Origin of the sequence: Arthrobacter sp. B2I5, from assembly GCF_030816735.1 — a bacterium.
GTDB lineage: Bacteria > Actinomycetota > Actinomycetes > Actinomycetales > Micrococcaceae > Arthrobacter.
Genome location: NZ_JAUSYF010000001.1, coordinates 4,211,214 through 4,266,749, shown reverse-complemented (window position 1 = coordinate 4,266,749; position 55,536 = coordinate 4,211,214). Strand labels below are relative to the sequence as shown.

General features: G+C 66.7%; 56 protein-coding genes and 1 pseudogene (1 of these 57 cut by a window edge). 24 read left to right on the top strand and 33 right to left on the bottom strand.

Going from position 1 to position 55,536, the window contains the following annotated elements; translation table 11 throughout:
- Positions 1–182: 182 nt before the first annotated feature.
- The 3 genes from QFZ60_RS19830 to QFZ60_RS19820 are packed head-to-tail and all read left to right on the top strand — an operon-like array spanning position 183 to position 3,709.
- Entirely contained in the window at positions 183–1,289 is a 1,107-nt protein-coding gene (locus QFZ60_RS19830) for a nucleoside hydrolase (RefSeq protein WP_307092705.1), read from the top strand.
- Complete coding sequence (locus tag QFZ60_RS19825) at positions 1,290–2,750, top strand: MFS transporter (RefSeq protein ID WP_307092704.1); 1,461 nt, start codon at positions 1,290–1,292, stop codon at positions 2,748–2,750.
- The gene (locus QFZ60_RS19820) at positions 2,747–3,709 is read left to right on the top strand and encodes a ribokinase (protein WP_307092703.1); all 963 of its coding nucleotides are present in this window, start codon (positions 2,747–2,749) and stop codon (positions 3,707–3,709) included. The genes QFZ60_RS19825 and QFZ60_RS19820 overlap by 4 nt, the downstream gene beginning before the upstream one ends.
- A 99-nt stretch (positions 3,710–3,808) precedes the next feature.
- Here QFZ60_RS19820 and QFZ60_RS19815 read toward each other — a convergent pair whose 3' ends face one another.
- The 4 genes from QFZ60_RS19815 to QFZ60_RS19800 form a co-directional block, all read right to left on the bottom strand.
- Entirely contained in the window at positions 3,809–4,546 is a 738-nt protein-coding gene (locus tag QFZ60_RS19815) for an SDR family NAD(P)-dependent oxidoreductase (protein WP_307092702.1), read from the bottom strand.
- Positions 4,547–4,626: 80 nt separating this feature from the next.
- Entirely contained in the window at positions 4,627–4,983 is a 357-nt protein-coding gene (locus tag QFZ60_RS19810) for a hypothetical protein (protein ID WP_307092701.1), read from the bottom strand.
- An 84-nt stretch (positions 4,984–5,067) separates the two neighbouring features.
- The gene (locus tag QFZ60_RS19805; RefSeq protein WP_307092700.1) at positions 5,068–6,018 is read right to left on the bottom strand and encodes a hypothetical protein; all 951 of its coding nucleotides are present in this window, start codon (positions 6,016–6,018) and stop codon (positions 5,068–5,070) included.
- A 122-nt stretch (positions 6,019–6,140) separates the two neighbouring features.
- Positions 6,141–6,788: a cyclodeaminase/cyclohydrolase family protein gene (locus QFZ60_RS19800; RefSeq protein ID WP_307092698.1), complete on the bottom strand. Its 648-nt coding sequence runs from the start codon at positions 6,786–6,788 to the stop codon at positions 6,141–6,143.
- A gap of 146 nt (positions 6,789–6,934) precedes the next feature.
- Between QFZ60_RS19800 and QFZ60_RS19795 the strand changes: the two genes are divergently transcribed.
- Both QFZ60_RS19795 and QFZ60_RS19790 read left to right on the top strand, forming a co-directional pair.
- Positions 6,935–7,732, top strand: coding sequence for an alpha/beta hydrolase (locus tag QFZ60_RS19795; protein ID WP_307092697.1), 798 nt, complete (start codon positions 6,935–6,937; stop codon positions 7,730–7,732).
- Positions 7,733–7,741: 9 nt separating this feature from the next.
- Positions 7,742–8,716: a carbohydrate kinase gene (locus QFZ60_RS19790; RefSeq protein WP_307093402.1), complete on the top strand. Its 975-nt coding sequence runs from the start codon at positions 7,742–7,744 to the stop codon at positions 8,714–8,716.
- Positions 8,717–8,876: 160 nt separating this feature from the next.
- Here the strand turns inward: QFZ60_RS19790 and QFZ60_RS19785 are convergent, their stop codons facing one another.
- Positions 8,877–9,596, bottom strand: a complete 720-nt coding sequence (locus QFZ60_RS19785; protein ID WP_307092695.1) for a matrixin family metalloprotease — start codon at positions 9,594–9,596, stop codon at positions 8,877–8,879.
- Between the two features lie 465 nt (positions 9,597–10,061).
- Positions 10,062–11,240: an ABC transporter substrate-binding protein gene (locus tag QFZ60_RS19780; protein ID WP_307092693.1), complete on the bottom strand. Its 1,179-nt coding sequence runs from the start codon at positions 11,238–11,240 to the stop codon at positions 10,062–10,064.
- A 274-nt stretch (positions 11,241–11,514) separates the two neighbouring features.
- Between QFZ60_RS19780 and QFZ60_RS19775 the strand changes: the two genes are divergently transcribed.
- Positions 11,515–11,661: a lmo0937 family membrane protein gene (locus QFZ60_RS19775; RefSeq protein ID WP_142118975.1), complete on the top strand. Its 147-nt coding sequence runs from the start codon at positions 11,515–11,517 to the stop codon at positions 11,659–11,661.
- 54 nt (positions 11,662–11,715) lie between these two features.
- On the opposite strand, the gene QFZ60_RS19770 is transcribed toward QFZ60_RS19775, so the two are convergent.
- Together QFZ60_RS19770 and QFZ60_RS19765 are read right to left on the bottom strand one after the other, a co-directional pair.
- A complete protein-coding gene (locus QFZ60_RS19770) occupies positions 11,716–13,014 on the bottom strand; it encodes a Y-family DNA polymerase (RefSeq protein ID WP_307092690.1) in 1,299 nt (432 codons plus the stop codon).
- 8 nt (positions 13,015–13,022) lie between these two features.
- Complete coding sequence (locus tag QFZ60_RS19765; protein ID WP_307092689.1) at positions 13,023–13,454, bottom strand: LexA family transcriptional regulator; 432 nt, start codon at positions 13,452–13,454, stop codon at positions 13,023–13,025.
- A 133-nt stretch (positions 13,455–13,587) separates the two neighbouring features.
- Here QFZ60_RS19765 and QFZ60_RS19760 point away from each other — a divergent pair, with 133 nt between their 5' ends.
- From QFZ60_RS19760 to QFZ60_RS19750, 3 genes are all read left to right on the top strand, one after another.
- A complete protein-coding gene (locus tag QFZ60_RS19760) occupies positions 13,588–14,406 on the top strand; it encodes an HAD family hydrolase (RefSeq protein WP_307092688.1) in 819 nt (272 codons plus the stop codon).
- Positions 14,407–14,515: 109 nt separating this feature from the next.
- Positions 14,516–14,779 (top strand): hypothetical protein, encoded by a 264-nt coding sequence (locus QFZ60_RS19755; RefSeq protein ID WP_142118981.1) that lies wholly within the window; start codon positions 14,516–14,518, stop codon positions 14,777–14,779.
- A gap of 27 nt (positions 14,780–14,806) precedes the next feature.
- Positions 14,807–15,631 (top strand): glycerophosphodiester phosphodiesterase, encoded by an 825-nt coding sequence (locus QFZ60_RS19750; RefSeq protein WP_307092685.1) that lies wholly within the window; start codon positions 14,807–14,809, stop codon positions 15,629–15,631.
- Here the strand turns inward: QFZ60_RS19750 and QFZ60_RS19745 are convergent.
- A complete protein-coding gene (locus QFZ60_RS19745) occupies positions 15,628–16,101 on the bottom strand; it encodes a hypothetical protein (protein WP_307092683.1) in 474 nt (157 codons plus the stop codon). The genes QFZ60_RS19750 and QFZ60_RS19745 overlap by 4 nt on opposite strands.
- 134 nt (positions 16,102–16,235) lie before the next feature.
- On the opposite strand from QFZ60_RS19745, the gene QFZ60_RS19740 reads away from it, so the two are divergent.
- Positions 16,236–16,472, top strand: coding sequence for a DUF6480 family protein (locus QFZ60_RS19740; RefSeq protein ID WP_307092681.1), 237 nt, complete (start codon positions 16,236–16,238; stop codon positions 16,470–16,472).
- Between the two features lie 52 nt (positions 16,473–16,524).
- Here QFZ60_RS19740 and QFZ60_RS19735 read toward each other — a convergent pair whose 3' ends face one another.
- The 3 genes from QFZ60_RS19735 to QFZ60_RS19725 form a co-directional block, all read right to left on the bottom strand.
- Positions 16,525–17,586 carry an EAL domain-containing protein gene (locus QFZ60_RS19735; RefSeq protein WP_307092679.1) on the bottom strand — a complete coding sequence of 354 codons (1,062 nt, stop codon included), beginning with the start codon at positions 17,584–17,586 and terminating at the stop codon, positions 16,525–16,527.
- A gap of 169 nt (positions 17,587–17,755) precedes the next feature.
- Positions 17,756–19,306 carry a bifunctional diguanylate cyclase/phosphodiesterase gene (locus QFZ60_RS19730; protein WP_142118989.1) on the bottom strand — a complete coding sequence of 517 codons (1,551 nt, stop codon included), beginning with the start codon at positions 19,304–19,306 and terminating at the stop codon, positions 17,756–17,758.
- An 18-nt stretch (positions 19,307–19,324) separates the two neighbouring features.
- On the bottom strand, positions 19,325–21,010 hold the full coding sequence (locus QFZ60_RS19725) for an ATP-binding protein (protein WP_307092678.1): 1,686 nt from the start codon (positions 21,008–21,010) through the stop codon (positions 19,325–19,327).
- Positions 21,011–21,194: 184 nt separating this feature from the next.
- Here QFZ60_RS19725 and QFZ60_RS19720 point away from each other — a divergent pair, with 184 nt between their 5' ends.
- The 5 genes from QFZ60_RS19720 to QFZ60_RS19700 all read left to right on the top strand — a co-directional run bounded on the left by QFZ60_RS19720 (position 21,195) and on the right by QFZ60_RS19700 (position 25,202).
- The gene (locus QFZ60_RS19720; RefSeq protein WP_307093400.1) at positions 21,195–21,971 is read left to right on the top strand and encodes a class I SAM-dependent methyltransferase; all 777 of its coding nucleotides are present in this window, start codon (positions 21,195–21,197) and stop codon (positions 21,969–21,971) included.
- 155 nt (positions 21,972–22,126) lie between these two features.
- A complete protein-coding gene (locus tag QFZ60_RS19715; protein ID WP_200830478.1) occupies positions 22,127–22,576 on the top strand; it encodes a hypothetical protein in 450 nt (149 codons plus the stop codon).
- An 88-nt stretch (positions 22,577–22,664) separates the two neighbouring features.
- Positions 22,665–23,108, top strand: coding sequence for a hypothetical protein (locus QFZ60_RS19710; RefSeq protein WP_307092676.1), 444 nt, complete (start codon positions 22,665–22,667; stop codon positions 23,106–23,108).
- Between the two features lie 62 nt (positions 23,109–23,170).
- Entirely contained in the window at positions 23,171–23,980 is an 810-nt protein-coding gene (locus QFZ60_RS19705) for an SDR family oxidoreductase (protein ID WP_307092675.1), read from the top strand.
- A 97-nt stretch (positions 23,981–24,077) separates the two neighbouring features.
- The gene (locus QFZ60_RS19700) at positions 24,078–25,202 is read left to right on the top strand and encodes a glycerate kinase (RefSeq protein WP_307092673.1); all 1,125 of its coding nucleotides are present in this window, start codon (positions 24,078–24,080) and stop codon (positions 25,200–25,202) included.
- Between the two features lie 5 nt (positions 25,203–25,207).
- Here QFZ60_RS19700 and QFZ60_RS19695 read toward each other — a convergent pair whose 3' ends face one another.
- From QFZ60_RS19695 to QFZ60_RS19685, 3 genes are all read right to left on the bottom strand, one after another.
- On the bottom strand, positions 25,208–25,573 hold the full coding sequence (locus tag QFZ60_RS19695) for a LuxR family transcriptional regulator (protein ID WP_307092671.1): 366 nt from the start codon (positions 25,571–25,573) through the stop codon (positions 25,208–25,210).
- Between the two features lie 71 nt (positions 25,574–25,644).
- A complete protein-coding gene (locus QFZ60_RS19690) occupies positions 25,645–26,307 on the bottom strand; it encodes a DUF6766 family protein (protein ID WP_307092669.1) in 663 nt (220 codons plus the stop codon).
- A 3-nt stretch (positions 26,308–26,310) separates the two neighbouring features.
- A complete protein-coding gene (locus tag QFZ60_RS19685) occupies positions 26,311–26,832 on the bottom strand; it encodes a DUF6328 family protein (protein ID WP_307092668.1) in 522 nt (173 codons plus the stop codon).
- Positions 26,833–27,052: 220 nt separating this feature from the next.
- Between QFZ60_RS19685 and QFZ60_RS19680 the strand changes: the two are divergent.
- The 3 genes and pseudogenes from QFZ60_RS19680 to QFZ60_RS19670 all read left to right on the top strand — a co-directional run bounded on the left by QFZ60_RS19680 (position 27,053) and on the right by QFZ60_RS19670 (position 29,466).
- Positions 27,053–27,953 (top strand): annotated as a pseudogene (locus tag QFZ60_RS19680) (SDR family oxidoreductase).
- A 48-nt stretch (positions 27,954–28,001) separates the two neighbouring features.
- Positions 28,002–28,367 carry a hypothetical protein gene (locus QFZ60_RS19675; protein ID WP_142119007.1) on the top strand — a complete coding sequence of 122 codons (366 nt, stop codon included), beginning with the start codon at positions 28,002–28,004 and terminating at the stop codon, positions 28,365–28,367.
- Between the two features lie 229 nt (positions 28,368–28,596).
- Complete coding sequence (locus QFZ60_RS19670; protein ID WP_307092666.1) at positions 28,597–29,466, top strand: glycosyltransferase family 2 protein; 870 nt, start codon at positions 28,597–28,599, stop codon at positions 29,464–29,466.
- A gap of 7 nt (positions 29,467–29,473) precedes the next feature.
- Here QFZ60_RS19670 and QFZ60_RS19665 read toward each other — a convergent pair whose 3' ends face one another.
- The 11 genes from QFZ60_RS19665 to QFZ60_RS19615 all read right to left on the bottom strand — a co-directional run bounded on the left by QFZ60_RS19665 (position 29,474) and on the right by QFZ60_RS19615 (position 39,746).
- Positions 29,474–29,740 (bottom strand): hypothetical protein, encoded by a 267-nt coding sequence (locus QFZ60_RS19665; RefSeq protein ID WP_307092663.1) that lies wholly within the window; start codon positions 29,738–29,740, stop codon positions 29,474–29,476.
- On the bottom strand, positions 29,697–30,359 hold the full coding sequence (locus QFZ60_RS19660; RefSeq protein WP_307092662.1) for a hypothetical protein: 663 nt from the start codon (positions 30,357–30,359) through the stop codon (positions 29,697–29,699). Before QFZ60_RS19660 ends, QFZ60_RS19665 begins: the two co-directional genes overlap by 44 nt.
- A gap of 11 nt (positions 30,360–30,370) precedes the next feature.
- A complete protein-coding gene (locus QFZ60_RS19655) occupies positions 30,371–31,372 on the bottom strand; it encodes a sugar phosphate isomerase/epimerase (protein WP_307092660.1) in 1,002 nt (333 codons plus the stop codon).
- A gap of 25 nt (positions 31,373–31,397) precedes the next feature.
- Positions 31,398–32,576 (bottom strand): Gfo/Idh/MocA family protein, encoded by a 1,179-nt coding sequence (locus QFZ60_RS19650; RefSeq protein ID WP_307092658.1) that lies wholly within the window; start codon positions 32,574–32,576, stop codon positions 31,398–31,400.
- A gap of 44 nt (positions 32,577–32,620) precedes the next feature.
- Positions 32,621–33,739: a Gfo/Idh/MocA family protein gene (locus tag QFZ60_RS19645; RefSeq protein WP_307092657.1), complete on the bottom strand. Its 1,119-nt coding sequence runs from the start codon at positions 33,737–33,739 to the stop codon at positions 32,621–32,623.
- The gene (locus QFZ60_RS19640; protein ID WP_307092656.1) at positions 33,736–34,482 is read right to left on the bottom strand and encodes a sugar phosphate isomerase/epimerase; all 747 of its coding nucleotides are present in this window, start codon (positions 34,480–34,482) and stop codon (positions 33,736–33,738) included. Before QFZ60_RS19640 ends, QFZ60_RS19645 begins: the two co-directional genes overlap by 4 nt.
- Positions 34,483–34,520: 38 nt before the next feature.
- Positions 34,521–35,411: a carbohydrate ABC transporter permease gene (locus QFZ60_RS19635; protein WP_307092654.1), complete on the bottom strand. Its 891-nt coding sequence runs from the start codon at positions 35,409–35,411 to the stop codon at positions 34,521–34,523.
- Positions 35,411–36,373: a carbohydrate ABC transporter permease gene (locus QFZ60_RS19630; protein ID WP_307092652.1), complete on the bottom strand. Its 963-nt coding sequence runs from the start codon at positions 36,371–36,373 to the stop codon at positions 35,411–35,413. Before QFZ60_RS19630 ends, QFZ60_RS19635 begins: the two co-directional genes overlap by 1 nt.
- A gap of 12 nt (positions 36,374–36,385) precedes the next feature.
- The gene (locus tag QFZ60_RS19625) at positions 36,386–37,711 is read right to left on the bottom strand and encodes an ABC transporter substrate-binding protein (RefSeq protein WP_307093399.1); all 1,326 of its coding nucleotides are present in this window, start codon (positions 37,709–37,711) and stop codon (positions 36,386–36,388) included.
- Positions 37,712–37,824: 113 nt separating this feature from the next.
- Positions 37,825–38,655 carry a hypothetical protein gene (locus QFZ60_RS19620; protein ID WP_307092651.1) on the bottom strand — a complete coding sequence of 277 codons (831 nt, stop codon included), beginning with the start codon at positions 38,653–38,655 and terminating at the stop codon, positions 37,825–37,827.
- Positions 38,652–39,746, bottom strand: a complete 1,095-nt coding sequence (locus QFZ60_RS19615) for a Gfo/Idh/MocA family protein (protein ID WP_307092650.1) — start codon at positions 39,744–39,746, stop codon at positions 38,652–38,654. Before QFZ60_RS19615 ends, QFZ60_RS19620 begins: the two co-directional genes overlap by 4 nt.
- Before the next feature lie 239 nt (positions 39,747–39,985).
- Here QFZ60_RS19615 and QFZ60_RS19610 point away from each other — a divergent pair, with 239 nt between their 5' ends.
- The gene (locus tag QFZ60_RS19610) at positions 39,986–41,203 is read left to right on the top strand and encodes an ROK family transcriptional regulator (protein WP_307092649.1); all 1,218 of its coding nucleotides are present in this window, start codon (positions 39,986–39,988) and stop codon (positions 41,201–41,203) included.
- Between the two features lie 35 nt (positions 41,204–41,238).
- Here the strand turns inward: QFZ60_RS19610 and treS are convergent, their stop codons facing one another.
- The 5 genes from treS to QFZ60_RS19585 form a co-directional block, all read right to left on the bottom strand.
- Positions 41,239–43,515 carry a maltose alpha-D-glucosyltransferase gene (treS, locus tag QFZ60_RS19605; RefSeq protein ID WP_307092647.1) on the bottom strand — a complete coding sequence of 759 codons (2,277 nt, stop codon included), beginning with the start codon at positions 43,513–43,515 and terminating at the stop codon, positions 41,239–41,241.
- A 156-nt stretch (positions 43,516–43,671) separates the two neighbouring features.
- Positions 43,672–44,817 (bottom strand): glycerate kinase, encoded by a 1,146-nt coding sequence (locus QFZ60_RS19600; protein ID WP_307092646.1) that lies wholly within the window; start codon positions 44,815–44,817, stop codon positions 43,672–43,674.
- Position 44,818: 1 nt separating this feature from the next.
- Positions 44,819–46,264 (bottom strand): C4-dicarboxylate transporter DctA, encoded by a 1,446-nt coding sequence (gene dctA / locus QFZ60_RS19595; protein ID WP_307092645.1) that lies wholly within the window; start codon positions 46,262–46,264, stop codon positions 44,819–44,821.
- A gap of 129 nt (positions 46,265–46,393) precedes the next feature.
- A complete protein-coding gene (locus QFZ60_RS19590; protein ID WP_307092643.1) occupies positions 46,394–47,491 on the bottom strand; it encodes a tartrate dehydrogenase in 1,098 nt (365 codons plus the stop codon).
- Positions 47,492–47,704: 213 nt separating this feature from the next.
- On the bottom strand, positions 47,705–48,589 hold the full coding sequence (locus QFZ60_RS19585; protein WP_307092641.1) for a LysR family transcriptional regulator: 885 nt from the start codon (positions 48,587–48,589) through the stop codon (positions 47,705–47,707).
- A gap of 183 nt (positions 48,590–48,772) precedes the next feature.
- Between QFZ60_RS19585 and QFZ60_RS19580 the strand changes: the two genes are divergently transcribed.
- Together QFZ60_RS19580 and QFZ60_RS19575 are read left to right on the top strand one after the other, a co-directional pair.
- Entirely contained in the window at positions 48,773–49,657 is an 885-nt protein-coding gene (locus QFZ60_RS19580) for a GAF and ANTAR domain-containing protein (RefSeq protein WP_307092640.1), read from the top strand.
- The gene (locus QFZ60_RS19575; protein WP_307092639.1) at positions 49,654–50,580 is read left to right on the top strand and encodes an SGNH/GDSL hydrolase family protein; all 927 of its coding nucleotides are present in this window, start codon (positions 49,654–49,656) and stop codon (positions 50,578–50,580) included. The genes QFZ60_RS19580 and QFZ60_RS19575 overlap by 4 nt, the downstream gene beginning before the upstream one ends.
- Here the strand turns inward: QFZ60_RS19575 and QFZ60_RS19570 are convergent.
- Positions 50,577–51,929, bottom strand: a complete 1,353-nt coding sequence (locus tag QFZ60_RS19570) for a uracil-xanthine permease family protein (protein WP_307092638.1) — start codon at positions 51,927–51,929, stop codon at positions 50,577–50,579. The two genes, QFZ60_RS19575 and QFZ60_RS19570, sit on opposite strands and share 4 nt — an antisense overlap.
- Positions 51,930–52,129: 200 nt before the next feature.
- Here QFZ60_RS19570 and QFZ60_RS19565 point away from each other — a divergent pair, with 200 nt between their 5' ends.
- Complete coding sequence (locus tag QFZ60_RS19565; RefSeq protein WP_307092635.1) at positions 52,130–52,735, top strand: malonic semialdehyde reductase; 606 nt, start codon at positions 52,130–52,132, stop codon at positions 52,733–52,735.
- 104 nt (positions 52,736–52,839) lie between these two features.
- Entirely contained in the window at positions 52,840–53,349 is a 510-nt protein-coding gene (locus QFZ60_RS19560; protein ID WP_307092634.1) for a 2'-5' RNA ligase family protein, read from the top strand.
- Here QFZ60_RS19560 and pgm read toward each other — a convergent pair.
- Positions 53,346–55,010: a phosphoglucomutase (alpha-D-glucose-1,6-bisphosphate-dependent) gene (gene pgm, locus QFZ60_RS19555; protein ID WP_307092632.1), complete on the bottom strand. Its 1,665-nt coding sequence runs from the start codon at positions 55,008–55,010 to the stop codon at positions 53,346–53,348. The two genes, QFZ60_RS19560 and pgm, sit on opposite strands and share 4 nt — an antisense overlap.
- A 239-nt stretch (positions 55,011–55,249) precedes the next feature.
- Here pgm and QFZ60_RS19550 point away from each other — a divergent pair, with 239 nt between their 5' ends.
- Positions 55,250–55,536 carry the 5' portion of a nuclease-related domain-containing protein gene (locus tag QFZ60_RS19550; protein WP_307092631.1) on the top strand. Its footprint extends 658 nt past the window's final position, so the window shows 287 of its 945 coding nt (coding positions 1–287); it begins with the start codon at positions 55,250–55,252; its stop codon lies beyond the right edge, outside the window.

Here is a 55,536-nt window from a genome sequence, read left to right as displayed (position 1 = left end):
TGCACCTGTTCCCCGGAATCCATACTTCGATCCTAGTCGCAGCGGCGAAGGGACCAGCAGCCGCAGGACATCAAGCGTTTGACGTGCGCAAACGGAAAGGCAACGTCAAGCGTTTGACGCAGGCCACAAAAGCCTGCCATGATCACTCCCGGAATAATGAATTCCTGCCCCGGCAGGCCCCAATGACGTGGAGAACCATCGTGGAACCAAATCCCCAAGCGAACCAGACAGGGCCCAGGAAGATCATCCTGGACTGCGACCCCGGCCACGATGACGCCGTGGCCCTGCTGCTGGCGCACGGCAACCCGGACATCGAACTGCTGGCCGTCACCACCGTGGTGGGCAACCAGACACTCGAAAAAGTCACCCGCAACGCCCTGGCCGTCGGCACCATCGCCGGCATCACCGGCGTCCCCTTCGCCGCCGGATGCCCCCGGCCCCTGGTCCGCAGCATCGAAACCGCACCGGACATCCACGGCAAGTCCGGCATGGACGGACCCGCCCTCCCTGAGTCCACCATCGAACTGGACCCACGCCACGCCGTCGACCTCATCATCGACACCGTCATGGCCCACGAACCCGGCACCGTCACCCTGGTGCCCACCGCCGGCCTGACCAACATCGCACTGGCCGCCCGCAAGGAACCCCGGATCGTGGAACGGGTCAAGGAAGTGGTCCTCATGGGCGGCGGCTACCACGTGGGCAACTGGAGCGCCGTGGCCGAGTTCAACATCATCATCGACCCCGAGGCCGCTCACATCGTCTTCAATGAAAAGTGGCCAGTGGTCATGGTGGGCCTGGACCTCACGCACCAGGCGCTCGCCACCCCGGACGTCGTGGAAAAGATCACCGCCATTGGCACCACACCCGCCAAGTTCGTCACCGAACTGATGGACTTCTTCGCCCACGCCTACAAGGACGCGCAGGGCTTCGACTACCCACCCGTCCACGATCCCTGTGCCGTGGCGTACGTGATCGATCCCAGCATCGTCAGCACCCGGAAAGTGCCCGTCAACATCGAACTGCAGGGCACCCTCACCCTGGGCATGACGGTGGCGGACTTCCGCGCCCCCGCCCCTGCCGACTGCCACACGAGCGTGGCCGTGGACCTGGACCATGCCCGCTTCTGGGGCCTGGTCACCGACGCGCTGGAACGCATCGGCGAGCCAACCAGCAAAACCAACGCGGACGACGGCGGCCCGCACCAGGGCGCGGCCCCCACCCCAGGCAACGCGGCCGACGTCGTACGCCCCGAAAGTGCCCACCTCACCGCCGGAGGGGTCAAGTAGATGACCGCCGCAACGTTGGCCGAAGCCAAGACCGGCCGCGGCAACATCGCCGCCCTCATGACCGCCCTGCTGGCAGCCTGCGTGGCGTTCCAGCTCAACGCCTCCATGCTCAGCCCCGCACTGGTGACCATGGGCCAGGAACTCAAGACCGACCAGGCCGTCATCGGCCTCTCCCAGACCTGGTTCTTCACCGCCGCCGCCCTCTTCTCCCTCTTCCTGCCCCGCCTCAGCGACATCATCGGCCGCAAGAAGGTCCTGGTGGGCATGATGCTGCTCATGGCCGTGGGGTCCGTGATCGCAGCCCTCGCCCCGGACGTCACCTGGCTGTTCGTGGGCCGCATCATCCAGGGCGTCAGCGGACCCACCGTGCCGCTCTGCCTGATCATGCTCCGCTCGGCCGTCAGCAACCCGCGTAAGTACGGGACGCTGATGGGCCTGATCACCGCTGTCAACGGCGGCGTGGCCGGCGTCGACTCCTTCGTGGGCGGCTACTTCGCGGAGCACTTCGGCTTCCGCAGCATCTTCTGGCTCATGGTGGTCCTGGCCGTTGCCGCCACCGCCCTCATCATGTTCCTCGCCTCCGAAAGCAAGCCTGCCGCCGGCACCCGGATGGACTGGCTGGGCGTGTTCTTCATCGTGGTGGCCGTCGGCGCCCTGCTGACCGCGCTCAACGAAGCGGCCAAGCTGGTGGGCGGATTTAACCCAGCCGTGCTGGTCCTGAGTCTGGCGCTGGTCCTGGTTGCCGCCGTCGCGTTCTTTGCTTTCTGGCGGACCGAACAACGGGCCGCGCAGCCCATGGTGGAAACCGTGCACCTGCGCCAGCGCTCCACCTGGGCTCCGCTGCTGACCACCACGCTGACCATGACCGGCATCTTCGCCGTCATCAACGGGATCGTCCCCGCCTACGTCCAGGCCGCCAGCCCCGGGTTCGGCGTGGGTCCCACCGAGATGTCGCTGATCATCCTCACCCCGTACGCGCTGCTGGGCTGGCTGGTGGGCCCGCTCTCCGGCAAGCTGGCGCCGGTGCTCGGCTACACCAAGGTGCTGCGGATCGGCCTCCTGGGCAGCATCGCGGCACTGGCTCTGATTGCCTTCCTGGGCCTGAACAGCCTGCCGTTGATGATTGCCGGCACGGTCTTGCTGGGCATCATGTACGCCGGTACGGTCAACATCATGCTCAACGGACTCGGCGTTGTCCTCTCGCCCGCCGGCAACCCCGGCTTCCTGCCCGGCATGAACGCCGGCGCGTTCAACCTGGGCGCGGGCCTCAGCTTCCTGATCCTGCCCGCCGTGCTGGTGGCGACGGCGGCACTTGGCGACGCGAAGGCCTCCTACCTGACCGTCGTGGTGGTCGGCCTGGCGCTGACCGTGGCCGCGTTCGCCGCGTCCCTGCTGATCCCCAAGCCGGTCGAGGCCGAGGTGGCCCCGGCTGAGGCGGCCCCGGCTGAGGTGGCCCGGTGAGTGCCGCGGCGGGGAACACCGGCCGGATCGTCGTCGTCGGATCCCTCAACGCCGACCTCACCATCTACTGCGAACGGCTCCCGCAGCCCGGCGAAACCGTCCAGGGCAACGGGTTCGCCGTGAACCCAGGCGGCAAGAGCGCCAACCAGGCCGTGGCCGCCGGCCGGCTGGGCGGGCGCGTCAGCCTGGTGGGCGCCGTGGGAAAGGACGCCAACGGTGCCATGCTGGAGGCCTCGGTGGCCGGCGCCGGGGTGGATGTTGGGCATGTGCGGACCTCCGGTGAGCCCACCGGGGTGGCCGTCATCGCGGTGGACGCCCGCGGTGAGAACAACATCATCATCTCCGCCGGGGCCAACGGCACCCTGTCCCCGGACGACGTTGCGGAGGCCGCGGACGTACTGGACGGGGCCGCCGTGGTGAGCCTCTGCCTTGAGGTGGGCATGGACACCGTGCTGGCCGCCGCCCAGGCAGGGCACGACGCCGGCGCCACAGTTTTGCTGAATCTCTCGCCGTACGCGGAGATCCCGTCAGCCCTGGCCGCGCTGGCCGACGTCCTGCTGGTCAACGCCCACGAGGCCGCGCAGTTCCTTGGAGTCGCGGTGCCGGAGACCGGTGCGGCGGCCGGCGAGTGGGACGCGGTGCGTGAGCGTTTCGCTGCCCGCGGTATCCAGCAGGTGCTGGTGACCCTGGGGTCGCAGGGGTCCGTGGTGCTGGACTCGCTGGCATCTCCCGGCTCCCGGGTGACTCTTGTCCGGCCCACCCAGGTGCACGCGGTGGACACCACCGGCGCCGGGGATGCGTTCACGGGGGCGGTTGCGGTGCGGCTGGCTGTGGGCGATGCGCTCACCGATGCCGCAGCGTTCGCCTCAGTTGCCGCGGCCCTGGCCACCACCCGCAAAGGCACGCAGGCCGCCTACCCGGACACGGCCGACGTCGAACGCCGCCTGCGGACCTCCTGACCCCCAATAACCGGCACCCGACTCAATAAAGCCCCATCGATTGCTCTGTACTTGTCGTTTTCACGCCCGAAAACGACAAGTACGGAGCAATGGATGGCCCTACAGCGCCTCGAGGGTCACGCCGGTGTGCGCGGCGAGCCGGGCCAGGAGGGCGTCCTGGAACTGGATGTCCATCACGGCCGGATGCGGGGCTTTCCGGCTCTGGTGGTACCAGTAGCCGCCGCTGGCCAACGCGGCCGGATCGTCGCTGGTGGCCAGCCATTCCTGGGTCCGGTGCCCCAATTCGAGGCTGTCCGGTGCCGAGCGGCCGCCCATCCGCGTGGGCACCCAGCCGGGGTCCACGGCGTTGCTGGCGACGCTCGGCACCAGCCGGGCCACCGCTGCCGACAGCGCCGTGACCTGCAGCTTGGTGGTGGAGTAGGAGGCCGTCGTCGTCCCTCCTGCCCAGTCCAGGCCCTCCAGGCCGGTATCGCCACCGCGGTGCATGCCGCTGCTGAGGTAGATGAGCCGGCGCGGTCCGGGGATGAGGGCGGTCAGCAGGTATGGCGCCACCACATTCACCGGCAGCAGCCCCGGGCCGTCCAGCACGCCCGCGTTGTGGATGACCGCATCAATGCCGTCGATCCCGCTGGCCTCAGCAGCGAGCTGCCGGACTTCCCCTTCAATGCTGAGATCACCGGTCACCAGCTGGGCGCCGCGGTCCAGGAGGTGCTGGACCGCGGGGACCCGCCGGGAGGAACGGGCGTGCACGATCACCTCGTGGCCGTCCCGCAAGAGCGACGCCGCCGCTGCCCGGCCCAGCCCGTCGGTGGATCCGGTGATGAAGACGCGTGCCATGCGGAGCCCTTTCGATCGTGGTGTGTCCCTACGCTACCCGGAGCCCCTGCTGTCCAGTCCATGTCTCATGCGGTACAGGATCAGCTGCGCTTCCTGCCGAGGATCAGCGCCAGCAGTCCTCCGAAGGCAAGGAGCAGCACGCCCACCACCAGGAGGCCGCCGTCGGCGCCCGCGGTGACGGCCGAGGGCTGGGCCGCAGGGATTTCCGTGTCCGGACGGGCAAACACAGGAGTTGCCGCGGAGGGCGCGTTTACAGCCGGGGGAGTGGACCCGAGGCCGGTGGAGGTGTTGATGGTGGTTGCCGCTTGGATACCGGACGGCAGTCCTTGGGTCCCGGAGGTGGTGTCCACGGCGTGGGCGGCGACGCCACCAGAGGCCAAAAGACTGAGTGCGATCACGGCGCCGAGCAGGCAGCCACGGATAGTACGGTGCTTCATGAAGTTCTCCTGAAAAGTTGGACTGGGCCTGCTGCAGAGACCGGAATGGGCTCGCTTCCGCCTGTGGATGCGGAAGGGCCTCAACTAGTCAGGAGATGAACCGGGGGCGAAAGACACCGGTGCGGGGACAGTTAACAACTTGGGCTGGACGGCAGCCCAGTTGGCCGGAGGGATCCGAAAATGATTGGTGCCGAGCCATGCCGGCATAGTTGAGCCGTGGCCGCCGGACGGGCTGCTTCCTCCCGTGGTGACGGCGGGAATGGCAGGTTCTTGCGGTGCATCGAGTGGTGCGTTGCCAGATCCTGCCTCGGGCAACACCGCGGGTGCGGATGCCGGCATAATCTGGGCATCGCAGGCCGCGCCGTTACGCTGCAAGGTGTCGAAGCTGCTCACACGGGCGGAAACGGGCACAGTGCCCTCAGGCTCCGCTGCCGTTTCGGCCGGGCGGGGCGCCGCGTCCCCACTCGCCTGAGGCACCTCGGTAACCGCGGGTGGAGTGCCGTCGGGTGCACCTTCCGGCGCCGCCACTGGCAGCGGCACGGCGCTGATTGCCGGTTCAAGGACGGGGTCAAGGGGTTCAAGGGCTGCACCGGCCGGGGGAACAAGAGTCCCCACGGCCCCGTCGACGAAGCCGTCCACGGTGCCGACCACGGGATTCACCGCGGCCGTCACCGTGCCGTCCGGCACCATCTGGTCGGCCACCGGAACGGTCTCCACAACCTGATCAACCAGGCCCGAAAGCTCCTCCACTGCCGGGCGGAGGGGTGGCGCTATGACGGGGGTTGGGGTGGAGGAAGCGGGAGCTGATGCCAGGTTGCGGCCCAGCCCTGCTTCTATCGGTTCCAGGACGTCCCTGGCCGGATGGGCCACGGTGGCAGGGACCGCGATTACGGTAGACGGGCCGGCGAGTAAGTCGCTGGAAGCGGAAGAGTCGGCAGATGCGCCCGCGGCGGACAATGCGATCCACGATGCAGCCGCCGCCAGGGCAAGCAGCAGCGGGCGGAGAAACGCCCAGGCATCGAGTCTTGACTTCACGTCGTACGCCTCCCCCAGGCTCACCGGCAAACAATGCTGCCCACCATAAGCACAGGTCAGGGGCAGAGTCCAACGGCTGACCGGTGCAACCAAGATGAAGCTTTGAAACGCGTTTGGGCAGGTCAGGTGGCGTCGGTGGGGGCGGCGCGGTGGTCGATCGCGGCGGTCAGTTCGTCGATCCGGTCCATGGCGCCGTTGAGTTTCTCGACGGCGGCCCACAGCTCCGGATGCTGTTCCCGGACCTGGTCCAGGGTGGTACCGGCGGACCGCAGGGACCCGAGGTCAAAGCTGACGTTGGTGCGCGCTCCCGCGACAGCGGCCCGAAGGGCACCAAAGGCGACGACGACATCGGCAACCAGCGACCCGTTGCCGTTGGTTGCCAGCCAGGCGAGGTCGTCAATGGCGGCAATGGCCCGCTCGCCGAGCACGGCAGAGGAGGCGGCGGCGTCCACGGAGGCGCGGCGGATCGCTTCGTCCCGCTCCTGTCCCGGCTCCAGCCGGAAGGCGGCCCCGAACGCCTTGGAAGCGGATGCGTCGTCATCCGCAAGGCGCAGGGCTTCCTCACGCAGTGCCCGTGCCCGCGTCCGGATCCCTGCCGGCTCCCCGCCGTCATCCCCGCTGTAGCCGGCCACCATGGACGTGAGCGAGGCGGCGACGGCGAGCATCAGTCCCGTCCCGGCCCCTCCGCCCGGGGAGCCCGTGGATTCTGCCAGGGCGCGCGTCCACTCTTCCACCGTTGACCCCTGGGTGGTCACAACAGGTTCATTCATGCCAGGAACCGTGCCCAGAAACGCCCCGGGCTAAACGGCGGAGGACGACGCCGTCAGGCAGCGTGCGCTTCTGGCCCACTTTTGGCGGGTCGAGCCCCGGAAGCATCCGGCACCTGAGGTGATTCGGGCAGCTAAAGTGGGCCAGTGTGACAGCACGGCACCGCTATGACTACGGCCAGGACCCCAGCCAGTGGGGTGAGCTTTTCCTCCCTGACCTTCCGGCCGGAGCCAAGCACCAGGGCGTGGTGGTGGTGATCCACGGCGGGTACTGGCGCTCCACGTACGGGGCCGAACTGGGTGAGCCGCTGGCGCAGGACCTGGCGGAGCACGGCATGGCCGCCTGGAACCTCGAGTACCGGCGCGCCGGCAACGGCGGGGGCTGGCCGGCCACCTTCGAGGACGTCCTGGCCGGCATCGACAAGCTGGCTGACCTGGCGGAACAGCACGCGCTGGACCTGGGCAAGGTGGTGGGGCTGGGCCATTCCGCCGGCGGGCACCTGGCCGTGTGGGCCGCGGGCAGACACAAATTGGAGGGGCTGCTCCCGGCGGAAGGCGGCCAGGTGAACAACAGTAACGACGGCGTCCGCCTCACCGGGGTGGTGAGTCAGTCGGGCGTCCTCAACCTGGGCGAGGCCGAGCGGCTTAGCCTCAGCGATGGTGCAGTGGCAAACCTGCTGGCCGGGCCGTCGTCGGAATTTCCCGGGCGCCATCGCATGGCCGACCCCATGGCCGCGCTGCCGCTGGATATTCCTGTATATGCCGTACATGGCATAAAGGACGGCGACGTCCCCCTCAGCATGTCCACCAGCTATGTGGACGCCAGCCAGGCCGGAGCCGTCCCGGCACAGCTGGTCATGGTGCCAGGGGACCACTTCGCCCTGATCGACGTCACGGCGGAGGCGTATCTGACGTGCCGGGAGCTGGTGGGCCGGCTTCTCCGCTGACACGAACTGCTGACCCGGCCCTGTTTCTGGCAGAGTATGACCATGCTCACAGTTATCGGCGAAGGCCTTGTTGACGTTGTCCAGCGTGCCTCGGGAATCGAGGCCCACGTGGGCGGCAGCCCGCTCAACGTTGCGGTGGGCCTGGCCCGGCTGGACCATCCGGTGCAGTTCATCGGCCGCTACGGTCGGGACGCCTACGGCGATTCGGTGGCGGCCCACCTGCGCGCCAGTTCGGTGATGCTGCCGCTGCCCCCGGACGAGTTGCCTACCAGCGTGGCCACCGCGTTGATTGACGACGACGGCGCCGCCACCTATACGTTCGACCTCACCTGGGAGCTGCCGGGCGTCGCGGACCGGCTCGGCTTCATGCTGCAGGGCACCACGCTGCTGCACACCGGCTCCATCGCGACGATGCTGGTGCCGGGCGCCACCGAGGTGCTGGCCGCCGTCGAATATGCCCACCCTTCCGCCACCATCAGCTTCGATCCCAACTGCCGGCCCAGCATCATCACCGACGTGGACTTCGCCCGACGGCAGGCTGAAAAGTTCGTGGCGCTCGCCGACGTGGTCAAGGCCTCCGATGAGGACCTGGCCTGGCTGTACCCCGGTCAGGACGTGCTGGATTCGGCCCGCAAATGGCTGGAGCTGGGGGGAGAGGAAGGCCCTGCCATGGTGGTTGTCACCCGGGGCGCGGACGGACCCTGGGGCGTGTGCCGGTCCGGCGAGGCCAAGGTGCCCGCGCCAAAGGTGGACGTGGCGGACACTGTGGGGGCCGGCGATTCCTTCATGGCGGCGCTGCTGTCCGGCCTGGTGGACCGGGAGCTGGACGGCGCGCAGAACCGGCAGGAGCTGCGGGAGCTGCCAGCCGAGGGGCTGGCCGAACTCCTGGCACATGCCGCCAAGGCCGCTGCCGTCACGGTTTCCCGCCCCGGCGCGAATCCGCCCACGCGGGCGGAGCTGAACGCGGTTGATATGAACTCTTAAGCAAGAATCGATTGCTCCGTAAATGTCGTTCTGAGGGTTCAAAAGGACATTTACGGAGCAATCGATGGCGGTCGGCGAGCCGGGTCCTTATCGAGTTCCGCTTGGTGCTCGAAAGGCGGATGCAGTGCCGCTGATGCCATACGGCTGCTTATTCCGGGCGCTAGAGCTGTGGCACACAGGGGCCGGTTCCCAGCACGGCAAGCCCGGCCCGGTCACCTGCCGCGAAGTCCTTAACGCCCATGTTTTCGGCAAACATGAGTTGCGTCGGATCATTGACATGGTCGAGGCCCAGGACGTGTCCGAGTTCGTGCATGATGATCGCGCGAGCCTGGGCCGCACCGTCCGGACGGCTGGCAAGGATATCGGCAAGATCGGGGGCGTCAAGGCGGACCTGGCCCGCGGCGAGGACCAGCGGCAGCAGCGGCTGCCCGGCGGCCTGTGCGTAGCCGCTTCCGCCGAGTCCGGCAACGTCTCCCGCAAGGGCGGGACTCTCCTCAGGTGTCGACCAGGCGATCAGCACGGGCGCCCACCGCTTCCCATAGCGGTCAGGCTGGAATGCCTGTCGATCATCGCTGGGAGCCTCTGCAGTGGTTCCGTCATACACAAACTGCAGGCCGGATGCCTGGGAAGCTGCTGCTACTGCTTCCCGGATCAGGTTGTCTCCCCCCGCCGGGGCGTTGTCCGGCCGGACAACGTAATGGACCGGTCGGCACGGATCGTAAGCGACCAGGGGCTGGCCTGCTTTGGGTGACTCCTGCAGTACATAGGCAGTGGAGCCTGTGCTTGCCGGCGGGGTGCCCAGGGGCGAGGAAGCCGCCTCAGACCCCGGTGGCGGGACTTTCGCTCCAGGGAGATAGGGAGCCGCAAGGGGAAGAACCACGCGGTCGAAGAGCGTCGGCGTAAAGTACAGGCACACAACGACGGCGATCCCGAGCGTCGTTCTGAACCGTATCGACCGCCCGGCCCGACGCGGCTTCCTGTACCACCGGCGTGTCTTCTTCCGTTGCATCGCTATGGGCTCAGCCCGCCACGGTGCAGGCGTCGTGGCCTTGCCGAAAGCCTCATCGATAGCCCATTGGGGGATCCGCCCGCTGGGGGAACGCCGAACAGCAGGCGGTGCGAATTCACCGGAATTTTCTGGCCGCGTATTGCTGCTCTTCCCAAAGCCGGTCACCGGCATCCCCCTAAGCCCTGCCACCCGCCGCCGGGCAACCCCATTAGCGTAGCGGTGGGCTGCCCGGCCTTGGCACTGCAAAAGCGCAGGATTTCCGCAGGAATCGATTGCTCCGTAAATGCCGTTCTGAGGGTTCAAAAGGACATTTACGGAGCAATCGATGGGGTGTTACTACTCCTTGCCCAGTCCCGCCGCGGAAGTTTTCTCACCCGAGACGCTGTTGAGCGCCCGCAGGTCAAAGATCCCGTTGATGTCCGCCTGCTTTGTGGTGCCGGCAGTCACGCCGTCGGCCAGGAGCTTCTGGTAGGTCCCGGCCAGGGGGTCCACCGTGAAGACAATGTTCTTGAGGGACCGGTCAATGACGTCGGCCTTCAGTTCGGCGCCGGCCGCTTCCTTGAGCGCGGCGTTGATGGCCGTGGCCTTCTCCTCGGCGGGCGCGGCGTTCAGCCACTCAACCGACTTCACGTGGCCCTTCAGCAGGGCTTTGACAGTGTCAGGGTGGTCGGAGGCGAACTTCTGGTTCACGATCAGGATGGTGGTGGGAAACTCTCCCGGCTTACCGGACAACGAGCCGTCCCACAGGTCCTTTTCATCCACCAGAACCTTCGCTCCAGCTGTCAGCACCAGGCGCGACGCCCACGGCTCAGGCAACCACGCGCCGTCGAGCTTTCCGTCCTGGAACAGCTTCAGGGTCTGGGCGTTTTCGGTGGGATTGATGGCGACGTCGCCGCTGCCGTCCACGTTGGTCTTGTAGCCCTGTGAGGTAAGCCAGGCCCGGAGCGCGACGTCCTGCGTACCGCCGAGCTGCGGCGATGCGAGTGTCTTGCCCCTGAGGTCGGCGGGGGAGTTTATCTCCGGCTTCACCACCAGCTGCGCGCCGCCGGCCGCGGCGCCGGCGATGATCTTCACTGATGCGCCCTGGCTCTTGACGAAGGAGTTTATGGCCGGGTTGGGGCCGATGTAAGTGGCATCGATGGCGCCTGCGTTCAGTGCTTCGATGGCTGCGGGGCCGGCGTTGAACACCTGGGTGCTGAGCTTGGTACTGCCCAGTTCATCGGCGATCAAACCCTTGCTGACCCCCACCAGGGCCGGCGCGTGGGTGACGTTGCCGAAGTAGCCGAGCTTCAGTTCGGCGGCGGGGTTCCCAGCCGGGGCTCCATCGGCTGCCGGTGCTGGAGTGCTGTTGTTGACGGCGGAGGCGACGGCGGCACCCCCGCCGAGGAGGGCGAGGGCCGCAGCCGCGACGCCGATCTTCAGGCCGAGCGGCCGTTTGGGTTTGGCTGACTGTCCGGCGACGATGCGGGTTGAGGCCTGCTGGTTTTGCGGACTGATGTCCTGCGAGTTTGCCATGGGGAAATCCTTTGCTGAGGCGGATGCTGAGACGAGATTACGGAGCGCCCAGCGGCCCCACAATCATTCGTGTCGCAGTGGTTCACGGGGCGACTCGAAGGCTCAACGCGGCGTAGCGGGGCGTCAAGAATCGCCGTGAAGCGTCTTTATCCAGGCATCCTTCGCACCCGGCGCGGGCCGTGGGACCGGCAGCAGGTGGCTGCATTGATTCGGATATTGCCGTGGTGGGTACGTGCAGGTCATGGGGACTTTGGAAATCTAACAAGGAGACATCATGTTGCTTTGGATCGCTATTGTCATCGCCGTTCTCTGGCTTCTCGGCCTTCTGACGAACATCGGTGGTGGGCTTATCCACATACTTTTGGTTGTTGCCGTGGTTGTCCTCATCTTCCACTTCATCCAGGGCAGGTCGCGGGTATAGATGCGAAGGGGCGTCCCGCCGCCGGCTATGGTGCCTGCGGCAGGACGCCAAGACTCAGGCGGCCTTGACCCGCGGCAGTTCGTCCCAGTGCGTGGTGTAGCGGGGCGAACGCATCTCCCGTTTCATGGTCCAGTCCAGGCCCGACCTGATGCCCGCATGCCCTAAACCAATGGACCCGCGCCCAAACCGGCGGCTCACGTCCTCAAGCAGCGGCCCGATGCCGCGTTCCTCGTGCCGGTTCTCGAAGATCTCCAGCGGGGGCTGGTTTCCGGTGGGCCGCAGGTCTGTGAGCATCAAGCCGGCCTTGGCGTATTTCAGGCCGTCCCTGATGCTGGGCAGCAGCGCATGGGCCGCCTTGGTGAGCAGGAGCGGATCCGCCGTGGGCATGGGCAATGAGACACAGACCGAAGGATGGTGCTGTTCGTGATCCCTGAAGGGTGACGTGGCAGCGAACGCCGTCAGGACTTTCGCCTGCAGTCCGTGCTTGGAAAGCCTTGCGCTCGCCTGCTGCCCATAGATGCTAAGTACCTCCCGCAGGCCGGCCGCGGTGGTCACCGGTGTGGCGAAGGACCGGGAGAAGATCAGCTGGTCGCGGCCGATGCGCTCCTCCTCCATGGGGATGCAGGGGGTGCCGCGCAGTTCGAGGACTGTCCGCATGAGCACCACCGAGAACTTGTCCCTGATGGCCACCGGATCCGCCCGGACCAGGTCCAGCACGGTGAAGATCCCTATAACGTTGAGCCGCTTCATCAGCCTGCCGGCGATGCCCCAGACCTCGTCCACCGGCAACCGGGCCATGAGTGCCTCGCGCACATCAGCGGGGACCGACTCCCAAAGGCAGACCCCTCCGAAGGCGGCGTTGTTCTTGGCCCACTTGTTGCACAGCTTCGCGAGGGTTTTGGTGGGTGCAATGCCGACGCACACCGGTACCCCCACATGCCGCCGCACTGCCTCCTTCATCCTGCGGCCCAGGGCCAGCAGTTCCTCCGGTCCGCCCTTCACGCCCAGGAACGCTTCGTCGATGCTGTACACCTCAAGCCAGGCCGAGTACCGGCCCAGCAGTTCCATCACCCGCGAGCTGATGTCCCCGTAGAGCTCATAGTTGCTGGACTTCGCCACCAGGCCCCACTCTTTGGCCCGCGGAGCCAGCTTGAACCAGGGTTCCCCGGTGGCGATGCCCAGCGCCTTGGCCTCGGGGGAGCGGGTCACCGCGCAGCCGTCATTGTTGGACAGCACCACCAGCGGGCGGCCCTCCAGGGAGGGATCGAACGCGCGCTCCGCGGAGGCGTAGAGGCAGTTGACGTCGACATGGGCAATCTGCGGCATCCGCCTCATGAGCGCGGGCTTAGGCATGACGTGCCTCAGACATGGTGCAGGCACCTGGTGGCGACACCCCAGATGGTCAGCTCGGACAGTGCGGGAACGTGGATGTCCGGGTACTTCGGGTTCTCCGCCTGCAGCACCACGCCCGTGCGGGTGACGCGGAGGCGCTTCACCGTCAGTTCCCCGTCCAGCACCGCGATCACCACGCACCCGTCCTTGGGTTCCAGTGCCCGGTTGACGATCAGTTCATCGCCGTCGCTGATGCCCGCGCCCTCCATGGAGTCCCCGGTGACCCGGACCACGAAGGTGCTGGTGATGTCCTTGATGAGGTGCGCGTTCAGGTCGATTCGGCCGTCGAAGTAGTCCTGCGCCGGCGACGGAAACCCTGCCGCCACCGCCACGGGGGAGATCAGCACCGAGAACAACGAGGCGCCCGCATCTATCACGCGGGGACCGATAATAACGCCCACAACACACCCTTATTCGAATATATGTTCGATAGTTTCAGTGTAGCCCCGGTCGCTGACAACCGGCACCCGCCCAGGGATTGGGGTGCTTCGCAGGGGAGTACGCCGCTGCCGCCAGCCCACGTAGACTGGCAGGATGCGGCTGGTAGCAAGCGATATTGACGGAACGATCCTTGGGCACGACGGAAAAATCAGCCCCCGCACTATCCGCGCCTTCCACGCCTGCCGCAATGCCGGCGTCGAGCTTGTCTTCGTTACGGGGCGCCCGCCGCGCTGGCTGCACCCCCTCGAGGAGCAGCTGGGCCACACGGGGCGCGTGATCTGCTCCAACGGCGCCGTGGTCTGGGACCTCGAGGCGGACCGGCTGGTCTCCGCCCGCACGCTGGCCATCGACACCGTCCTGGAGGCCCGCCGCATCATCAAGAAGCTCCGCCCGGCAGCCCTGTTCGCCGCGGAAACGCTCACCGGATTCCACCTGGAACCCGGCTTCATCGAAAACGAATCCAGCGAACTGTTGGCCGAATTCACCCCGGCGCCGCTGCACGACACCCTCACCAATGACGATTCGGTGGTCAAATTCCTTGCCATCGTCCGCGACGGCACGCCCGATGATTTCCTGGCGGAGGTGGCGCCCGCCGTCGAACATCTGGCCGCCACCACGCACTCCTCGCCGGGTGTCCCCATGCTGGAGCTCTCCCTGCCCGGGGTCAACAAGGCCGTCACCCTGGCTGAGTACGCCTCGGCCCTGGGCATTGACGCCGCGGACGTGGTGGCCTTCGGCGACATGCCCAACGACATTGAGATGCTGCGGTGGGCCGGCCACGGCTATGCCATGGCCAGCGGCCATCCGGAGGCCATCCGGGCGGCGGGGCAGCAGGCGCCGCATTTTGACGACGACGGCGTGGCCCAAGTTCTGGAGGCAAGGCTCGCCTCCCTGGGCGTCCAGTTCTCCTGATTCCCGCTACCCCTATATTCACAGCTTCCGCTCACCTGGCGTTTACCTTCCAGCCGTAGCGTGAAGCGTGGAAGGCAGGCATTTCGCACGCCGGCTCACAGGGGGCAACATGGCAAGAAACGTCAAGCAGCACGTGGCTGATGGGCCGCTGCGCAAAGCAACGCCCGCGCCACACTGGAAGCAGCTGCGCCAGGGCGACCGCGTCCGGGTCCTGTTCTCGCCGGGGTTTGAAGCCGGCGGCGTGGTGGACACCATCACGGCAGACCACACGGCCGTCTGGGTGCACCTGGACGGCGGCCGCGGCCGGACCCTGCTGCACTGCGGGGATGGGGTGGACATTGTTCCGTGCGGGGAGACTGCCTGCCGGGACTGATCGGCAGGTCCGGGGTACGCTCGCAGTGTGACCCTGCCCTTTTTCGAGCACAAGGACGACGCCGGGCGGCAGCTTCCCATCGCCATGGCCCACAGGGGATTCTCGGCCGAGGGGCTGGAAAACTCCATGGCCGCGTTCCGTTCCGGCGTCGAACTCGGCTTCCGGTACCTCGAAACGGACGTGCACACCACGGCAGACGGCGTCCTGCTGCTCTTCCATGATGAAACCCTGGACCGGGTGACCGACGGCCGGGGGCGTGTCGCGGAGCTGCCGGCCGCGGATGTCGCGAAGGCGCGGATCAACGGCCGCGAGCCCATCCCCACCTTCGATGAGCTGGTGACCCAACTGCCCCACGCCAGGTTGAACCTGGACGTCAAGGATTGGAATTCCGTCCACAGCACGGCAGCCGCCATCGAGCGGCACCAGGCGCACCAACGGGTGCTGGTCACCAGTTTTTCGGACCGCCGACGGCGGGCGGTGCTGAAGCTGCTCAGCCGGCCCGTCGCCTCGTCCGCCGGCGTGGCCTCCAACGCCCTCTTCACTCTGCTGGGGCCGGTGCTTCCACGCCCGTTGTTCCACCGGCTCATGCGCCGGGTGCTCCGGGACGTGCACGCGCTGCAGGTCCCCGTCCGCTACGGACGGGTCCCTGTTGTCAGCGCCGGCTTCATCCGCCGGGCCCACGCCCTGGACCTGGCCGTGCACGTCTGGACCATTAACGACGCCGACGAAATGCACCGGCTCCTCCAGTTGGGCGTGGACGGCATCGTCACGGACCGGGCGGACCTGCTCCGTGGCGTGCTGATGGAGCGCGGCGAGTGGCCAGGGGGCCACCCGCCCGCGCCGGGTTCCTAGCCGCGTCCCGTGCTGGTGGACGGATCCTGGTCGCCCTCAGTGGGGTCTGCGCGAAGCTCGTCGGGGTTGCTCTCCGGAAGCCCCCCGGACACCCCGGACACCCCGGCGTTGCCCTGGGTTGCCCCTGCCCCTGCCCCGCCCGTGGGCGCTGTGGCATCGCCTGCCAGGCGCACGTCGTCCGGTGCCCGGCCGGTCTGCCCGCCGCCTTCCGCGTTGTCGGCCTCGTCGACATCCCCGCCGAATGGGTTCTCCGACACTGGCCCCGGGGCAGCCCCTGTCTTGAGGCCCGGCGCCTTCTGCTTCTCCGCCTCCATTGCATTTGAGCCTTCGCTCAGGGACGAGTGGACTTCCACGTCGTCATTGGGGTCCGCGGGGTCGGGCACATCCATTTTTTCCGTTGGTTTGGATGTCCCGGCCAGGTCCTCCATGGCGTTTTCTGCTGCCTTGCCGATGCTGTCGCCAATTCCCATGTGACTGCTCCTTCCGACATCGCTGCCGGCGCCCCAGCGGCATACCGGCCCTACTCCTCCAGAATTATCAGCATGCTTACAATTAGTCCAGTGCTGGGGAATCGGACCGCAGCCGGAGAGGAAGGAAGAGCAGCATGAGCACTTACCATCCGGAAAATGACCCCGCGAACCCTGACCGGCCGGGGAAGGAAGAGGTTGGCGCCGCCCAGCCCCACCTGGGCGAGCAGCGCAGCCGCGAGTCGGCAGGCTCGCCGAACCCGGACCCGGCGGAGGGCAACATCACCGGGCTTGAACCGGGCGGGGGAGTGCCGCCGGGAGAGACGCCGCCGGCCGAGGACCAGATGAGCCGGGACCAGGGCCATTCCGAATAACGCCTGAATGGCCAGCGCGGCGGCGAACGTCATGCCGCCGCGCTGACCCCGGTCAGGAAGGCTTTTTGCCGTGGCGGCCGTGCGACTCTGCCGGCCCTGCCAAATGTCGCTCCAGCCCGTCCACGTCCAGGCGCGTGTTCCAGTTGGCCCAGTCCTGGGGCCGCACCGACGGCCGCCCCAGCAGGTATCCCTGGCCTGCGCTGATTCCCAGTTCGGTGAGGACCTTGAGTTCGCCCACCGTTTCGATGCCCTCGGCCACCAGGGTGGTGCCGATCTGGTCGGTGAAATCCACCAGGCAGGCAGCCAAGGCCCGCTGGAGGCCGTCCTTGTCGACGTCGCCGATCACGTTACGGCCCACCTTGAGGAAGTCGGGCCGCAGGTGGATCATGCGGCTGAGCGCGCCGGCGCCGGTATGGGTGTCGTCGACGGCGATCCGGAGGCCTTGCTCCCGGAGCGGATTGATCGCGGAAATGAACTGCAGATATTCCTCTTCGGGAATGTCCTCGGTCATTTCGAGCACGACGCGGTGGATGGGGAGTTCAATGTGGTCGAACAATTCCGGCAGGCGCGGGTCCATGCAGGACGTGGGCGAAATATTGAGGGACACATAAAGGTTTTCCGGCAGGTCGCGCGCCGCAGCCGCCGCGGAACCCAGAGCCGAGAATTCAAGGTTTGCGCCAAGGCCCACGGCCGCGGCCTCGGCGAACCACAGCTCCGCGGCGGCGCCGTCGTCGCTGACGAAGCGGGAGAGGGCTTCCGCGCCCACCACGGTCTTTCCTTCCAAGCCGTAGATGGGCTGGAAGGCGGTCATCAGCATCTGGTTCTCGAGCAGCGCACTGATCCTCGAGATGCTGCGGATGGCGTCCAGCTGCTCAGCGAAGTGCGGCGGCAGCGTGGGCGGCGTGAGGCGCATTTCCCGGGCCGTTTCCAGTGTTTCCACCGTGTTGGCGTCGCTGCGCCGGGTCTCTAGGAGATACTCCAGCAAAGCCCGTTCGGGCACGCCGGGATTCTCATCGAGGCTGTTGCTCAACCGTTGCCGGACGGCGGCTCCCGCAGGATCCGTATCCGCCAGCACGCCGGCGATAATTCCCCATGCCTGTACCCGAACCGACATTAGCGACGCCCCCAGTTGACGAAGTAATGACCCCATGGCCCATTAATGTTCAAATTTCCAAACGCCTTATAAAGTACGGTGTTGCCAGACCTGAATTTCGCGGCGGCGAAAAACCTGACACCGCACGCTGATCGTATAACGGCGGCCAGAAAAGCGCAGTAGTTTTGCGCTACTGGTTAGCGCTTTCCTGCTGGTCAGCCAACAGTTGGGGAATCTGGTCCGGCGGAACCGGACGGCAAAAGTAGTAGCCCTGGGCGCTGCGGCACCCCAGCCCGCGCAGGATCTCCGCCTGCTCTGCCGTTTCCACGCCTTCCCACACGGCTTCCAGCCCGCATGCCCGCACCAGCTGCAGCACCGCGGCCACCAAGGCAGGCTGGCTGGGGTCGGTCTCCAGACCGGCAATCAGCGATTTGTCCACCTTGACCCGGTCCACGGGAAGGCGCCGGAGGTAGCTGATGGAGGAATAGCCGGTACCAAAATCGTCAATTTCGATGCCCACGCCCAACCCGCGGAGTCCGCCCAGCGAATACCGGTCCAGCTCATTGCCTTTGACGATGGCCACTTCCGTCAATTCCAGGACCACCTGTTCAGGCCTGACCCCGGTCTCCTTGAGCACCGTTCGCACGTCCTCAATGAACTGCAGGCTTTGCAGGTCCGTGGCGGAGATGTTGACCCGCACGGAAAACGTGCTGTCCAGCAGGGATGCGTCAATCCAGCCCCGCAACTGCCTTACTGCCGTCCTGAGCACCCACAGGCCCAGCTCCGAGATCAGTCCTGCCTCCTCGGCAAGGGGTATGAACTCGTCAGGCATGATGAAGCCCCGGCTGGGATGGTTCCAGCGGACCAGTGCCTCCACGCCTTCGATGCGTCCCGTGGCGAGCTCCACCACCGGCTGGTAGTAGAGCGTCAGTGCGTCATCCTTGATGGCGGCCCGCAGGTCGTCCACCAGTTGGCTGCGGAGCCGCCGCACCAGCAGCATTGCCGGCTCGAACCGGTGCAGCTTGTTCTGCCCTTCAGCCTTGGAGGCATACATGGCGACGTCGGCCTCCATCAGCATGTCCTCCGGGCTTTGGCCTTCGCTGCCCACGCTGAGCCCGATGCTGGCACCGCAGCGCACGCTGCGGCCGGGGAGCTCGATGGGTTCGCCGAGGTCCGCCAGGATGCGGTGCGCCACAATGGCCGCCTGGTCCGCCGACGCCGACGGCATGACGATCGCGAATTCGTCACCGCCCAGCCGGGCCACGACGTCGGACGCGCGGACAGCGGTCCGGAGCCGTTCGCCCACGGTCACCAGGACCTGGTCGCCGGCGGTGTGCCCCAGGCTGTCATTGATGGACTTGAACGCGTCCAGGTCCAGCAGCAGAATGGCGGGGCCTTCCTCCGCAGGATCGCCTTCAGCAGCATCGCGGGCCTGCAGGGAGCTGCGCAACGCCTCGATCAGGGCCGAGCGGTTGGCCAGGCCGGTAAGCGGGTCCTGCATGGCCATCTTCTGCATCTCGAGGTGTGCCTCATGCAGCAGTTGGGTGCGGACCTGGACGCGCTGCTCAAGCTCTTCGTAAATGACCTGAAGGTCCTCAGCCAGGAGATTGGTGCCCATGATGATCGCATCCAGTTCATCGCGGGCGGGGGAGACCTCTATCCGGGAGCTGAGGTCACCGGAGGCCAGCCGGACAATACCTTCCAGCAACTGGGAAAGCCGGGGGTCGTCGTCGGCAAACATGCAGTCCTCCTCCGGCGCCTAGTTGGCCTGGGCGCTGTCTGTGCCGAGGGGGAGGCTGACGGTGACGGTGGTCCCGGTGCCCAGGGTGGAGGCGACGTCGATGCGGCCGCCGTGGCGGTCCACGATGTCCTTGGAGATGGCAAGGCCCAGGCCTGTTCCCGGGATTGCGCCGTTCATGGCGTTGGAGGCCCGGTAGAACCGGGTGAAGACGTGGTTGATCTCGTCGCTTGAAATGCCGATCCCGGTATCGGCGATGCGTACGGTGGCCCACTTGGAACCGTCCGCGGCGGCGTGGGATTCGCTGCCCACCTCGATCCGTCCGCCGCTGGGCGTGAACTTGATGGCGTTGGACACGAGATTGGTAAAGACCTGCTGCAGCTGTACTTCATCAGCGAGTATCTCCGGATCCTCCGGAACGGGGTCCACGTCGATGGTGACGTTCTGCAGTGTGGCCAGGGGGCGGAGGGCAGCGGCCACCAGGTCCAGGGTCTGCCCCAGCCGCACCGGTGCCAGCTGCATGGCCATGGTGTCCAGCCCGCCACGGGAGACGCTGAGCATGTCCTCGATGAGCGTGCGGAGACGTTCGGTGTTGCGGACCACGATGTCCAGCATCTGGTGGACTTCCCTGGACACCGGATGCTCGGTACTTTCCTGGATCATGTCCAGGTACGCCATGATCGAGGTCAGCGGGGTCCGCAGCTCGTGGTTCACCGTCGCCAGAAAGTCCGTCTTGGCCTTGTCGAGCTCCCGCAGCTGCTTCACCACCTGCTGCTGGCTGTTGATCAGGTGGCTCTGGATGAGGCCGTAGGCGGCGTTGCCGGCCACGTGCTGGATCAGCCCCAGTTCAGCGCTGGACCAGGTCCGGGGCCGGTCCATCATGGCGATCCAGATGATGCCCAGGGAGGAATTTCCCTCGCCGATGGGCACCGCCAGTGTTGAGGCGGCTCCGGCGATGTCCGGGCCCGGACCCGGCTTCGCCTCGCTGCGGGCCGCCGATTCGTTTCCGTCGGCGGAGAGCGTCTCCGTCCCTGCCCAGAGGGCGTCTGCCGTAGCGCGGGCCTCATCCTCGCGTGGAAGAGCCTCCGCGGGCAGCCCGGCCAGGCCCCGCCGGTCCCAGCTGGCCGTGATGAGGGGGACCCGGTGGTCCTCAAAGGTTGCCAGGACAACGTGGTCGGCCTTGAAGGTGCGGCCGAATCCCGCGACAACGTGGTCCGCGATTTCCTGCGGATCGTTGGTGGCGCGCACTGCCGCCGAAACACCGCGCAGCTGCTCCCGGAGCCCTTCAGCTTCCTGCCGGGAGGCACGGCGCCGGGATACCTGGTCGATGAGGACGGAGGCGCGGTGCACCAGCTCCTGCGGTGCAGGCGGCTTGGTGATGCAGTCGTGGATGCCGGGGGGATTGGCGGCTTCGATCTCAGCGGGGTTGTCCAGGTCCACCATGACCAGGACCGGTGCCGTGGACGTGGACAGGACACCGGACAGGAAGGCATCAGCCACCACGACTGACGGTTCAGTGGCTTCCAGCGCCGCGGCGAGGCTGTGGGCGTCGGTCGCTTCGAGGACGGTGTATCCGGCGCCGCGCAGTGCCTGTGCATTAAGGGCCAGCCGGCCGGCGTCGGGATCGGCGACGACGGCGGTGCGGGGCGGGCGCACGTCACTCGGGACAGCCGTCACAGTGCTCCCTTCCCTCCCAGTTGAGTACATTCTAGGGGGATGCGGGCCCGGAGGGTCCACGGGGTGCTGACCCTTACGTCCACTTTCCGCCGCTGCCGCCCGGGCTGGGGCACGCCGTAATGTTGCCGAAGGTCCGCCGCTGCGGCGGCCGGGACCATATATTTGAGCCGTGTCTCCAACAAACCCGCCACGGTCCGCCTGGCAGAAGTACCTGATGATCCCCAAGCTTGTCAGGCTGTCGCGCAGCGCCCCGAAGGACCGGCACAAGGCGTGGGACCGGTATTGGGCCGGCATTACCGCTACCGGCCCCGGCGGTGAGGTCCTGTGGGACTCGGGCAGCAACCACGAGTTCCAGGGCTACCAGGACAGCCTCCTGCGCCACCTGGACCCCGCCCTTCCCGTGGTGGATACCGGCTGCGGGCACGGCAGCTTTACCCGTGCGCTCGCAGGAATCTTTCCCAGCGTCATCGGCGTGGATGTCTCGCCGCATGCTGTTGCCCGGGCACGGGCCGAATCTGCCGGAATCAGCAATGCCGCCTTTGAAGCCCGGGACATGACGGCGGAAGGTGCTGCTGCCGAGTTGGCGGAGTTCTTCCAACTGGGCCTGGACGGCGCCAACGTCTTCATCCGCGGCGTGCTGCACGTCCTCGATCCCGCCCACCAAGCGGCGATGGTAGAAAACCTGCGGACCCTGGTGGGCCGCCGCGGCACGGTTTTCATGGCGGAAACCAACTTCCAGGGCAACCCGGTGGAGTACGTCACCCATCTTGGCGCAACCACCCGCGGCATTCCTGCACCATTGGAGCTGGCCATCCGCGGACTTCCCATGCCGGGGCACTTCGGGCCCGAAGAGCGCGAACGTGCGTTCCCGCCGTCGGCCTGGGAACTCCTTGAGGATGGCCATGTGGCCATCGAAACCAATCCGGTGACCGGCGTGCCCGGCCAGGACCGGGTTCCCGGGTATTACGCAGTGGTCCGCCCACGCCGGTAACCACGGCCGGCAGGCGTTCCACCGGTTCCGTAAACTTCGCGCAGATCCCCGCACCGTGCCCACAGCGTGTCTTCCATCCCCTTGACAGCGGGCGGATCCGGAGGCTCCATAGTAAGTAGACTTACTAGTTAGCCAGAGGTGAAAGGAAGAGCGCCATGGCACAGGATAAAGGCAATAAGACCCGCGAAGCGGATGGCAGCAGGGACGAGGACGACCTGGGTGCAGGCCCCGAGGGCGGGAAGATCCGCCATGGCCCGGACTCCTCCAAATCCCTGAAGTACTCGCAGGAAGTCACCTCACCGGATGACGAGCCCGAACGCGAGGGCCGCAGCCTTGCCACCACCCACCATGAAGTCATCAGGAGGTGGGCGGAGGAGCGCGACGGCGTTCCCGCCACGGTGGAAGGTACGGAACACGGTGACCATCTCGGAGTGCTCCGGATCGACTTCGGCGGCAAGGACGACAAACTCCGCCACATCAGCTGGGATGAATGGTTCGACACCTTCGATTCCCGAAAACTGAATTTCATCTACCAGGAACAGCGCAGCGACGGCACCCAATCCAATTTCTTCCGCTTGGAAAATCCCAACCGCGAAGACGCCTAAGCCGCACCGCGCCCAGCGTTCGGGCCGGCACCGGATCACCCTCCGGCGCCACGCACCGGCCACCGGCGCAAGACCTACAGGAATCAACATGAGCAACCTCATTCCATCCGGCGCACTGCGCCGGATGCTCCTTCCCCCCACCTATGGGCGGCACGTTACCTCCGCCACTGAGTTCACCATCCTGTCAGTGGAGGTATGGGCATCCGGGCTGGTGGTCAACATCCACCTTCCCTCCGACGACGCCGCCGAACCCCGCCTCACCGTCCAGGACCACTTCGGGACGGAATACACCCTGAAGGAAACGGCCACGGTGGGCTCCCGCAACCTGCAGGTCTTCACCCCGTCGGTGCCGCCGGGCACCAGGAGCCTGACCATCCGGTCAGCGGACGACGGCGACGGCCGGCCCGTGGTGACCTTCGCGGTGCCGTTGATGGCCGTGCCGGAAGCGCAGCCGGACTTCGAGGCAGCCGGCCGCAGGGCCAAGGCCAACCACGACGAGTCCTACGAGGATGACCTCCGCCGTCCCGCCTGACCAACCCTGAGCCAGAACCCCAACCGACCAGAACCACGCCTGACCCGACGAAAGGCCCCGCCATGCCGGACACCAGCAACTTCACGCCCACCACCGCCATCGTGACCGCCTCCGACTCCGGGATCGGCAAGGCCACCGCCGTGGCCCTGGCCCGCGCCGGAATGGACGTCGGTGTGACATGGCATTCGGACAAGGCAGGTGCCGAGGAAACCGCCGAAGAAATCCGCGGCCTGGGCCGCAAAGCCGTGGTCCGGCAGTTGGACACCACCGAACTGCGTGCCGCTGCGGGCGTGATCGATGAACTCGCCGAGAAACTGGGCGGGCTGGACGTCTTCGTGAACAACGCGGGCACCGGCGCAAGCACCAAGTTCCTGGACATGGGCATCGATGACTGGATGCAGGTCCTGGACACCAACCTCAATGGCGCGTTTGTCTGCCTGCAGGCGGCAGCGCGGCGCATGGTCAAGGCCGGCAGGGGAGGGCGGCTGGTGGCAGTATCCAGCGTCCATGAGTTCCAGCCGCGCGTGGGCTCGTCCGCCTACGATGCGTCCAAGCACGGGCTGGGAGGCCTCATGAAGACTCTCGCCCTGGAGCTGGGCCAGTACGGCATCACCGCCAACACGGTGGCACCGGGCGAAATCGCCACCCCGATGACCGGCCAGGAGGACCAGGATCCCAGAACGACGGAGCGGCCCGGGGTGCCGCTGGGCAGGCCCGGGGACGCGCGGGAGATCGCCGACGTCATTGCTTTCCTCGCCTCGCCCGCCTCAAGCTACGTAACCGGGGCGGCGTGGGTGGTCGATGGCGGGATGCTTCAGATGGGTCCGCAGGCGGGATCGCACATCACCGGCAACGACTGGCGCGAGGCGTAGTCCCCGCGGCGCACCGTTCTTCAGGCGGGCGGTCACAGAAGTCCCTGTAACGCGCCCGGCAAGCGCATTCCCAGGACTTGCTGGCATGATGGAGCCCATGCGCATTCTTATCGCTCCGGACAAGTTCAAGGGGTCCCTGACCGCGGCCGAGGCTGCCGCCGCCATCGCGGAAGGCGCCTTGCGGGTGTACCCGGAAGCCGTCGCCACCCAGTTTCCCATTGCCGACGGCGGCGAGGGCACCCTGGAGGCGGCCGTGGCTGCGGGCTACGAGGAGCGGCTGAATGCCGTGGTAGGTCCCATCCTCACCCCGCTCGGTGCCGCCTGGGCAGTCCACAAGGGCGGCGACGGCAAGGTCACGGCAGTGATCGAAACGGCGCAGGCCTCCGGCCTGGCCGACATGGAACCAACTCCTGCCAACGCCCTGCGTGCCCACAGCTACGGTTGCGGCCAGCTCATTGCAGCTGCCCTGGATGCGGGGGCGACCGAGATTGTCCTGGGCCTGGGCGGTTCGGCCATGACCGACGGCGGCAGCGGCGCACTGCGCGCCCTGGGCCTGAAGCCCCTGGATTCCGCCGGGAACGTGGTGCCCCTGGGTGGCGGTTCGCTGGCCGACGTGGTGGCCCTGGACACCACGGGGCTGGATCCGCGGCTGTCCGCAACGACGTTCCGCATCGCCGTCGACGTCCGTAATCCGCTGTACGGACCCTCGGGCGCCGCGCATGTCTTCGCCCCCCAAAAGGGTGCGGACCAGGAGGCTGTGGAAATGCTCGACGCCGGGCTGCGCAACTGGGCGTCCGTGCTGCGGGAAGCAACGGGCCGGGACGTGAACGTCCCCGGCGCGGGCGCCGCCGGCGGCTTCCCGGCGTCGTTCCTTGCCTTTACCGACGCCACGCTGGAAGGCGGCTTCGCACTGGTGGCCGGGCTGACCGGCCTGGCCGAGCAGCTGGAGCAGGCAGACCTGGTGATCACCGGTGAGGGGTCCATGGATTCGCAGTCGCTCACCGGAAAGGCGCCCATCGCGCTCGCGGACGCGGCCCGGGAACGCGGCATCCCCGTCATCGTGGTGGCCGGCAGGATCCTGGTGACCCTTGAGGACCTCGCCGGGCACGGCGTGGTTGCCGCGGCGCAGCTGCTGGACGTCGCGTCGAGCCCCGACGACGCCGTGGCGAACGCCGGCAAGTACCTGGCCTGGGCGACAAGCCAGGTACTTGAGGGCGCCTAGCTGAATTAGCCCACGATCGTGGTGTTGCGGCGGCGCCGGAAAATCAGCACCGCAATCACCACCAGCACGGCGATTCCAGCAACCACCCACGGGAAGTAATTCAGGCGTGTGGACTCGTTCTGGGCCGATTCACCCGTGCCGGGATTGGCGGGGCCGGTGGACGCGGTATCACCGGGGGAAGGTGTGGGAGACGTGCCTGCGGCCCATGCCGTGCCTGTTGATCCCGAGGCCATCTGTGCCGCCTCTGCCTGGTTGGGGTTTGCCTGGCTGATGGCGGATTCGGGCGCCGCTGCAACGGCGGCGGCGGCAGGAAGGGCCGGGGCGGCCAGGAGCAGCAGGGCCAGAAGGATGGTTCGCAAGGACGTTCTCATACAGTCTCTCCTCTTTGGATGGGGCTGGGTAATGGGACGGGTGTTATCGGGCAGGATGACTGGCCGGGACCTCAGGCCCCGGTTTCGTAGTGGGGTTCTGCAACGGGCTTCGATTCCGGGGAGCCCTTTTCCCGCAGGTAGACCGAAGCTCCCGCAAGGACCGCCACCACCAGGAACTCGCTTTGCCAGTTCTGGAAGGACTCGAACCAGAACCGGCTGGTCCCCAGATACTGCAGGAAACTGATGGTGGGCTGGCCATGGCTTTGCTGGTCATTGTTGTACTCCTGCACGCCGCCGGCGGCGTGGAGGGTGAAGGAAGCCAGGAACACGATTAAGAACATGATCGACAGGGAGTGCTCGTACACTTTGAGCACCACTCCGCCGCGACGCACCGGCCAAGGGGTGTTCTTGTTGAGGTCCGCCTGACCCGGGTCTTCGTCCTGCGGGGCTTTCCTGCCCATGGGCTTGGATTCGGATGAGCCTTTTTGGAAAAGGAAAACCGTGAGGACCACGTACATGGCCATCTGCAGGAACTCCGATTCCCAGTTCTCGAATGTGGCCTCAACGAAGGCACCCGTGCCCAGGAATTCCAGAACCGAAACGGCAGGCTCCCCGTGGGACTGCTGTTCCTCACTGTAGGAAGCAGCCCCCGAGAGGATCATGCCGACAAAAAATGCAATGAACAGGCCTGCGTTGGCCAGCAACAGCCCATGTTCCTTGGCCCATTTACGCATCGTCTACTCCTTATCCGAGGTGGGCGGGACGATCCTTCCCGTGGCCCGCTTGTTCAGTCGAAGCGGTACGAACACCAGCATGACCACCATGACGCCCAGCAGCGCGCCGCCGGCGGTGACTCCAGCGGATCGCCCGACGGCAACATCGAACACCAGGGCGGCTGTTCCGGCGCTCAGCAGGGCAATGCCGCCAAGGGCGATCTTGGTGATGGTGTCGGCGCTGGAGACCAGTGTTTCCTTGAGCCGTTTGCGGAAGAGCCGGCGGTGCACGCTGACCGGGAGGAGGATGAAGGCGGTGGTCAGGGCCGCGATGACAACGTTGGTGAGGTAGAGGCCAACCTCCCAGTCGTCCAGCTTTTCGAACCGCTGCTGGAACGGCAGCGTCAGCAGGAAGCCGGCCAGGATCTGTACCCCGGTCTGGAGCACACGCAACTCCTGCAGGAGTTCGGCCCAGTTGCGGTCAAGCTGCTCCTCGCGGGTTTCATTGCGTCCCGTCCGGCCCGTGTAGTCCTCAACTTCGGACATCGGCTCTCCTTCCTCTCCGGCCGCGGCCCCGGCCTTCTTTCTATTCCTCCCCTACCCAGAAACAAGGTTGGCCGTTGCGCGAGCTACAACATTTGATAAGTTTACTGATTATTACCGCCGAGCGGTGGACTTGGTCCTCCGCCCGGGATAGCTTCGAAGGGCCGGGGCACGGCAGTGCTCTTCCCACCGACACAGGTCAACCGACACAGGCAGGCGGACTATGAGCGAGACGGACAAGCAGACAGACCAGCCGAAGGATCCGCGCGGCGGTTACCACTCGGGCCCCTTCCCTGAACAGGAACAAAAACAGCCCGGACTGACTGCGCCCATGGACCCCAAGCCCGACCACGGGGAGCAGAGCTACGAGGGGCACGCCAAACTCGAAGGCAAGGCGGCGCTCATCACCGGCGGGGACTCCGGCATCGGCAAGGCTGCCGCCATCGCCTTCGCCCGTGAGGGGGGCCGACGTCGCGATCTCCTACCTGCCCGAGGAAGAAGACGACGCGCAGGACACCGCGGAGTGGATCCGGAAAGCCGGGCGCCGGGTGCTGCTGTTTCCCGGCGATGGCCGCGAGGAGGAGTTCAGCACCCGCATCGTGGAGGAAACGGTCTCCGAATTCGGCCGCCTGGATGTGCTGGTCCTGAACGCCGCGTACCAGAAGAACCGCGAGAGCCTGGACGCCCTTCCCACCGAGGAGTTTGACCGCGTCTTCAAGACCAACCTCTACTCGCTGCTGTGGTCCGCGCGGGCGGCCGTGCCGCACCTGAAGGCCGGGGCCTCGATCATCACCACCGCCTCCATCCAGGCCTTCAACCCGTCACCGGGGCTGATCGACTACGCCATGACCAAAGCGGCGCAGGTGGCGTTCACCAAGGCGCTGGCCCAGGAGCTGGGCCCCAAGGGGATCCGCGTCAACGCCGTGGCTCCGGGCCCCATCTGGACACCGCTGATCCCGGCCACCGAGTGGCCGGACAAGCTCCCCTCCTTCGGGCAGGACACCCCGCTGGAACGCGCGGGGCAGCCGGCCGAGCTCGCCGCGGCGTATGTACTGCTCGCCTCGGAGGACGGTTCCTACATTTCCGGCGCAGTCCTGCCCGTCACGGGCGGCAAGGGGCTTTAATCAGGATCACCAGACCAGCAATATCGGCAATGAACAACAGGAGGAAGCATGACGCAGGAAAACCAGCAGGCTGAACCCGAGACGGCTCCGGGCGGCTACGGCACCCCAACCGCCGAGCAGGAGGCCGCCGGGACGCAGGGCGGCCAGGGCCAGCAGTCCGGTGGCGGTGCATCCTCGGGCGGCGCGGACACCAACGAACCGCAGTCCGGTACGGGCCAGGAGCCCGTCCCGCACGACATGGATCTTCCGTCCAGCGCAGCGGAAATCGATGAGTCCAATGACGATTCCCAGGGGTCGGCGCCGGTCTCCTCGGAGTCCGGGCAGGAAGCCACCGGCATTCCGGACGGCAGCGGAAACGACCTTCCCAAGGAGGAGTCGCCCAACGACAACGATGAAAGCTTCGACGCCGGATAAAGCGTTCTGATCCATCCAGGCCCCCGTTTCTGCTGCCCCTGATGGCAGCAGAAACGGGGGTCTTTGCGTTCAGCAGGCTCCACCCTCATCGTCCCCTGGCGGGGGGAGCACCCGCGAATACATCCCGTCCGGCTGGGTACGGAACATGCAGAACCCAAGTCGCCGGCAGGCAGCAGCGAGCAGTCTTTGCATCCACCGGCGCGAAAATTCAACGCCGGGAAGGTGGACTGTGGCCAGGAGATCTTCTGAACAGTGGGCGCGGCCGCAGGACCGGCCGGACAATGTGGCGGTGGACGTCCTGGTGCCCACCTGCAACAGGCCGGCCGAGCTCGCCGTCACCCTCGCGGGACTGGCTGGACAGACTGAGCCCGCGTTCGCCGTCGTCATCAGCGACCAGTCAGCGGGGCAGCCCGCCTTTGACCATCCCGCTGCCGCTGCAATGGTGCGCGTCCTGGAGGCGCAGGGCCGGCCCGTCACGCTGCTGCGGCACCTGCCGCGGCGCGGACTGGCCGAACACCGCCAGTTCCTGCTGGACCAGGCTACGGCGGCCCAGTGCCTCTTCCTTGACGACGACGTCTGGCTGGAGCCGGGTGCCCTGGAGCGGCTGAGCACGGAGCTGGATGAGCTTCAGTGCGGTTTTGTAGGAATGGCGCCGCAGGGCCTGTCCTTCCTGGATGACCGCAGACCGGAACAGACGGCCGCGTTCCAGGCCTGGGAAGGCCCCGTGACTCCGGAGCGGATCCGGCCGGGCGCGCCGGGCTTTGAGCGCTGGCCGCTGCACAGCGCTGCCAATCTCAGCCACCTCAGTGCCGAACTGTCGCTGCAGCCCGGCCAATGGGTGCCGTACCACGTGGCGTGGCTGGGTGGCTGCGTGCTGTACCGCAGGGATGCATTGAACGACGCCGGAGGGTTCCGTTTCTGGACCAGCCTCCCCGCCGATCACGCGGGCGAGGATGTCGTGGCCCAGTGGCAGGTCATGGAACGGTACGGCGGGGCGGGCATCCTGCCCTCCGGAGCGGTCCACCTTGAGTCACCCACCACCGTGACGGACCGGCGGGTGGAGGCGTACGACGTCGTCCTGAAAGAGGATGCTGTCTGATCAGCGGCTAAGCGTCGCGCGCGCCGTCCAAGGGGTAGGCCACGTACGCGAACCGTCTCGAATCCGGGGACCAGCTGTTGACGTTGAGGGTGCCTTGGCCACCGAACACCGGCCAGGTGTGCAGCGGCGTGGCCCAGCCGTTGGTGGACACCAGGACGACCTCCACCGGAAGGTCTGCGGGGTGGCCCCGGGTTCCAGCGGGAAAGCGGAGATAGCTGGCCAGCCGGCCGTCAGGGGAGAGGTGCGGGAACCAGTCGACCGTTCCGCTGTCCACCAGAGGCTCGAACTGGCTGCCGTCCGGGCGGACCCGGGCCAGTTGGGCGTGGCCGGGGTGCCGTGGTGAACGACTCCGTGTTCAGGTACAGCCATATTCCGTCCGGAGAATATTCAGGCCCGTCGCAGTGCCCTTGGCCCACCTCCACTTTCTCGGGTGGGCCGCCCCCGGACGCGATGGTCCGCAGCCGGCCGGGCCGCGTAAAGTCGCCGGCCGCAATGTCCACGTAGGCCAGCCGGCCGCCGTCGGGACTGACGCCATGGAGGAAATGGAAGGAACCGTCGTCGTCCGTGATCCTCGTGGCGTCCCCGCCTGCCAGCATTGCGCGGTAGATATGGCCGTCCTCCCCTGAGAGGAAGATGCCGCTGCCGTCCGGGTCCAGGACGTGGTCATTATTGAGATCCGGGACGCCGGTAATCGGAATCTCACGGAGGGCGCCGGCCAGCAGGTCGAACCGCCACAGCTTGCCGTTTCCGTTGAGGATCAGCTCCCGCCCGTCGAGGGTCCAGTTGGGCGCCTCGAGCAGCATGTCCTCCGTGCGGAAGACGAGCGAAGATTCCCCGGTGACTGACGCGGTCCACACCTCGCAGCATTGGCCTGGTTCAAGGGTGCGGACCACGCGGGTTCTCCCTAGTCCCTGCTGCTGAAGGCGGCGTCGAAGCTGGTCTGGGAGGCGGGGAAGTCGTACTTTTTCAGGGCGGCGAGAGCCTCAGGGGCGCCATGGAGGCGGTCCATGCCTGCATCTTCCCACTCCACGGAGATGGGGCCGCTGTAGCCGATGGCGGCGAGGGCACGGAAGGACGCTTCCCAGGGGACGTCGCCGCGTCCGGCGGAGACGAAGTCCCAGCCGCGGCGAGGGTCGCCCCAGGCCAGATGGGAGCCCAGGACCGTGTTCCGGCCGGTCTGCCGGATCTTGGTGTCCTTGCAGTCCACGTGGTAGATCCGGTCCTTGAAGTCCCAGATGAAGGAGACGGGATCAATGCCCTGCCACATCATGTGCGAGGGGTCCCAGTTCAGGCCGAACGCTTCGCGGTGGCCGATCGCTTCCAGGGTGCGCACGGTGGTCCAGTAGTCGTAGGCGATCTCGCTCGGGTGGACCTCGTGGGCGAAGCGGACCCCTTGTTCGTCGAAGACGTCCAGGATGGGGTTCCAGCGGTCGGCGAAGTCCTGGTAGCCGGCGTCGATCACCTTTTCGGGGACGGGCGGGAACATAGCCACGTACTGCCAGATGGAGGAGCCGGTGAATCCGACGACGGTGTCCACTCCGAGCGCCTTGGCGAGGCGGGCGGTGTGTTTCATTTCTTCGGCGGCGCGTTGGCGGACGCCTTCGGGGTCGCCGTCGCCCCAGACTTTGGACCCGACGATGGCCTGGTGGCGGAAGTCGATGGGGTCATCGCAGACGGCCTGGCCCTTGAGGTGGTTGGAGATGGCCCAGACCTTGAGGTTGTATTTGTCCAGGATTTCGAGTTTGGAGTCGACGTAGCCGGGTTCGTCCCAGCGCCAGGCGTCCAGGTGGTCGCCGGAGACGGCGATTTCCAGGCCGTCATAGCCCCAGCCCGAGGCGAGGCGTGCCACTTCTTCGAAGGGCAGGTCGGCCCACTGGCCGGTGAACAGGGTGAAGGGGCGGGGCATGCGGGGCTCCTTGGAAGACGGGATGTTAGTGGCGCACGACGGTGAGCGTGCTCTTGTTGGCCGCGGATTCCTCCACCGCGTCCAGGACGTACTGGACGTTCAGTCCTTCTTCGAACGACGGCGAGGGCTGGGTTCCGTCCTTGATGGCCAGCAGGAAGTCGCGCACCTGGTGGGTGAAGGTGTGTTCCCAGCCGATGATGTGGCCCTGCGGCCACCACGCGTCCAGGTAGGGGTGCTCGGGTTCGTTGACCAGGATCCTGCGGAAGCCCTGTTCGCGGACCGGGACGGTGGCGTCCAGGAAGCCAAGCTCGTTGAGGTTTTCCAGGTCGAACAGCAGGCTGCCCTTGTCGCCGTAGACCTCGATCTGCAGGGAGTTCTTCCTGCCCGTGGCCACCCGGGAGACCTCCACTGAGGCCACCGCCCCGGAGGTGAGGGACAGCGTGGCCCAGGCGGCGTCGTCGACCGTCACGTCCTCGATGCCGTCCGCACCGGGGCGGCGGTCCACGAAGGTGTTGAGCCGGCCACTGACCTCGGTGACCTGGTCGCCCAAGAGGAAAAGCACCTGGTCGATGGCGTGGCTGGCGATGTCCCCCAGCGCGCCGGACCCGGCGGTCTCCTTCCGCAGCCGCCAGGTCATGGGGGCCTGGGCGTCCGCGAGCCAGTCCTGGAGGTAGGCGGCGCGGACGTGCCGGACGGTGCCCAGCCGGCCCTCGGCGATCAGTTCCCTGGCCAGCGCCAGGGCGGGGACCCGCCGGTAGTTGAAGCCGATCATCGACTGCACGCCGTTGGCCCGGGCCTTGGCCGCGGCGGCGGCCATCAGTTCGGCTTCCGCCAGGGTGTTGGCCAGCGGCTTTTCCACCAGGACGTGCTTGCCCGCCTCCAGCGCAGCGATGGCGATTTCGGCGTGCATCCAGCCCGGAGCGCAGATGTCCACGATATCGATGTCATCGCGGGTGATGACCGTGCGCCAGTCGGTGGCTGGTTCGGCCCAGCCGTACTTCGCCGCGGCCTCTGCCACGGCGCCGGCATCCCGGCCCACCAGGACCTTCTGTTCGAAGGCCGGGACGTCGAAGAAGCTGGCCACGTTCCGCCACGCGTTGGAGTGGGCCTTGCCCATGAAGGCGTAGCCGATGGCGGCCACACCCAACGGGCGGGAAACCGGGCGGGAGGCCGGAGGTTCGGACGGGTGTGAGGGTGTGGTCATGGTGCGTTCCTGCGTGCTTCCTGCTGGCTGGACTACGTGCTGGATTAGAGGGTGGCGGTTTCCGGCGCCCAGTCCTCGGGGAGGGCCGGGGATGCCGGGGCCGAGCTTTCGACGTCCACGAACGTGCCGGAGCCTATGGACTCGGTGATGGAGACCATGGTGTCCAGGACGTGGTAGGCCAGTTCACCCGTGGCGCGGTGCGGCACACCGGCGCGGATGGAGCGTGCCATGTCCAGCACGCCCATGCCGCGGCCGTTGGCGGGCCCGGTGGCCGGAACGGTGGTCCAGTCCTCGTCACCGGCGCGCCAGAGCTTGATGTCGCCGGTGAAGTAGTTGGGATCCGGCAGCGAGATGGTGGCTTCGGTGCCGGTAATTTCCACGAACCCCATGCGGGTCCGGGGGGACTCGAAGGAGAAGACGCTGTGCGAGGAGGCGCCGGATTCGAACTGCGCCATTGCGGAAACGTGGGTGGGCACCTCGACGGTGAACTCCTCGCCGGCCTTGGGTCCTGAACCGATCACGCGCACATCCTTGGCCTTTGACCCGACGGCGGCTACCTTGCGGATGGAGCCGAAGGCCTGGACAAGGGTGGTGAGGTAGTACGGGCCCATGTCGAACAGCGGGCCGGCGCCGTGCTGGAAGAGGAAGGCCGGGTTGGGGTGCCAGGACTCCGGGCCGGGGGTCTGGAACGTGGTCATCGCGGTCAGCGGCGTGCCGATGTCACCCCTCTTGATCAGGCGCAGGGCTGTTTGGATGCCGGCCCCAAGGAAGGTGTCCGGGGCGCAGCCCAGGCGGATGCCGGCGGCGTCCGCGGTCTTGAGCAGGCCCAGCCCGGATTCGCGGTCCAGGGAGAACGGCTTCTCCGTCCAGACGTGCTTTCCGGCGTTGACGGCGGCGGTGGCCACCTCCACGTGCGCGGCGGGAATGGTGAGGTTGACGATGATCTCCACGTCCGGGTGGTTCAGGGCCTTGTCCACGCCGCCCCATTCGGGCACGCCGTATTCCTTCGCGCGCGCCTCGGCGGCTTCCTCGAAGAGGTCGGCGATGACATGGACCTTGAGGTCCGGGAACGCGGTGAGGTTGTCCAGGTACTGTTTGCTGATCACGCCGGCGCCGATGACGCCGACTCCCACCGGGCCCTTGCTGGAAGTTGTGGTGTTCATGCTTTTACTCCTTCGCCTGCAGCGTTGAGGAAGGACAGGCTCTGGGCGATGCCTTCGAAGATGTCGCCGGCGTAGTCGTCAAACTCCACGACGCCCACCTCCAGCGACTTTGCCGCGGCGATGACGTCGATGACCGGCACCTTGCCCTGGCCTGCGGGCTGCTGGGCCTTGTTGTCCTTGTTCAGGGGCCCGTCCTTGATGTGGATGAATTTCACCCGGTCGCCCAGCCTGGCCAGGAGTTCCACGGGATCCTGGCCGCCCACTGCCGCCCAGTAGGTGTCCACCTCCAGGACCAGTTCCGGATCCAGCAGGTCCGCGAAGTACTCCAGGGCGGTGCGGCCCTCGATGGTGGACTCCAGCTCCCAGGCGTGGTTGTGGTAGCCCACCCGGATGCCGTACTCGGCGCCCTTCCGGGCGGCCGCGTTAAGCTTTTCGGCCGTGGCCTGGATGTCCTCGGCCTTTTGCCAGTGCTCAGCCGGCAGGAACGGATCGATGACGGTGGTGATGCCCAGTTCCCTGGCCGCTGCGAAGATCTCGTCCTGGTCCTGGCTCATGAGGGGTGCGTGGCCGGACGGTGCGGTGAGGCCGTTCTCCTTCAGGGCCGTGCCGAGTTCCTTGGCCGTGGCCACGAAGTTGTACGGCTCAACCTGGGTGTAGCCGATCTCCGCCACCTTCCTGATGGTCCCCGGAAGATCCTCCGAGATGGCGTTGCGGAGGGTGTAAAGCTGCAGTGAGTAGGACATGGGTTTCCTTAGCTGTTCTGTAGGTGGTGGGGGTGGGGTCAGCGGCCGGCGAGGGAGCCGCCGATGCCGCCGACGCTGAAGTACTTGTTCAGGGTGGCGAAGACGATGACGGGTGGGAGCATCATGACCACGGCCAGGGCCATGACGGAGGTCCAGTCCGTTGCATTCTGCTGGAAGAAGGACTGCACACCCATGGGCAGGGTGAAGATTTCATTCGAGCGCAGGAACACGATGGCCACCAGGTAGTCGTTCCAGGCGAGGAGGAAGGCGAAGATCGCGGTCGAGAGGACGCCGGGAAGGGAATTCCGAAGCACCACCTTGGTGAAGGAACCGAAAACCGAGCAGCCATCGATCCAGGAAGCCTCCTCCAGGCTGATGGGGATGGAGTCGAAGTAGGCGGCCATCATCCAGGTGGCTACCGTCATGGTGGAACCAACATAGATGATGGTCAGGCCCAGGAGGTTGTCCACCAGCCCCATCCCGGCGAACAGGATGAACAGCGGCACCACCGAGGTGATGATGGGCAGGGACTGCATCACGAACAGCAGCAGCGAATATCCGGAAACTGCCTTGCTGCGGCCCCGGGAAAGGACGTACCCCGCTGGTGCGGCCACGGCCACCGACACCACCACGGTGGAGAGGGTGGTGACCAGGCTGTTCTTGAGCCAGGTGGCGGCGAAGGTCTTGGAAAACACGTTGCTGAGGTTTTCGAAGGTCAGGCCGGTGGCGGTGCTGTTGGGTCCGGGTGTGAACGCCAGCAGCACGGTGACCATGATGGGAACCAGCACGATCCCGGTGATGATGAGGATCGCGGCGAAGCGCCACCAGCGGCCGCGCTGGCCGGCCTCGGAGAGGACCTTGCGGCGTTTGCCGGCGTCGATGCCGAGTGAGGGGCCGGATTCGGGATGGGCGTGGAGTACTGCGCTCATTATTCGACGCTCGACTTTCGGATCTGGCGGTACAGGATGACCGAGATGACCACCAGGGTCATGGTCATGAGGAAGGCGATGGCCACGCCCGGGCCGGTGGCGAAGTCCTGGAACACGGTCCGGTAGGCCAGGACCACCAGTGAAGTCGTGGCGTTGACCGGGCCGCCGCCGGTGAGCAGGTAGATGGTGGGGAAGTCGTTGACGCAGAAGATGGTCATCAGGATCCAGCTGATGTAGGTGGAGCGGGCAATCAGCGGCAGGGTGATCTGGGTGAACTGCTGCCAACGGCTGGCCCCGTCCATGCTGGCTGCTTCATAGACGGTGGTGTCAACGGATGCCAGGGCGGCCGAAATCATCATCATCATGAAGGGGAAGCTGACCCAGACCTTGAACACCATCACCGTGATGGAAGCCAGTGAGGGGTCTGCCAGGAAGAGCGGGGTGCCCATGCCCAGGTTCCTGAACAGCGACGGAATCAGGCTGTCCGGGGTGGCCACCAGCCAGTTCCATGCAGTGGAGGACACCACGATGGGCACCACCCAGGGCAGGAGCAGCAGGACCTTGAAGGTGCCGCCGGCCGGGATCCTGGTGCGCAGGAGCAGGGCCAGGCCCAGGCCCACGAGCCAGGACCCGAAGACGCCCACGATGGTGAACCACAGGGTGAACTGGGCGGCTTTCCAGAACGCCGGTGAGGTCAGGACGGTGGCAAAGTTCTGCGCGGCCACGAAGTTGCCGGTCTGGAGCAGGTCTCCGTCGTGCGTCGCCTGGATGGCCGCATAGATCAGCGGGTAGCCGTGGATCAGGACAAGGAGGACCACGGAGGGAAGCAGGAGCCAAAAGAAGGTCCTGGTTGCCTGGGCGGAGAGCTTGCTCTTGCGTTTTCCGGGGACCGTCCCGGACCCGCCGGGGGCAAGCCCGCGGCGGGCCCGGGCCAGGCCGGACTGGGTGGTGGTGCTGGACATGGGCGGTCCGTCCTACTTCTTCAGGACGGATTCGAGGCCGGACTGGAAGGTCTGCAGGGCAGTCTTGGCGTCGGCCTTTCCGGTGATGATGCTCTGGCTGAACTGGTTCAGCGCCTGCCCGCCGTCGAGTGCGGCGAGGTTGGCGTTGAGCTTGCTGCCCTGGGCGGCGAAGGTCTTGGCGATGGGCTGCCAGTCCTTGACGATCTTGACGTTGTTGGGGTCGTTGGCGAACTCGGGAATCTCCGTGATGGACTTGAAGACCGGCAGGGCGGACATCAGCTTCTTCTGCCACAGCTGCTTGAGCTGGCCCAGGTAGTACACCAGGAACTCTTCCGACGCTTCCTGGGACGGGGTGTTGGTGTACATCATGATGTTGTTGGGGAAAACGATCGTTGCCTTGTCCCCGTGCGGACCTTTGATGGGGTCAGCCACCAGCAGGTCGCCCGAGGTATCGCCCACGCGCTGCGGGACGTTCACCTGGAACAGGCCGTAGCCTGCTTTGCCGTCCTTCCACTGAGCGGACATGTTGTCCGTGGTGTAGCTGACCGCGGCGGGATCCACGATGCCGTTGGACACGAGTTCCAGGACGAACTCCATGGCCTCGACGTTGCGGTCGTTCATCAGGTCCAGCTCGCCATCCTTGTTCCAGACACCGCCGCCGTTGTTGACCATCATCATGATCATGGAGTGGTTGGCGTAGTTGTTGCCCGCGCCTGCGCCGGTGGTGAAGCCGAACGCGCCCACCTTCTTCAGGGCCTTGCCCGCTTCCAGCAGCGACGGCCAGTCCGTGGGGAGCGCAACGTTGGCCTTTTCGAACAGCGACTTGCGGTACCAGAAGACGCGCATGTCCAGTTGCCACGGGACCGCCACATAGCCCTTGTCCGATTTGAACGGGTCCAGCACGCCGGGCAGGAAGTCGTCGAACTGGCCGCTGGCCTTCAGCTTCTCGATCACCTTGTCCGCGTACGCGATCTGGCCCTGCTGTTCGAACTGGAAGGCCTGGAATCCGCCGCCCGTGGACACGGCCGGGCCCGTCTTTGAAGCGATCGCGGAGGAGAAGGTCTGGTAGAAGTTGTTCCACTGGATGATCTGGTAGCTCGCCTTGGCGCCGTTGGCACCGGAGAAACCCTCTGCGATGCCCTTGGCGGCGTCGTTGTAGGCGGGCGTGGCCCACGGCATGTCCCAGAACTTGACCGTCCCGCCCGCTCCACCTCCGCCGCCCTGCGAGGCCGATCCGCCGCCGCAGGCAGCGAGAAGGGGTGCTGCAGCGGCGGCAGCCGTCAGGCCCAGGAAACCGCGGCGGGAGAAGGAGCGGCGCTGTTCGGATGTTGCGTTCATCATGTGTCCTTTCGGGACCGGCAGGCGTGATGCGCCGTTGATGCGGTCCTGCTCATCGTTGAGAGTGGAGGTGGGACTGGACTGCTGTTCAGGTTGCGTATCGGTGGGTCTGGTTACGTGTCAGCGAGGGTTGCGTAGAGGTCGGTCAGTCGGGCGAACCCGGCCAGATCGTCCGGCCGGGTGCCGGCGCCAAGATGGTCCTTCAGGCGCCGCCACGCCCACCGGTGGGCGGATTCGTAAAGCGTGGGAAGCAGGAGTTCGCCGTGGGCTCCGGTGACCCGGACTTCAGCCGGCCAGGCTGCGTCCGGATCCGGAACCTGGACGGCCACCCCGCCGTCGGCGGTGTAGAGGCGGATATCGACGCCGGCCGGGCGGGCCGCGGTCAGCACGCCCTGGGCCGTGAACGGTGCGCCGTTGGCCAGCCTGCCGGCCACGGTGTATCCCGTGGCGTCGCTGCGGAGGAGGCTGACGTCGTCGAACGTTCCGATGACGGCCAGCAGCGCGGCCAGGTGCTCGCCAAGGAGCCGCCGCGGGTCCGTGCCGGGAGCCGCCGTCGCCACACTGTCCAGCAGTGACGCGGTGCCCAGGGCGCTGCGCACTGCGTCACGGGCGTCGGGGCCGTCGCCTTCTGCCACCAGCGCAGGGTTGGAGGCCCAGCGGAGGTCCAGGACGACGGCGGTTCCTGCGGCGTCTGCCGCGGCGGCCAGTTCGCGGGTGTCCTCGGGGACCGGGTTGGCCACCACGATGCCGCGGGCACCTGCGGCGACGGCGCGGCGGGCTTCGTCCGTCCAGCCGGGTTCGCCCGCGACCACCAGCACGTCGGCCGTGCTTTGCAGGTTCTTCGCGGCGGGTGCGAAGGTTGCGGGCAGTGAAGCCATCGTCTGGGTTACCGCCCCGGCTTCCCGGGCGGTGGGGGATGCCGAGACCGTGTACGGGCCGCTCATGCCGAAACTCCTGCTTTTTCTGCCGCGCCGGCCTGTCCTGCAGCGCTGTCCACGGTTGCGTCCGCGATGGCGAGGGCAAAGGTGAGGTCGTCAATCAGTGCCTGGGCGGAGGGCGCCTGGCGGGTTCCCCTGGCCAGCTCCGCCAGTTCACGCCATTCGCCCTCGTAGCCGTTATGCCCATAGGGGCCGAACGTGCGCGTTTCGCTGCCGCCGCGACTGGTCAGGGTGGCGACCGCGGAGCCGGCCTGCACGTAGGACGGCGTGAAGTCGATGTGCAGTGCCGCATCATCCGAGATTGCCTCGAAGGTCCATTCGGGTTTCCAGGTGCTGTTCATGACGGCACGCAGTTCAATGACGCGGGTTGGGGTGCGGAGCGACACGGCGTAGCCGAACGGGCGGACGTGGAACACCTGGAGGACCTCGATGTCCGCGAAGTCCGGGGTAAACCGGCGGACCAGGGGTAGGTCGTGGATGGCCAGGCCCATGATCCCGCCCCGGAGCGCGTTCTTGATGACATCGATGTCCGAGTAGTCGGGCTCGCCGGCGGCGGGGCGCGTGAGAATCTCGGTGGCGAAGTCTTCGAAGCGGGCATTGGGCGGCAGGACGATGGAGGAGCGGATGGTGTGGACCTGCTCCGGGAGGTCGCCCCAGTTCTGTTCCGCCGCGAGCCAGCCCGGATCAAAGGTGTGCATGGCGCCCACGACGATGGGTACGCCCGTTTCGCTGCTGACCGCCGAGATGCGCGCAGCTTCCCCGGCGTTCATTGCGAAGGGCTTTTCGCAGAGGACGGCTTTCTTTCCGGCCCTGCAGGCGGCGATGACCTGGTCGGCGTGGAACTGGTGGGGACTGCAGATCGCTACGACGTCCACGGCCGGATCGTTCATCAGCGCATCCATGCTGGTGCCGGCCGTGGCGCCGACGCGGGCCGCCACCGAGGAGGCAACGGCCGGGTCCACGTCCATGATGTGCCGGACTTCCAGGACGTCCTGGAGGCGTGCCAGGGCCGGGAGATGGATGGCCTGGGTGACGGGCCCGGCGCCGAGGATGCCGACGCCGAGGAGGCGGTCTGCGGGCGCTGTGTCATGGGACAAGTTCAGTTACCTCTTTGTAAGCGACTCTGGGACAGGAGCTGACTCTGATGCGTAAACGGGCTGGCTGCGAACAGGCTGCGGGGCGGGATCACCGCGGCTGATGTCCACCATCGGATCCGCGAATGTGCTACGAGTCACAACCTAGAACTACTTTTGACGCTCGTCAAGCAAAAGTTGTTTGTTGCGCGTCGTCCTTCTGCGGTAATGACAGCAGTAAGTAAGAGTGTTATGACTTAGACATGACTTCAGTGACGGGCAGGCAGGCCGGAAAAGACTCCGACGTCGGCAGCCTGTCGCGCGCCGGCGACCTCTTCCAGCTGCTGCGTGACGGCCAGGCCCGCACCCGCGCCGAGCTTGCCCTGAGTACGGGACTGGCCCGGTCAACCGTGGCCTCGCGGATCGACGCGCTGATGCTGTCCGGCCTGGTGGGCCCCGCAGGCGAGGCGCTCTCCAGCGGCGGCAGGCCGCCGTCGCGCTTTGCCTTCAACCCGGCCGCCCGCCTGGTGCTGGCCGTGGATGTGGGTGCCACCCACGTCATCGTGGCGGTCACGGACCTCGGCGGGAACATCCTGGCCGAACACCGGCTGGCGCAGCAGGTGACCGACGGGCCGGAGGCGGTCCTGGACCAGGTGGTGGCGCAGGGCAAGGAGCTGCTGGCGTCCACCGGACGAAGCGTCGCGGAACTCGCCGGGATTGGCATCGGCCTGCCCGGACCCGTGGAACACGACACCGGCAAGCCCGTCAAGCCGCCCATCATGCCGGGCTGGGACGGGTTCGACGTGGTCAGCTACGTTCAACGGTCCCTGCCCGTGCACGTGCTGGTGGACAACGACGTGAACATCATGGCACTGGGGGAGCAGTCCGCCCACTGGCCCGAACACAACAACTTCTTCTTCGTGAAGGTGGCCACCGGCATCGGCTCGGGCATCATCAGCAACGGGGAACTGCAGCGCGGCGCCAACGGCACGGCAGGAGACCTGGGGCACGTGCAGGTGGCCCGCGGCGCGGATGTCCTGTGTGCCTGTGGAAACTACGGGTGCCTGGAGGCGCTGGCGTCCGGTCCCGCCGTCGTGCGTTCCCTCCGGGACCAGGGGCTGGAAGTGGCCAAGGGCGCGGATGTGCTCCGGCTCGCCGCCGACGGCAACCTGCAGGCCATCCAGGCCCTGAGGCAGGCCGGCCGGGACATCGGTGAGGTGCTGGCCACCGTGGTCAACCTGCTCAACCCGTCCGTCATTGTGGTGGGCGGCAGCGTCGGCGAGACGGGGGAGCACCTGGTGGCCGGCATCCGTGAGGTGGTGTACCGGCGCTCGCCGCCGCTGGCCACCTCGCACCTGCGCATCAACGGCTCACGCGCCGGCAGCCAGGCGGCGGTCCTTGGCGCCAGCAAACTGGTCACCCAGTATGTCCTCTCGCCGGCCGTCATCGAAGCCACGCTGGCGGGCGCCATCGCGGGGTAGGACCCGAAGTCCAGGCCCTACCCCGGGATGTACCTTTAGGCGTCCGCCTCGGGCTCAGGTGCTTCGGTCAGGATCAGGGCAGTTCCGCCGTAGGCAGGCAGTTCCAGGAAGAAGCTGTGCAGGTCATCCACCTGCCCCACGGTCTCGCCGCTGAACAGGTCCTTGACGTTGGCGCCGGGGGGCAGCTCGTTGGACTGGATGCTGCCAGCGATGTCCTGCCCCGAGAAGTTGAGCGCGGTGACCTGAAGGGTTCCGTCCGTGAGCCTGTTGACCAGTACAAGTGCGCCGCGGTTGGAAACGTCCGGGACATCGAGCAAGGCCCCTGTGGCGATTCCGTTGTCTTCCCGCACGGTGAGGATCCGCTGCAGCCGGCGCGCGAACGAGTCCGGGTCCTTCAGCTGGTCCGGCAGGGAGCCATAGAGGCTGCGGGCCCGCGGCATCCCGGAAGAGGAGGTGATTGCGTCCGGGCTGGTGCCCATGAGGTCGTGGGCGCCGCGGTTGATCCAGCGGGTATCGCCCTGCGAGGTCAGTTCCCGTACGCTGCTCCGGTCCAGGGCCAGGATTCCCGTGAGGTCCCAGCCGGACAGGGCAAAGACGCCAGGCTGCAGGGCGTTGTACATGGCCAGCAGCAGGTGGACGTCCCGGATCTGGGCTTCCTGTTCCGGGGTGGTGGTGGACGGGTCCTTGATGCCCAGGGCAGCCATGATGAAGCTGACCGAAGTGCAGGCAATGCCGTTGGTGGTGAAGACGGCGTTGTATGGCCCGTTCTCGCCGGTCAGCCGCTCGCGCATGGTCTGCTGGATCTGTTCGGCCAGCTGGGCGCCGGTGAGTTCCTCGCCGTTGAGCTCGAACATCTCGTCCCGGTGCCCGGCGGCGAAGTGCAGGAGCTCGTAGGTGAGTTCGTCATGGTTCTGCAGTGCATGCACTAGCGAGGCCTGGTCCACACCGATCTCCAGGGACAGGCGGAGGGTCAGCCGCAGGAACTCGGTGTCGGCCGTGATCAGGGAGTAGTGGTAGGCGGGCCGGGTGATGAAGTCGTAGGAGAGGTCCGGGCCGGCGTCCGAGGTTGCCTTGATGTCGTCGATGGTCAGGTTCAGCTCCTGGAAGGAGAACCCGCCCACCTTCCGGATCATGGAGCCGATGAGCTGGTTGGCGGCCTCGGACAGCGGGTGGCCTTCGGACCAGCCGGGCTGTTCCTCGGCGCTCTTCTCCACGCCCAGGAAGCCGTTCGCATCAAGGCGCAGCGCCCCCGTGCCGAGGTCCACGAGCGAATGCAGGGCGTCGCCCACCACCAGGCGCATCCCGGCGAAGGTGGGGTCCAGCCAGTTGATGGAGGGCTGTCCGGCCTTGAAGTAGTGCAGGTAGACCCAACGGCGAGTCTTGCCGGTGGTGTCCACGATGGGCCGGGTGGCGCTCCAGTTCGTTTCCTTCACCCCGGGTTCATAGAAGATGACCCGCTGCAGCCGGCCGATGATGTAGCCGGCCTTCTGCAGCGCCTGCTCCGAGTCGGGGCTGAGGTTGACCGAGTCGGCCCCCTCCGGGACGTCCGGGAGCAGGTGCCAGTCCTCTTCCGGGATGTCCACCATGTGGTAGATGCCGGGGTAGTCCCGGAAATTCATTTCGGCCAGGCGGAAGTCCGCGCCCTTGCCGGTGTGGCCCGGGACGATGTCGTCGATGACCGTGCCGTCATGCTCAGCGGCCACCTCGCACATGCGGCGGAACTCCTCCTCAGTGCCGAAGACCGGGTCGATCGCCATGCTGATGCGGTCGAAGTGCCCGTCCACGCTGGGAGTGTGGGACCAGCCGCTGATGCCGCCGGCGAGCTTCACGGGTCCGGTGTGGATGCCGCGGATGCCGATTTCACGGAACGCCTTCCACATGGCCGGATCGCCCAGGGCGGAAAGGAAAGACTGGCCCGTGGGGGTGATGAAGGACAACGGGTAGGCGGTGAACCACACGGAGGCACGTTCGACGGCGGCCCGCGGGTTGGGATGGGCATAGGAGTTTTGCCACATGCTCGCCTGGCCGGACAGCTGCCGGGCCAACGTATTCGCGTCCCCGAGCATGGCCTGGTTGCGGAGCCAGTCCACGTAGGCCGCGTTCCGCCCGTCGAACTCGAAGGACGGCCTGCTGCCTACGAACTGGCGCCGGCGCGCGATGGGCCGCAGCGCCTTTGGCCTGGCTGCAAAGAACTGCTCGTCGAAATTGACGTCCAGTTCCGCCGTCGGCTCCGCAGCGCCCGCTTCCACTTCCCCGTTGCCTGCGGCTGCATCCGCTTCCGAAGTGTTCCCGCTGGTGCCCGGCTCCCGCATAAGCTCCTCTTTCCATTGCTCGTTTCCGTGCTGGCATGGATGCTCAAAAGACCCCCTGCCCAAGGAAAGGTACCCAGGGCAACAGGGAGTATTCGGCGTCCCCTCTCCCGATGCTACTGCGCAGCGGGGCCGGTGGAAGGGACAAACGTGCCCGGGCTAATGGATGCTTTGCCCGATCTCCCGGCCAATCTGCTGGAGGAGGTCGGCGGAGAGCCGGGGGTCCTTGGCGGAATCCCGGCTGGTGTAGTCAGCCAGGGCATACACCCGGCTCAGGGACAGGTCTGCCCACCGTTCACGGGGCAGCAGGGAGCGACCAGCCACCGCGATGATGGGGCGGCCGCCGGAACGGCGGGCCACGGCGGCCGGCAGTTTGCCGGCGAGGGTCTGCAGGTCGATGCTGCCTTCGCCCGTGATGACCACATCGCAGGTGTCCCTGCGAGTATCGAAATCCAGCAGGTCCAGGAAGAAGTCCGCTCCCGATACCTGCCGCGCGCCCAGCAGCAGGCAGGCGTAGCCTATTCCGCCGGCGCTGCCGGCTCCTTCATGGCGGGCCAGTTCGGGACCGGAGGCAGATCCTGCGTCTGCCATCCTTGCCACGAAGTGCACCAGGCCGGCGTCCAGGCGCGCCACATCCGCCGGCCCTGCCCCCTTTTGCGGTCCGAAAATGGCCGCGGCGCCGGAAGGACCGGTCAGGGGATTGGAGACGTCGCTGGCCACGATCAGTTCAGCCGCCGCCAGGCCGGGAAGGGGGAAGCCCTGGACGGAGTGGATCCGGGACAGGGCGTGCCCTGTCCCTTCCAGGTGGAGGCCATCGGCGTCGGTAAAGGTGTAGCCCAGGGCGGACAGCATCCCCATTCCGCCGTCGGTGCTGGCACTGCCGCCCAGCGCCAGCACGATCCGCGCAGGCGCCAGGCTGAGTGCGAAGCGGATGGCTTCGCCGAATCCCCGACTGGAGGAGTTGAGCGCGTCAAGGGCGCCGTCGGGCAGGAGCGAGATCCCGCAGGTGTTGGCAACTTCCACGACAGCGGTGACTCCATCGAAGGCAATGGACGCCTGCACTTGCTGCCCTGTTGGTCCGGTGACCTGGCAGGTGTGCCGGGCGAAGCCTGCCGAGACCGCGGCGTCCACGCTGCCGTCGCCGCCGTCGGCCAGTGGCAGAAGGTCGCACTGGACGGCCCGGCCGGCCCCGGCGGTGGACCGGAGTCCCGCCGCCAGGGCCTGGGCCACCTCACCTGCAGTGAGGCTGCCCTTGAACTTGTCCGGCGCGATGAGGGCACGGACGGAGGGTGTAGAGGTGGACATATCAGACGGTCTCGGAGTAGGCGGGGCGGCGATCGGAAGGAAGGGGATGCCCGACGCCGGCCGGATCCTTCCCGGGGACAGGCACCTGGTGGAGGTCGTCGTCGTTGAGGTCCGCCCCGGCACCCAATTCCGCGGCCTGCGCGGGCAAGGGTTCCACTGCTTCGCCGGCAAAGACGCGCCGTACACGGTCGGCGTCAAGCGTGCGGTCCCACCAGGCGATGAAGAGGGTGGCCACGGCGTTGCCGGTGAAGTTGACCAGGGCGCGGCACTCGGACATGAACTTGTCGATTCCGAAGATGAGCATGATGCCTGCCGCCGGGATGGTGCCGATGGTGGCAAGCGTGGCCGTGAGGGCGATGAAGCCGCCGCCTGCCACGCCTGCTGCCCCCTTGGAGGTCAGCAGCATGACGGCAAGCAGGCCCAGCTGCTGGCCAATGGTCAGGTCGGTGTTGGTTGCCTGGGCGATATAGAGGGCCGCAAGGGACAGGTAGATGGCCGCGCCGTCCAGGTTGAAGCTGTACCCGGTGGGGACCACCAGGCCCACGGTTTCCTTCTTGACGCCGGCGTATTCCAGCTTGCGCATCAGGCCGGGGAGGGCGGGTTCGGCGGTGGAAGTGCCCAGGATGAGCATGTATTCCTCTTTGAGGTGCCGGATCATGCTGAAGATATTCAGTTTCAGGAAGGCCATGATCGAGCCGAGGACCACCACCACGAAGAGGATGGATGTGGCGTAAAAGAGGGCGATGAGCCCACCCATGCTGGTCAGGGAGGAGACGCCGTACTTGCCCACCGCGTAGGCCATGGCACCGAACGCGCCAAGTGGCGCCGCTTTCATGATGAAGCTGAGGATCTTGAACATCACGGCGGTGAGGCGCTGCACGCCGTCCAGTACGGGGGCGCCCACTTTGCCGATGGCGTTCAGGGCGATGCCAAAGACGACGGCGATGAAGATGATCTGGAGGATGTCACCCTCCACGAAAGGCCCAGCAATGCTGTTGGGGATGATGTGGGTGATGAACTGCCACCATTCCTGGTGCGCTCCGGCGTCGATCAGTTTGGCCGCCGAGTCCGAGGTCTTGATGGCACCCGGGTCGGCGTTAACTCCTTCGCCGAGGCGGAAGATATTGATGGCCACCAGCCCGAATGCCAGGGCGCAGATGGTGCCGACCTGGAAATAGGTGAGTGCCTTGAGGCCCGTCATTCCGACCTTCTTCAGGTCGGCGACGCTGGCGATGCCGCCCACGATCGTGAGGAACACGATGGGTCCGATGAGCATCTTCATCGCGTTCACGAACGTGGTGCCGATGGGTTCCATGGCGATGCCGGTGGCCGGCGCGAGCCAGCCCACCAGGATGCCGATGACGATCGCTGTCAGTACCCAAAAGTACAGTTGCCGGTACCACCGGGTTTTCGGGGCCGCTGTTGCGGCAGTGCTGTTGTGGTCCATGATTCCTACCTCATTGTTGGAATGTCGCTGGAGGATTGCTGAAGAAGTCTGTTGAGGGGGTGACGTACGACGTCGGCCGCCAGCCGCCGTCGTACGTCACCGTTAGTGGCCAATACTTAGGTGGGTGTCCTAAACGGCTGCCGGAGCGAGCGTCAGGGCCTTGATGATGGCTCCGGTGACGTCCTCGGTGGTGGCGTCGCCGCCCACGTCGCGGGTCAGGTGCCCCGCGCCGGTTGCTGCCTCGATGGCGGCTTCGACCCGACGTGCTTCCTCGTGCAGGCCGAAGTGGTCCAGCATCAGGGCCGCGCTGGCAATGGCACCGATCGGGTTGCTGATGCCCTGGCCGGCGATGTCCGGCGCAGAACCGTGGACGGGTTCAAACATGGACGGGAAGCGGCGCTCCGGGTTCAGGTTGGCGCTGGCAGCCAGGCCCAGGCTGCCGGCCAGCGCAGAGCCGAGGTCGGAGAGGATGTCGGCGTTGAGGTTGGAGGCGACCACCACTGACAGGTCCTCGGGCTTAAGGATGAACTTGGCACTCATGGCATCCACCAGGACGCTCTCGGTCTGGACATCCGGGTAGTCCAGGGCCACGCGGTTGAAGACCTCGTCCCAGAGGACCATGCCGTACTGCTGGGCGTTGGACTTGGTGACCGAGGAGACCCTCTTCACTGTGCGGGTTCGGGCCAGGTCGAATGCGAAGCGCATGATGCGCTCGCAGCCCTTTTCGGTGAACAGTGCGGTCTGCAGGGCCACCTCGTTGCCCGGGCCGCGGCCGCTAAGGTTGCGGCCGCCCAGGCCGGCGTATTCACCCTCGCTGTTCTCGCGGACCACAACCCAGTCCAGTTGCGTGTTGTCGGCCTTGCGCAGCGGGGACTGAACGCCCGGGAGGAACTTCACGGGGCGGATGTTGGCCCACTGGTCGAAGTTCTGGGTGATGTTCAGGCGCAGGCCCCACAGGCTGATGTGGTCCGGAACGTTTTCCCATCCGACGGCACCGAAGTAGATGGCGTCGAAGTCCTTCAGGGCATCCAGCCCCTTGGGGTCCATCATCTGCCCGGTCCTGGCGTAGTACTCCGAGCCCCAGGGGAACTCGGTCCAGTCGAAGGCGAACTTGCCGTTGGAGCTTTCGGCCAGGGCGTCAAGGACGCGGCGGCCGGCGGCCACCACTTCCTTGCCCACGCCGTCCGCGGGGATTGAAGCGATGCTGAAAGTCTGGTTGGCGCCCATGCGGCTACCTCCTCATTGAATGCGGGCAGTGTGTCCTGTTGCCGGAGTCACACTGATTTCTTCCTCTTCAAGTAGACGGGGGGTCCGCACCCGGCGTCCAAGACCAAGATTCGATCCGGCTGATAGGAACGGCCTATCGATTTTCCATCGATTGCTCCGATAACGCCGTTCTGAATCCCCAAAACGGCGTTATCGGAGCATCGATAAACCCGGCTATTCCGCGTGCTGCCCGGCGACCTCCAGGAAGGCGCGGGCCGCGGGAGTGAGATCGTCCTTACGGCTCAGGATGGCCACCTCCAGGTGCAGCACCGGTTCGATCAGGAGCGTCCGCAGGCGGGCTTTGTGCGCGGTGGGGGCCCAGGAGGAGGGCATCACGGCGTGCCCCACACCGGCCAGAACCAAGGGGAGGATGGACGTGCGGTGGGCCACCTCCACCACAATCTCCGCTTCGATGCCCTGGGCCAGTGCATCGTCCACAAGCCAGCGCATCAGGGAACCGCGCTGGCTTGCAATGATGCGGTGGCCGGCAAGGTCCTCCCGCACGATCGCGTTGCCGGCACGGAAGGTATCCGCCTTTGGGTTGACGATGAGGATCAGAGGCTGGCGCTCCAGTTCCAGGACTTCGACGCCGGGAACGCGGATGGCAGTGGGGGAACCGGCCAAGCCGATTTCCGTGCTGCCGCTGCGCACGGATTCGATGACTTCCTCCGGCGTAAAAGCAGCCCTGACGTTCAGCCGGACCGACGGGTAAGCCTGCGTGAAGGCGGCAATCATGGTGGTGAGGGGCTCGATTCCCGGTGAGGGCATGGTGATGATGTCCAGCTGGCCGCTCCGGATGCCCCGAAGCGCCTGCACCGCGGATTGTGCCGCCGCGAGGTCCCGCATCACCAGCCGTGCCGGACCCACCAGCTCCTTGCCGGCGTCGCTGAGGACAGCCCGGCGGCCAATCCGGTGGAACAGGGGGACGCCCAGCTCTTTTTCCAGCCCGGCGATGGTCTGTGACAGCGAGGGCTGGGCGATCAGCAGATGTTCGGCCGCGCGGTTGAAGCCGCCGTGGTCAACAACCGCCAGGAAATACTTCAGTTTCCGGGTGTCCAAAGCGGGCTCCTTCTGCGGCTGGCCGTTGCTGCGGTGCGCCTGAAGCCTACCTACGCCCGCCCCGTACCGCGAATCCCCCTTTCCCCCTTGTTTCGCCGAGTTTGCCCACTAAGGCCGCCGTCGGTCGTATTCTTAGAACAAAGGTTTTGCAGTGGGCCGGAGTGCTGATAGCAGGGCTGGAGCATGGCCGCTGAACCCACGGGGCAGGTTGGCTGGGGACCGCTTCCAGTTACCCCGGAGCCGGTTTTCGACAGCAAGGACGTTGAAGACTACCTCCGGGATGTGACCCGCGATTTCATGGCGGGCATCAAAGGTGAGCGCCGCAGCATCAGCTGGGCGGCCACCCTCTTCCGCCTGGGCAAGGCGCACACCCTTGCGGCCAGCACTGAGCAGGCACTTGAGGCGGACCGCGAACAGTGTTCGTTTGCCGATGGGCCGGTCATGGAAGCCATGCGTACCGGGGAGTTCGTCCTGGTGTCGGACCTGAGCCGGGACCGCCGTTGGCCGGGGTATTCCAGCGCCGCCGCCGGCCACGGCGTGCAGTCCCTCCTCTCTGTCCCCATCCTCACCGAAGGCGGGACCAGTGCCGGCATCAACCTTTACGCGCCGTCCCCGCATGCCTTCACCAGCGATGACCTGGTGCTCAGCCAAAGTTATGCGCGTGAGGTGGCGCGTGCCCTCCGGGTTGTGGTCCGGGTGGCTGAGCGTGCGGAAGCGACGGCGGGCCTCGCCGTCGTCCAAAGCTCCCTGGTCCTGGTGGACCTCGCTGTGCGCAGCCTGATGAACGAATACGGCCTCACCCGGGAGGGCGCGCTGCGGTTCCTGCAGACGCAGGCGATGCACCACGAGCTGGATCTCCGGGACGCGGCATTGAACGTTGTGGCCCCCACGGGGATGGGCCCAGGGGCCGGGCAGCCTTCGGGGCTGCGGCAGGAAACGTACGACGGCGTGGCGGAGCTCCCGCGGCCGTCGTCGGCGGGGCGGGACTTTCCAACCGGAACGTCGCCCCGCAAGAACGCTGCGGCGGGGAAGGAACCCCCGCCCGCTGCGGAAGGGAGGACAGCATGACCATCGAGAAACAGGAACTGCGCTCCATCGCGGACGGACCGGGCAGGCACCCCTGGCACCGGTTTGTAGCCCTGGGGGACTCCTACACGGAAGGGGTTGGCGACCCCGAACCGGACAGCCTGGGCGGGCTCCGGGGCTGGGCTGACCGGGTGGCGGAGGAGCTGGCCGACAGCCAGCCGGACTTCGCCTATGCCAACCTGGCCATCCGCGGCATGCTGCTGCGGCAGATCCTCGACGGACAGCTGGAACAGGCCCTGGAGCTGAAACCCGACCTGATCGCCATGTCCGGCGGTGGCAACGACATCGTGTTCCGCCGCGGCGACCCGGACAAGCTGGCGGAAAAGATTGATGAGGCCGTGGGGGTCCTGGCAGCTACGGGCGCCACGGTCCTGCTGTACGCCGGCCCGGACTGGGGGAACACGCCGGTCTTCGGCAAGATCCGCGGCCGCGTGGCCATCTACAACGAACACCTCCACCGAATCGGGACCCGGCATCACGCCATCATGGTTGACCTTTGGTGCCTGCCGGAACTGCAGCACGCGCTGATGTGGGACCCTGACCGGCTGCACTTGTCCCCGCTGGGCCACCACTCGGTGGCCGTGGCCACCCTCAACGCCCTGGGCGTACCGCACACGCTCAAACCGTCCCAGCCCCGGCCCCTTCCGGAGCACGGCTGGTCGCAGGCCCGGGCCGAGGACCTGGTGTGGGCCAAGCAGTACTTTGTGCCATGGGTGCTGAAGCGAATGCGGCCTCACCAGATGAATGGACTGGCGGCGAAGCGGCCGCAGCCAGGCCCAGTGTTCGGCGTTGGCCGTCCCGGTCCCTTCCCGCCCGGCCACCCGGCCGCCGGGACGCTCGTGCCCGGCGCTGCCTATGGGGTGCCCGGAACGGACCCGGAACTGGGAACCGGCAGCGCGGCTTAGCGCTTCTTGGGGGAGCGCTTGGCCGCGGCCTTCATGGCGGCCTTGGCCGCGGGCGGCAGTACGCCCTGCTCGGTTTCGGGTTCAGCCACTGTTCCGCGGGCGTTCGCGATGGCCTTCATGCCGTGGTAGATCACCAGGGCGGCGGCCGAACCCAGGGCGATGCCCGTGAACTTCAGGTCGCCGATGGTCCAGGTGTAGTCCGCGATGCCGATGATCAGGGCCACCGCGGCAGTGGTCAGGTTGACCGGGTTGGAGAAGTTCACCTTGTTCTGCACCCAGATCTTCACGCCCAGGATGCCGATCATGCCGTACAGCATGGTGGCCGCGCCGCCCAGCACGCCTGCCGGGACGGTGGCGATCAGCTCGCCGAACTTCGGTGAGAAGCTGAGCAGGATGGCGAACATGCCCGCCACCCAGTAGGCCGCCGTCGAATACACCTTGGTGGCTGCCATGACGCCGATGTTCTCCGCGTACGTGGTGGTGCCGGACCCGCCACCCAGGCCGGCCAGCACTGTCGCGGCACCGTCAGCCAACAGCGCGCGTCCGGAGACGCCGTCGAGGTTCTGCCCCGTCATGGCCGCAACCGACTTCACGTGGCCGATGTTCTCCGCCACCAGCACCAGGACCACCGGGACAAACAGGCCCAGGACGCCGATGTGGAACTCGGGGGTCTGGAAGTGCGGCAGGCCCACCCAGGCCGCGGCGTCCATCTTGTCGTACTTGACCTCGCCGCGGAGCATGGCCACGAGGTAGCCCACCACCACGCCCACCAGGATGCTCAGCCGACCCAGGATCCCGCGGAACAGGACGCTGACCAGGATGATGGTGACCAGTGTGATGAGGGCGGTGATCGGGGCGGCGTCGAAGTTCTGCTTGGCGGCGGGGGCCAGGTTGAGGCCGATCAGTGCCACGATGGCGCCGGTGACGATGGGCGGCATCAACCGGTTGATCCAGCCGGCGCCGAACTTCTGCACCACGGCACCCACCAGGGCCAGGGTGGCACCGGCCAGCACCACGCCGCCCAGGGCACCGGGGATGCCGAACTGCGCCTGTGAAGCCGTGATGGGGGCAATGAACGCGAAGCTCGAGCCCAGGTAGCTGGGCACCCGGCCCTTAGTGATTACCAGGAACAGCAGCGTGCCGATCCCGGAGAAGAACAGCGTGGTGGCGGGCGGCATCCCGGTGATGATGGGAACCAGGAAGGTGGCGCCGAACATGGCCACCACGTGCTGCATCCCGACGCCGATGGTCAGGGGCCACGCCAACCGCTCATCCGGGGCCACCACCTGGCCGGGCTTGATGGTTTTGCCGGTGCCGTGCAGCTTCCATTTGATTCCGAGCATGCTCATGGGAAGGAATGCCTTTCAAGGGGGTGCCGCGAGGGGGCAAAGAATAACTTGCTCCAGAATACCGCCAAGTATTTGCGGCCGTCCGCTGTGGCCAACGTCACCGGCCGTCACGGGAAGAGGAGGAAAGCACTTGAAGTTGCAACTATGGAAAGCATCAGAGGCCACCCCAGCAGTCGGGCGGCGCAGCGAAAGGTAAGCCAATGACCATTGCCCATGAAGAAGCGGTTATCGATTCGGCAGCCGTGGACGCCATCTTCGCCCAGGCCCGCACCGCCAACTCCTTCACCGGCGAGGTGACCGAGGAACAGGCCCAGGCCATCTACGAGCTCACCAAGTTCGGCCCCACCGCCTTCAACTCCCAGCCGCTGCGCGTCACCTACGTCCGCTCGCCCGAGGCCCGCGCCACGCTGGTGGACGCCCTGTCCCGCGGCAACCAGGCCAAGACGGCGTCGGCTCCGCTCGTGGCCATCCTCAGCTACGACACCGACTGGGCCGGCAAGTGGGAAGACTTCCTCCCCGGCTACAACGCCCCCAAGGCCATGTACGACGCCGATCCGGAGCTCGCCGCCGCCACGGGCAACAACAACGCCCACCTGCAGGCCGGTTACTTCATCCTGGCCGTACGCTCGCTCGGTTTCGCCGCCGGCCCCATGACCGGCGCTGACTTTGCCGCGATCGATGCCGCCTTCTTCCCGGCCGGCGACCAGAAGAGCTTCCTGGTGGTCAACATCGGCCAGCCGGCCGCCGACGCCTGGGGTGAGGCAAAGCCCAAGTTCTCCTACGACGAGGCCGTCCGCACCGTCTAACGCTTCCCCTGATGCTCCATCACTTATGGTCCCTATTCGGCTGAATGGGAACCATAAGTGATGGGGCATCTGTGCTTAAAGCCGGCCGGTGGGAGACTGGGCGTATGCCCCTGCGGAACCTCATCTTTGTGGCCTTCGTCGAGCCGGTGGCTGCCGGCCAGGTTTTTCCGCGGACGGAGTGGCCGCTGCACATCACCCTGGTGAGATTCGACGCCGCCACCACAGATGGTGCCGACGTCGCCGACAGCATCGCCGGGCTCGCTGCGCCGCATGCCGAAGCGGCCCTTGGAGCCCCGCTGGTGGTGGGGGAGGACGCGGGGTTCGGGCGCAACGGCTCCGTCCCGGTCAACCTCATCAGGCCCCAACCGGACCTCCAAAGGCTGCATGAGAATCTCGTCGAGGCAGTCGGCGTCCTCGGCGGCAGGATCCTGACGCCGGCGCACACCCGCGCGGGCTACCGGCCCCATGTTTCACACCATGGCAGCAAGCGCCTCCACCCGGGCGACGCCGTCGTGCTTGACCGCGTCGCCCTGGTGGATATGGCTCCCGGCGGGGACCACACCACCAGGCGTGTCCTCCGGCTCTGGAGCCAGGAGTTCCCGGAGCAGGGCTAGGCGATGACGCTGTCCACCAATGCCTTGGCCTCCGCCTGCACCTGCTTGAGGTGCTCCTCGCCCTTGAAGGACTCGGCGTAGATCTTGTACACGTCCTCGGTGCCGGAGGGACGGGCCGCGAACCAGGCGTTCTCGGTGACCACCTTCAGGCCGCCGATGGCCGCGCCGTTGCCGGGGGCCTCGGTGAGCTTGGCCGTGATCGTCTCGCCCGCCAGTTCGGTTGCCGTGACATCCGACGGCGACAGCTTGCCAAGTGCGGCCTTCTGCTCCCGGGTGGCTGCGGCATCGATCCGCGCGTAGACGGGGGCGCCGAACTTGTCCGTCAGCCCCTTGTACAGCTGGGACGGGGAGTTGCCGGTGACCGCTGTGATCTCCGAGGCCAGCAGTGCCAGCAGGATGCCGTCCTTGTCCGTGGTCCAGACGCTGCCGTCCAGCTTGTTGAAGGAGGCACCGGCGGATTCCTCGCCGCCGAATGCGCCTTCACCGGAGAGCAGGCCGGGCACGAACCACTTGAAGCCAACGGGAACCTCCACGAGCTTGCGGCCCAGGCTCTCGGCGACGCGGTCGATGATCGAGGAGGACACCAGGGTCTTGCCGATGACCGAGGCCGGGTTCCAGCCGCTGCGGTTGCGGTAGAGGTAGTCGATGGCGACGGCCAGGTAGTGGTTGGGGTTCATCAGCCCGGCGTCCGGGGTGACGATGCCGTGGCGGTCGGCGTCGGCGTCGTTGCCGGTGGCCACATCGAAGGCGGGCTGGCCGGAGGCTGCGGCGTCGGACATCCGCTGGATCAGCGAGGCCATGGCCGACGGCGAGGAGCAGTCCATGCGGATCTTCTCGTCCCAGTCCAGGGTCATGAAGGCCCACTGCGGGTCAACGGTCGGGTTCACCACTGTGAGGTCCAGGTGGTGCCGCTCACCGATCTCGCCCCAGTAGTCCACGGACGCCCCGCCCATGGGGTCGGCGCCGATCCGGACGCCGGCATTGCGGATGGCGTCCAGGTTCAGGACGGACGGAAGGTCGTCCACATAGCTGCTCAGGAAGTCGAACTTGCCCGTGGTATCCGCGGCCTGGGCGTCAGCCAGCGGAATCCGCTTCACGCCGCGCAGCCCGTTTTCCAGCAGCTCGTTGGCCCGGTTGGCGATCCAGCCGGTGGCGTCCGAGTCCGCCGGGCCGCCATGCGGGGGGTTGTACTTGAAGCCGCCGTCGCCGGGCGGGTTGTGGCTGGGGGTCACCACGATGCCGTCGGCCTGCGGGGCTCCGGGCGCGGCCTTCCGGTTGTACGTAAGGATGGCGTGGCTCAGGGCGGGGGTGGGCGTGTAGCCGTGCCTGGCGTCGACAAGGACCTGGACGCCGTTGGCGGCGAGCACCTCCAGGGCGGAGTTCTGTGCGGGCTCGCTGAGGGCGTGGGTGTCCTTGGCCAGGAACAGGGGGCCGGTGACGCCCTGTGCCGCCCGGTATTCCACGATTGCCTGGGTGATGGCAACGATGTGCTGTTCGTTAAACGACGCCTTGAGGCTGGATCCCCGGTGCCCCGAGGTGCCAAACACCACGCGCTGGCCGGGATCACCCAAGTCCGGCGCAATGTCGTAATACGCGTCAAGGAGCGCAGTGATGTCAACAAGGTCCTGGGGTTGGGCAACTGTGCCCGCTCGGCTAGCCATGGCTCCAGCATGCCAGAAGCTGGCAGGAGTCCAAACGACCCGCCCAAAATCCGGACCCTGTGACATGCAATGACGCCGTCAACCAAGTAGTCCACCTGAGTACCCGGCCGGAAAGTACCTATATACCCGGCCTTTGGCGCCCTGCTACCTTTCAAAAAATTCCAGGAAAACAACCGAAAGACAACGGACGACGGCGGGCCGCCGCCGTCGTCCGTCCGGCAAGGAAACGGGGACGTCCAATGGGGGCAGGAGACGGGGCAGCTGAGCAGTCCAGGCTGGCTGCCGAGCGCGTTGCGAGGCTGAAGCGCCAACTCGACCAGGCGGAGCGCTCCACGAAGGCGTGGGACGCCGGCGCGGTTGGCGAGCGGGTGGTGGCCGAGAAGCTCAGCGAACTGGTCCCACGCGGCTGGTACGTGCTCCACGACGTCCACTGGCCTGGGCGGCCCAAAGCGAACCTTGACCACGTCCTGGTGGGCCCCGGTGGTGTTGTGGTGGTTGATTCAAAGAACTGGACCGGCGAAGTGCG

Coding starts and splice junctions, on each gene's coding strand:
- QFZ60_RS19625 (WP_307093399.1), bottom strand. CDS start 37,711: ATGAACGCAACATCCGAACAGCGCCGCTCCTTCTCCCGCCGCGGTTTC.
- QFZ60_RS19770 (WP_307092690.1), bottom strand. CDS start 13,014: ATGCCTAAGCCCGCGCTCATGAGGCGGATGCCGCAGATTGCCCATGTC.
- QFZ60_RS19630 (WP_307092652.1), bottom strand. CDS start 36,373: ATGTCCAGCACCACCACCCAGTCCGGCCTGGCCCGGGCCCGCCGCGGG.
- QFZ60_RS19775 (WP_142118975.1), top strand. CDS start 11,515: ATGTTGCTTTGGATCGCTATTGTCATCGCCGTTCTCTGGCTTCTCGGC.
- treS (WP_307092647.1), bottom strand. CDS start 43,515: ATGCGGGAGCCGGGCACCAGCGGGAACACTTCGGAAGCGGATGCAGCC.
- QFZ60_RS19645 (WP_307092657.1), bottom strand. CDS start 33,739: ATGAACACCACAACTTCCAGCAAGGGCCCGGTGGGAGTCGGCGTCATC.
- QFZ60_RS19575 (WP_307092639.1), top strand. CDS start 49,654: ATGACCATCGAGAAACAGGAACTGCGCTCCATCGCGGACGGACCGGGC.
- QFZ60_RS19640 (WP_307092656.1), bottom strand. CDS start 34,482: ATGTCCTACTCACTGCAGCTTTACACCCTCCGCAACGCCATCTCGGAG.
- QFZ60_RS19675 (WP_142119007.1), top strand. CDS start 28,002: ATGACGCAGGAAAACCAGCAGGCTGAACCCGAGACGGCTCCGGGCGGC.
- QFZ60_RS19650 (WP_307092658.1), bottom strand. CDS start 32,576: ATGACCACACCCTCACACCCGTCCGAACCTCCGGCCTCCCGCCCGGTT.
- QFZ60_RS19815 (WP_307092702.1), bottom strand. CDS start 4,546: ATGGCACGCGTCTTCATCACCGGATCCACCGACGGGCTGGGCCGGGCA.
- QFZ60_RS19590 (WP_307092643.1), bottom strand. CDS start 47,491: ATGGGCGCCAACCAGACTTTCAGCATCGCTTCAATCCCCGCGGACGGC.
- QFZ60_RS19800 (WP_307092698.1), bottom strand. CDS start 6,788: ATGAATGAACCTGTTGTGACCACCCAGGGGTCAACGGTGGAAGAGTGG.
- QFZ60_RS19655 (WP_307092660.1), bottom strand. CDS start 31,372: ATGCCCCGCCCCTTCACCCTGTTCACCGGCCAGTGGGCCGACCTGCCC.
- QFZ60_RS19695 (WP_307092671.1), bottom strand. CDS start 25,573: ATGAGAACGTCCTTGCGAACCATCCTTCTGGCCCTGCTGCTCCTGGCC.
- dctA (WP_307092645.1), bottom strand. CDS start 46,264: ATGGACCACAACAGCACTGCCGCAACAGCGGCCCCGAAAACCCGGTGG.
- QFZ60_RS19780 (WP_307092693.1), bottom strand. CDS start 11,240: ATGGCAAACTCGCAGGACATCAGTCCGCAAAACCAGCAGGCCTCAACC.
- QFZ60_RS19755 (WP_142118981.1), top strand. CDS start 14,516: ATGGCAAGAAACGTCAAGCAGCACGTGGCTGATGGGCCGCTGCGCAAA.
- QFZ60_RS19740 (WP_307092681.1), top strand. CDS start 16,236: ATGAGCACTTACCATCCGGAAAATGACCCCGCGAACCCTGACCGGCCG.
- QFZ60_RS19720 (WP_307093400.1), top strand. CDS start 21,195: ATGATCCCCAAGCTTGTCAGGCTGTCGCGCAGCGCCCCGAAGGACCGG.
- QFZ60_RS19690 (WP_307092669.1), bottom strand. CDS start 26,307: ATGCGTAAATGGGCCAAGGAACATGGGCTGTTGCTGGCCAACGCAGGC.
- QFZ60_RS19560 (WP_307092634.1), top strand. CDS start 52,840: ATGCCCCTGCGGAACCTCATCTTTGTGGCCTTCGTCGAGCCGGTGGCT.
- QFZ60_RS19725 (WP_307092678.1), bottom strand. CDS start 21,010: ATGTACTCAACTGGGAGGGAAGGGAGCACTGTGACGGCTGTCCCGAGT.
- QFZ60_RS19825 (WP_307092704.1), top strand. CDS start 1,290: ATGACCGCCGCAACGTTGGCCGAAGCCAAGACCGGCCGCGGCAACATC.
- QFZ60_RS19730 (WP_142118989.1), bottom strand. CDS start 19,306: ATGTTTGCCGACGACGACCCCCGGCTTTCCCAGTTGCTGGAAGGTATT.
- QFZ60_RS19635 (WP_307092654.1), bottom strand. CDS start 35,411: ATGAGCGCAGTACTCCACGCCCATCCCGAATCCGGCCCCTCACTCGGC.
- QFZ60_RS19745 (WP_307092683.1), bottom strand. CDS start 16,101: ATGGGAATTGGCGACAGCATCGGCAAGGCAGCAGAAAACGCCATGGAG.
- QFZ60_RS19830 (WP_307092705.1), top strand. CDS start 183: ATGACGTGGAGAACCATCGTGGAACCAAATCCCCAAGCGAACCAGACA.
- QFZ60_RS19600 (WP_307092646.1), bottom strand. CDS start 44,817: ATGTCCACCTCTACACCCTCCGTCCGTGCCCTCATCGCGCCGGACAAG.
- QFZ60_RS19760 (WP_307092688.1), top strand. CDS start 13,588: ATGCGGCTGGTAGCAAGCGATATTGACGGAACGATCCTTGGGCACGAC.
- QFZ60_RS19715 (WP_200830478.1), top strand. CDS start 22,127: ATGGCACAGGATAAAGGCAATAAGACCCGCGAAGCGGATGGCAGCAGG.
- pgm (WP_307092632.1), bottom strand. CDS start 55,010: ATGGCTAGCCGAGCGGGCACAGTTGCCCAACCCCAGGACCTTGTTGAC.
- QFZ60_RS19735 (WP_307092679.1), bottom strand. CDS start 17,586: ATGTCGGTTCGGGTACAGGCATGGGGAATTATCGCCGGCGTGCTGGCG.
- QFZ60_RS19570 (WP_307092638.1), bottom strand. CDS start 51,929: ATGAGCATGCTCGGAATCAAATGGAAGCTGCACGGCACCGGCAAAACC.
- QFZ60_RS19810 (WP_307092701.1), bottom strand. CDS start 4,983: ATGAAGCACCGTACTATCCGTGGCTGCCTGCTCGGCGCCGTGATCGCA.
- QFZ60_RS19685 (WP_307092668.1), bottom strand. CDS start 26,832: ATGTCCGAAGTTGAGGACTACACGGGCCGGACGGGACGCAATGAAACC.
- QFZ60_RS19565 (WP_307092635.1), top strand. CDS start 52,130: ATGACCATTGCCCATGAAGAAGCGGTTATCGATTCGGCAGCCGTGGAC.
- QFZ60_RS19620 (WP_307092651.1), bottom strand. CDS start 38,655: ATGAGCGGCCCGTACACGGTCTCGGCATCCCCCACCGCCCGGGAAGCC.
- QFZ60_RS19710 (WP_307092676.1), top strand. CDS start 22,665: ATGAGCAACCTCATTCCATCCGGCGCACTGCGCCGGATGCTCCTTCCC.
- QFZ60_RS19705 (WP_307092675.1), top strand. CDS start 23,171: ATGCCGGACACCAGCAACTTCACGCCCACCACCGCCATCGTGACCGCC.
- QFZ60_RS19700 (WP_307092673.1), top strand. CDS start 24,078: ATGCGCATTCTTATCGCTCCGGACAAGTTCAAGGGGTCCCTGACCGCG.
- QFZ60_RS19610 (WP_307092649.1), top strand. CDS start 39,986: ATGACTTCAGTGACGGGCAGGCAGGCCGGAAAAGACTCCGACGTCGGC.
- QFZ60_RS19580 (WP_307092640.1), top strand. CDS start 48,773: ATGGCCGCTGAACCCACGGGGCAGGTTGGCTGGGGACCGCTTCCAGTT.